This window comes from Methylobacter tundripaludum (genome assembly GCF_002934365.1).
Lineage (GTDB): Bacteria > Pseudomonadota > Gammaproteobacteria > Methylococcales > Methylomonadaceae > Methylobacter_A > Methylobacter_A tundripaludum_A.
In genome coordinates, this window is the sequence record NZ_PTIY01000012.1 from 1 (window position 1) to 57,671 (window position 57,671).

Annotated in this window: 46 protein-coding genes and 1 tRNA gene (1 of these 47 running past the window's edge); 39 read left to right on the top strand and 8 right to left on the bottom strand. The window is 50.9% G+C overall.

Annotation, left to right across the window (positions count from 1 at the left end):
* Positions 1-19 precede the first annotated feature (19 nt).
* Complete coding sequence (locus tag B0F88_RS14235; protein ID WP_104424602.1) at positions 20-667, bottom strand: hypothetical protein; 648 nt, start codon at positions 665-667, stop codon at positions 20-22.
* A 505-nt stretch (positions 668-1,172) separates the two neighbouring features.
* On the opposite strand from B0F88_RS14235, the gene B0F88_RS14240 reads away from it, so the two are divergent.
* Together B0F88_RS14240 and B0F88_RS19945 are read left to right on the top strand one after the other, a co-directional pair.
* Complete coding sequence (locus B0F88_RS14240) at positions 1,173-1,379, top strand: type II toxin-antitoxin system HicB family antitoxin (protein ID WP_104424603.1); 207 nt, start codon at positions 1,173-1,175, stop codon at positions 1,377-1,379.
* On the top strand, positions 1,379-1,603 hold the full coding sequence (locus B0F88_RS19945) for a type II toxin-antitoxin system HicA family toxin (RefSeq protein WP_104424604.1): 225 nt from the start codon (positions 1,379-1,381) through the stop codon (positions 1,601-1,603). The genes B0F88_RS14240 and B0F88_RS19945 overlap by 1 nt, the downstream gene beginning before the upstream one ends.
* Positions 1,604-1,819: 216 nt before the next feature.
* Here B0F88_RS19945 and uvrA read toward each other — a convergent pair whose 3' ends face one another.
* A complete protein-coding gene (uvrA, locus tag B0F88_RS14250; protein ID WP_104424605.1) occupies positions 1,820-4,636 on the bottom strand; it encodes an excinuclease ABC subunit UvrA in 2,817 nt (938 codons plus the stop codon).
* 86 nt (positions 4,637-4,722) lie between these two features.
* Here uvrA and B0F88_RS19565 point away from each other — a divergent pair, with 86 nt between their 5' ends.
* The 7 genes from B0F88_RS19565 to B0F88_RS14290 all read left to right on the top strand — a co-directional run bounded on the left by B0F88_RS19565 (position 4,723) and on the right by B0F88_RS14290 (position 15,194).
* Positions 4,723-5,049: a hypothetical protein gene (locus B0F88_RS19565; protein ID WP_219820866.1), complete on the top strand. Its 327-nt coding sequence runs from the start codon at positions 4,723-4,725 to the stop codon at positions 5,047-5,049.
* Between the two features lie 186 nt (positions 5,050-5,235).
* Positions 5,236-6,618, top strand: coding sequence for an MFS transporter (locus B0F88_RS14260; protein WP_104424606.1), 1,383 nt, complete (start codon positions 5,236-5,238; stop codon positions 6,616-6,618).
* A 22-nt stretch (positions 6,619-6,640) separates the two neighbouring features.
* Positions 6,641-7,135 (top strand): single-stranded DNA-binding protein, encoded by a 495-nt coding sequence (ssb, locus tag B0F88_RS14265; RefSeq protein ID WP_104424607.1) that lies wholly within the window; start codon positions 6,641-6,643, stop codon positions 7,133-7,135.
* Positions 7,136-7,457: 322 nt separating this feature from the next.
* Positions 7,458-9,593, top strand: coding sequence for a type I restriction-modification system subunit M (locus tag B0F88_RS14275; protein ID WP_104424609.1), 2,136 nt, complete (start codon positions 7,458-7,460; stop codon positions 9,591-9,593).
* A complete protein-coding gene (locus B0F88_RS14280) occupies positions 9,593-10,816 on the top strand; it encodes a restriction endonuclease subunit S (RefSeq protein WP_104424610.1) in 1,224 nt (407 codons plus the stop codon). The genes B0F88_RS14275 and B0F88_RS14280 overlap by 1 nt, the downstream gene beginning before the upstream one ends.
* Complete coding sequence (locus B0F88_RS14285; protein ID WP_104424611.1) at positions 10,806-11,855, top strand: PDDEXK nuclease domain-containing protein; 1,050 nt, start codon at positions 10,806-10,808, stop codon at positions 11,853-11,855. Before B0F88_RS14280 ends, B0F88_RS14285 begins: the two co-directional genes overlap by 11 nt.
* A 114-nt stretch (positions 11,856-11,969) precedes the next feature.
* Positions 11,970-15,194 carry a type I restriction endonuclease subunit R gene (locus B0F88_RS14290; RefSeq protein ID WP_104424612.1) on the top strand — a complete coding sequence of 1,075 codons (3,225 nt, stop codon included), beginning with the start codon at positions 11,970-11,972 and terminating at the stop codon, positions 15,192-15,194.
* Positions 15,195-15,282: 88 nt separating this feature from the next.
* Here B0F88_RS14290 and B0F88_RS14295 read toward each other — a convergent pair whose 3' ends face one another.
* The gene (locus B0F88_RS14295; RefSeq protein ID WP_104424613.1) at positions 15,283-17,496 is read right to left on the bottom strand and encodes a putative bifunctional diguanylate cyclase/phosphodiesterase; all 2,214 of its coding nucleotides are present in this window, start codon (positions 17,494-17,496) and stop codon (positions 15,283-15,285) included.
* 446 nt (positions 17,497-17,942) lie between these two features.
* Here B0F88_RS14295 and B0F88_RS14300 point away from each other — a divergent pair, with 446 nt between their 5' ends.
* From B0F88_RS14300 to fucP, 30 genes are all read left to right on the top strand, one after another.
* Entirely contained in the window at positions 17,943-19,292 is a 1,350-nt protein-coding gene (locus B0F88_RS14300; protein WP_104424614.1) for a Na(+)-translocating NADH-quinone reductase subunit A, read from the top strand.
* Entirely contained in the window at positions 19,292-20,494 is a 1,203-nt protein-coding gene (locus tag B0F88_RS14305; RefSeq protein WP_104424615.1) for an NADH:ubiquinone reductase (Na(+)-transporting) subunit B, read from the top strand. Before B0F88_RS14300 ends, B0F88_RS14305 begins: the two co-directional genes overlap by 1 nt.
* Positions 20,487-21,461, top strand: coding sequence for a Na(+)-translocating NADH-quinone reductase subunit C (locus B0F88_RS14310; protein ID WP_104424616.1), 975 nt, complete (start codon positions 20,487-20,489; stop codon positions 21,459-21,461). The genes B0F88_RS14305 and B0F88_RS14310 overlap by 8 nt, the downstream gene beginning before the upstream one ends.
* Positions 21,458-22,138 carry an NADH:ubiquinone reductase (Na(+)-transporting) subunit D gene (locus B0F88_RS14315; RefSeq protein WP_104424617.1) on the top strand — a complete coding sequence of 227 codons (681 nt, stop codon included), beginning with the start codon at positions 21,458-21,460 and terminating at the stop codon, positions 22,136-22,138. Before B0F88_RS14310 ends, B0F88_RS14315 begins: the two co-directional genes overlap by 4 nt.
* Complete coding sequence (gene nqrE, locus B0F88_RS14320; RefSeq protein ID WP_104424618.1) at positions 22,138-22,746, top strand: NADH:ubiquinone reductase (Na(+)-transporting) subunit E; 609 nt, start codon at positions 22,138-22,140, stop codon at positions 22,744-22,746. Before B0F88_RS14315 ends, nqrE begins: the two co-directional genes overlap by 1 nt.
* A gap of 12 nt (positions 22,747-22,758) precedes the next feature.
* Positions 22,759-23,979 (top strand): NADH:ubiquinone reductase (Na(+)-transporting) subunit F, encoded by a 1,221-nt coding sequence (nqrF, locus tag B0F88_RS14325; RefSeq protein WP_104424619.1) that lies wholly within the window; start codon positions 22,759-22,761, stop codon positions 23,977-23,979.
* Between the two features lie 142 nt (positions 23,980-24,121).
* The gene (gene nqrM, locus B0F88_RS14330) at positions 24,122-24,316 is read left to right on the top strand and encodes a (Na+)-NQR maturation NqrM (RefSeq protein WP_104424620.1); all 195 of its coding nucleotides are present in this window, start codon (positions 24,122-24,124) and stop codon (positions 24,314-24,316) included.
* 89 nt (positions 24,317-24,405) lie between these two features.
* Complete coding sequence (locus B0F88_RS14335) at positions 24,406-24,801, top strand: CBS domain-containing protein (RefSeq protein ID WP_104424621.1); 396 nt, start codon at positions 24,406-24,408, stop codon at positions 24,799-24,801.
* Between the two features lie 87 nt (positions 24,802-24,888).
* Entirely contained in the window at positions 24,889-26,352 is a 1,464-nt protein-coding gene (gene sbcB / locus B0F88_RS14340; protein ID WP_104424622.1) for an exodeoxyribonuclease I, read from the top strand.
* A gap of 74 nt (positions 26,353-26,426) precedes the next feature.
* A tRNA-Met gene (locus B0F88_RS14345) sits at positions 26,427-26,503 on the top strand.
* Between the two features lie 169 nt (positions 26,504-26,672).
* Positions 26,673-27,158: a ribosome maturation factor RimP gene (gene rimP, locus B0F88_RS14350; RefSeq protein WP_104424623.1), complete on the top strand. Its 486-nt coding sequence runs from the start codon at positions 26,673-26,675 to the stop codon at positions 27,156-27,158.
* Positions 27,148-28,653 (top strand): transcription termination factor NusA, encoded by a 1,506-nt coding sequence (nusA, locus tag B0F88_RS14355; RefSeq protein WP_104424624.1) that lies wholly within the window; start codon positions 27,148-27,150, stop codon positions 28,651-28,653. The genes rimP and nusA overlap by 11 nt, the downstream gene beginning before the upstream one ends.
* 21 nt (positions 28,654-28,674) lie before the next feature.
* Positions 28,675-31,341, top strand: coding sequence for a translation initiation factor IF-2 (gene infB, locus B0F88_RS14360; RefSeq protein WP_104424625.1), 2,667 nt, complete (start codon positions 28,675-28,677; stop codon positions 31,339-31,341).
* A gap of 5 nt (positions 31,342-31,346) precedes the next feature.
* Positions 31,347-31,733 carry a 30S ribosome-binding factor RbfA gene (gene rbfA, locus B0F88_RS14365; RefSeq protein WP_104424626.1) on the top strand — a complete coding sequence of 129 codons (387 nt, stop codon included), beginning with the start codon at positions 31,347-31,349 and terminating at the stop codon, positions 31,731-31,733.
* A gap of 5 nt (positions 31,734-31,738) precedes the next feature.
* Entirely contained in the window at positions 31,739-32,671 is a 933-nt protein-coding gene (gene truB / locus B0F88_RS14370) for a tRNA pseudouridine(55) synthase TruB (protein WP_104424627.1), read from the top strand.
* Positions 32,672-32,793: 122 nt separating this feature from the next.
* Entirely contained in the window at positions 32,794-33,063 is a 270-nt protein-coding gene (rpsO, locus tag B0F88_RS14375) for a 30S ribosomal protein S15 (protein WP_104424628.1), read from the top strand.
* Positions 33,064-33,188: 125 nt separating this feature from the next.
* Positions 33,189-35,267, top strand: coding sequence for a polyribonucleotide nucleotidyltransferase (gene pnp, locus B0F88_RS14380; protein WP_104424629.1), 2,079 nt, complete (start codon positions 33,189-33,191; stop codon positions 35,265-35,267).
* A 659-nt stretch (positions 35,268-35,926) separates the two neighbouring features.
* Positions 35,927-37,153, top strand: a complete 1,227-nt coding sequence (locus B0F88_RS14385; protein ID WP_104424630.1) for a type II secretion system F family protein — start codon at positions 35,927-35,929, stop codon at positions 37,151-37,153.
* Between the two features lie 2 nt (positions 37,154-37,155).
* Positions 37,156-37,617, top strand: a complete 462-nt coding sequence (locus tag B0F88_RS14390) for a hypothetical protein (protein WP_104424631.1) — start codon at positions 37,156-37,158, stop codon at positions 37,615-37,617.
* Between the two features lie 126 nt (positions 37,618-37,743).
* A complete protein-coding gene (locus B0F88_RS19870; protein ID WP_104424632.1) occupies positions 37,744-38,289 on the top strand; it encodes a prepilin-type N-terminal cleavage/methylation domain-containing protein in 546 nt (181 codons plus the stop codon).
* A gap of 75 nt (positions 38,290-38,364) precedes the next feature.
* Positions 38,365-38,961: a hypothetical protein gene (locus B0F88_RS14400; RefSeq protein WP_146083355.1), complete on the top strand. Its 597-nt coding sequence runs from the start codon at positions 38,365-38,367 to the stop codon at positions 38,959-38,961.
* Between the two features lie 98 nt (positions 38,962-39,059).
* A complete protein-coding gene (locus B0F88_RS19875; protein ID WP_104424634.1) occupies positions 39,060-39,407 on the top strand; it encodes a prepilin-type N-terminal cleavage/methylation domain-containing protein in 348 nt (115 codons plus the stop codon).
* 6 nt (positions 39,408-39,413) lie between these two features.
* Positions 39,414-41,216 carry an O-antigen ligase family protein gene (locus B0F88_RS14410; RefSeq protein WP_104424635.1) on the top strand — a complete coding sequence of 601 codons (1,803 nt, stop codon included), beginning with the start codon at positions 39,414-39,416 and terminating at the stop codon, positions 41,214-41,216.
* Positions 41,209-41,679: a type II secretion system protein gene (locus B0F88_RS14415; RefSeq protein ID WP_104424636.1), complete on the top strand. Its 471-nt coding sequence runs from the start codon at positions 41,209-41,211 to the stop codon at positions 41,677-41,679. Before B0F88_RS14410 ends, B0F88_RS14415 begins: the two co-directional genes overlap by 8 nt.
* Complete coding sequence (locus tag B0F88_RS14420) at positions 41,672-42,256, top strand: prepilin-type N-terminal cleavage/methylation domain-containing protein (RefSeq protein WP_219820868.1); 585 nt, start codon at positions 41,672-41,674, stop codon at positions 42,254-42,256. The genes B0F88_RS14415 and B0F88_RS14420 overlap by 8 nt, the downstream gene beginning before the upstream one ends.
* Positions 42,256-43,080: a PulJ/GspJ family protein gene (locus B0F88_RS14425; RefSeq protein WP_104424638.1), complete on the top strand. Its 825-nt coding sequence runs from the start codon at positions 42,256-42,258 to the stop codon at positions 43,078-43,080. Before B0F88_RS14420 ends, B0F88_RS14425 begins: the two co-directional genes overlap by 1 nt.
* A gap of 1 nt (position 43,081) precedes the next feature.
* The gene (locus B0F88_RS14430) at positions 43,082-43,498 is read left to right on the top strand and encodes an agglutinin biogenesis protein MshP (RefSeq protein WP_104424639.1); all 417 of its coding nucleotides are present in this window, start codon (positions 43,082-43,084) and stop codon (positions 43,496-43,498) included.
* A 133-nt stretch (positions 43,499-43,631) separates the two neighbouring features.
* The gene (locus B0F88_RS14435; protein ID WP_146083357.1) at positions 43,632-48,611 is read left to right on the top strand and encodes a DUF6701 domain-containing protein; all 4,980 of its coding nucleotides are present in this window, start codon (positions 43,632-43,634) and stop codon (positions 48,609-48,611) included.
* 490 nt (positions 48,612-49,101) lie between these two features.
* Positions 49,102-51,294, top strand: coding sequence for a glycoside hydrolase family 3 N-terminal domain-containing protein (locus tag B0F88_RS14440; protein ID WP_258076682.1), 2,193 nt, complete (start codon positions 49,102-49,104; stop codon positions 51,292-51,294).
* Between the two features lie 233 nt (positions 51,295-51,527).
* On the top strand, positions 51,528-52,808 hold the full coding sequence (gene fucP, locus B0F88_RS14445; protein ID WP_104424641.1) for an L-fucose:H+ symporter permease: 1,281 nt from the start codon (positions 51,528-51,530) through the stop codon (positions 52,806-52,808).
* A gap of 57 nt (positions 52,809-52,865) precedes the next feature.
* Here fucP and pyk read toward each other — a convergent pair whose 3' ends face one another.
* From pyk to queG, 5 genes are all read right to left on the bottom strand, one after another.
* A complete protein-coding gene (pyk, locus tag B0F88_RS14450) occupies positions 52,866-54,320 on the bottom strand; it encodes a pyruvate kinase (protein WP_104424642.1) in 1,455 nt (484 codons plus the stop codon).
* 92 nt (positions 54,321-54,412) lie between these two features.
* The gene (locus B0F88_RS14455) at positions 54,413-55,075 is read right to left on the bottom strand and encodes a peroxiredoxin family protein (RefSeq protein ID WP_104424643.1); all 663 of its coding nucleotides are present in this window, start codon (positions 55,073-55,075) and stop codon (positions 54,413-54,415) included.
* Positions 55,076-55,086: 11 nt separating this feature from the next.
* Positions 55,087-56,076 (bottom strand): 6-phosphofructokinase, encoded by a 990-nt coding sequence (gene pfkA / locus B0F88_RS14460; RefSeq protein ID WP_104424644.1) that lies wholly within the window; start codon positions 56,074-56,076, stop codon positions 55,087-55,089.
* A gap of 105 nt (positions 56,077-56,181) precedes the next feature.
* Positions 56,182-56,694, bottom strand: a complete 513-nt coding sequence (locus tag B0F88_RS14465; protein ID WP_104424645.1) for a DUF4124 domain-containing protein — start codon at positions 56,692-56,694, stop codon at positions 56,182-56,184.
* Positions 56,695-56,862: 168 nt separating this feature from the next.
* Positions 56,863-57,671: the 3' portion of a tRNA epoxyqueuosine(34) reductase QueG gene (gene queG, locus B0F88_RS14470; RefSeq protein ID WP_104424646.1), read on the bottom strand. It continues 277 nt past the right edge of the window; 809 of the gene's 1,086 nt are visible here — the last part of the coding sequence; the start codon falls outside the window, past its right edge — the gene reads right to left on this strand; it ends in the stop codon at positions 56,863-56,865.

A 57,671-nucleotide genomic window follows, 5' to 3' on the forward strand; every position in this document is an offset into this window, starting at 1 on the left:
CACTCAATTTTAAAACACCTCATGAGGTCTTTTTTCCTGAACAAGAGAGGGATGCCGCATGATTACTAAGATTGCACTTCGGAGTTGAATCCGCCTTCTTATAAAGCGCCTCTATTTTCGGAAGGTTATGATATACAAGATTTGATAAATACTCTTTTGCTCTTTTTTTGGGTAGATCTTTATCATTCAAAAATGTAGATACGGAGTATTTTTCTTGTTTTAGCTCCTTATCTATTTCGAATAGCTGTTTTAGTTGTAATGGTTCTGTTATCACGCGTGAAATAAGTGTGTCTGATAAATATGCTTCCATAGTAGCTATGCTCTGAACAAGAAGCATCCTGTTAAATACCTCGGTTTGATGCCTGTCGTTGATGTTTATTGATAGCATATTTTTAAGGCTTTCTATCGACGATGAAAAATATTGGTGGACTGACTGCTGACTTATGGTTGAGTACCACCAATAATCATTATGGCATTGCCATTCTTCATCTGATACGCAACCGTCACTAAATAAATATGGCGTTGAAGCCGCACCATGTTCTAGAGGTTCACCATCTACTGTTACTAAAACCAAACTGCCTCTGTTATTAACGTTTATGTCAAATATCTTCCCGCATGTAGGGCAATCAAGACTTTCTTCGCAGAAAGCTCCTTCACTTTCTTCCATGTTTGTATCTGGCACAGAAATCTCTTTATCGATTTTTGTATGGCATTTATTACATATAAACGAAAGCTTTGAGTACATAGTTAAAATATAAGTAGATCAATTGGTTTCCAAGGAACTTGGTAGATTGTGACGGGGATTGGACTGAGTTGCAACTCTGTCCGGGGTATAGATACTAGTACTCAGTCAGTATTGATCTGTCGAGTAAAAATCGTTCAACTCAGCGTAAATCCGCTCATCCTTCGACAAGCTCAGGACGAACGGATTTACTTTTACCTGACAAAATAAGAATGACTGCGTACTAGACATGAAACGCGGTAAGGTGCAATCCGTGGTGCGGTAAGTTGGGCAATTTTTATCGTTACCCAATATTTCGTACATTCGATGATGAACCTGCTATGGGTAAACCCGAAATATGCTGGTATATTGAACATTTGAATGTCGGGCATAAACGGCATGTCCGACAGGACTACCTTTAAGGGTCAACAAAAAAACCTGGAGAAACTATATGAAATTTAATGTGACAATCGACCGTGACGAGAATGGTATTTGGGTTGTCGAATGCCCATCCATCCCCGGTTGTGTTAGCCAAGGCGAGACTAAGGATGAGGCGTTAGAAAATATCCAGGATGCAATATACCAGTGCCTCCAGGTTCGCGCTGAACATGGATTGCCTTTGACTATTGAGACTCGGCAAATTGAGGTCGCAGCATAATGCCGCCTTCGCTACCTGTTCTAAGGGGACGCGAACTTGTCCTCGTGTTCGAGTCATTGGGATGGCGGGTTGCGCGGCAGAGTGGAAGTCATATCATCATGGTCAAAGAAGGAGAAACAATCACTTTGTCCATTCCCGATCATCGGGAGGTCGCAAAGGGTACACTCAGAAGCCTAATTCGCATGGCGGGTTTGACAGTAGCCGAGTTTATGGCTGCGCTGTAGGTTAGATAGGCGTTAGCCGAGTAGATTAGGTAACTGTTTCGTCTCCTGCATTTCGGCATCCGGTGATGGGGCAAAGTCGAGTAGGTCGGGCAACAGCTTTTTCGTTGCCCGACGTTCAGGTGTTCGATTACGGGAGGGCTATAGATAAACCTCAAATCTTTGTTTTTTTGAAACGGAAATGTCGGGCATAAACAGCATGCCCGACCCACATAACTACTACTCAAAAAACCGCCTCAAATACTCCCCCGTATGCGAAGCCGTATTTTCAGAAACCTGCTTAGGCGTCCCCTCTGCAACCAGCGTTCCGCCGCCATCGCCGCCTTCCGGTCCCATGTCGATGATCCAGTCCGCAGTCTTAATTACATCCAGATTATGCTCGATGACGATGACGGTATTGCCGTGATCGCGCAGGGTATGCAACACACCCAACAATTGCTTGATGTCGTGGAAGTGCAGGCCGGTGGTCGGCTCATCCAGGATGTATAAGGTCTTGCCGGTATCGCGTTTGGACAGTTCCTTGGCGAGCTTGACCCGCTGCGCTTCGCCGCCGGACAGGGTGGTCGCATTCTGCCCCAGGGTGATATAGCTTAAGCCTACCTCGACCAGGGTTTGTAATTTGCGGGCCAGCACCGGCACGGGTTTGAAAAACTCGGCCGCATCTTCGACGGTCATGTCCAGCACTTCATTGATGGTTTTGCCTTTGTAGCGTATCTCCAGCGTCTCCCGGTTGTAACGTTTGCCGTGGCAACTGTCGCAATGGACGAAAATATCCGGCAAAAAATGCATTTCGACTTTAATCACGCCGTCGCCTTTGCAGGCTTCGCAGCGGCCACCTTTGACGTTGAAGCTGAACCGGCCGGGCGTGTAACCGCGCGAACGCGCTTCCGGCGTCGCCGAAAATAATTCGCGTATCGGCGTGAACAGGCCGGTATAAGTGGCCGGATTCGATCTGGGCGTCCGGCCGATCGGGCTTTGGTCTATATCGACGACTTTATCGAAATGCTCCAGCCCTTCGATTGCGTCGCAAGGCGCGGGAATGACGCCGGCGCGGTTGATTAACCGCGCCGCATGGCAGTACAAGGTGTCGTTGATCAGCGTCGATTTGCCGGAACCGGAGACGCCGGTGACGCAGGTCAGCAGGCCGATAGGGAAGGTAATATCGACGTTCTTCAGGTTGTTGCCGTGCGCATTGCGGATAACGATCTGTTTGTCTTTATCGACGGGCGTTAGTTTTTCGGGAACGGTAATGCCGATTTTCCCCGATAGATATTGGCCTGTTAGCGAGTCTTTATTGTTGATGATGTCTTCCAACGTGCCTTGGGCAATGATCTGCCCGCCATGCACGCCTGCGCCGGGGCCTATATCGACGATATGCTGCGCCGAGCGGATCGCATCCTCGTCATGCTCGACCACGATCACGGTGTTGCCCAGGTCGCGCAGGCGGAACAAAGTGTTCAGCAAGCGCTGGTTGTCGCGCTGATGCAGGCCTATCGACGGCTCGTCCAGCACGTACATCACGCCGACCAGACCCGCGCCGATCTGGCTGGCGAGGCGGATACGCTGCGCTTCGCCGCCGGAAAGCGTGTCCGCGCTGCGATCCAATGTTAAATAGTCGAGGCCGACATTGACCAGGAATTCCAGTCGCTCCTGGATTTCCTTGACGATTTTTGCCGCAACTTCGCCGCGCTTTCCGCTTAGGTTAAGCTGCGAGAAGAAATCCAATGATTTGCGGATCGGGAAACGAGTCAGCTGGTGCAGCGGTAAGTCTTCAACAAATACATTCCTGGCCGAAACATTAAGTCTTGCACCCTCGCAAGCGTTACAGGGTTTGTTGGACAGATATTTGGCCAGTTCATCGCGCACCAGTAGCGAATCGGTCTCATGGTAACGCCGATCCATGTTGGCGATGATGCCTTCAAAACTGTGGCGTCTCTTCTTGACCGATCCGGTTCCGGCCATGAATTTGAATTCAATCTCCTCATGGCCGCTGCCGTACAGAATGATGTCCTGATGTTCTTTGGACAGTTCCGAGAACGGCGCTTCCGGGTCGAAGTTATAGTGCTTGGCCAGAGAGCAGATGATCTGGTAGTAATAGGCGTTGCGCCGGTCCCAGCCGCGAATCGCGCCGCCGGCAAGGCTGATGTCGGGGTTATGGATAATCAGCTCGGGATCGAAATGCTGGCGCACGCCCAGGCCGTCGCAACTGGTGCATGCGCCTTTCGGGTTGTTGAACGAGAAGATGCGAGGCTCAAGTTCGGACAGCGAGTAGCCGCAATGAGGACAGGCGTAACGCTCGGAAAACATCAGTTCGGTCGCATCATCGATGCAGGCGGCGATCGCAATGCCGTCGGCGATGCGCAGGGCCGTCTCGAAGGATTCGGACAGTCGTAAGGCGATGTCGTCGCGAATCTTGAAGCGGTCAACGATGACCTCGATGGTGTGTTTCTTTTTTAAATCCAGCACCGGCGGCTCGTCCAGGTCGTACACCGTGCCGTCAATCCGGGCGCGGATGAAGCCCTGTGCGCGCAGGTCGTCCAGCAGTTGGATATGTTCGCCCTTGCGGTCGTTGACCACCGGCGCCAGCAGCATCCAGCGCTGGTCGGGCGCTTGCGACAGCACATGATCGACCATTTGGCTGACGGTTTGCGCTTCCAGCGAGACATGATGTTCGGGGCAGCGCGGCGTACCGGCGCGGGCATAGAGCAATCTTAAATAATCGTAGATTTCGGTGATGGTGCCGACGGTGGAACGCGGGTTGTGCGAGGTGGATTTTTGTTCGATCGAAATGGCCGGGGACAAGCCTTCGATGTGGTCGACGTCGGGCTTTTCCATCATCGACAGGAATTGGCGGGCGTAGGTGGAAAGGGATTCCACGTAGCGTCGTTGGCCTTCGGCATAAATGGTGTCGAAGGCAAGCGATGATTTGCCCGAACCGGACAGCCCGGTGATGATGATGAGTTGATCTCTGGGCAGGTCAAGATCGATATTTTTCAGGTTATGCGTTCTGGCGCCACGAATGCTAATCGTATCCATTAATTAAGTCCGGCAATTTCAACAACCGTATAATATACGAGCAAAGCCGTATGAACACAAACGGCGCACACTAGCGGTTTTAAATAATGATCAACACATTAAATTCATTCGTTTTCAAATATATTCGATTTATCGAAATGGTCGGCGTGCTGATGCGCATTTTCAGCTTCTCGTTGGTCAGTTGGTTGGGCCCGGAAAGTCCGTTTATGTTTGTCTGGGCTTTTAACACCACGGATGCGGTGATACTTTCCTGGTGCTCGATACTCAAGAAGGACAGCGCCTATACCTTGCTGAACGTGTTTTGGATTATGGTCGGTATTGTCGGTATGGTGAGGGCCAGTCACATTTCAGCTGTTAATTTTAAAGCCGTCTGGTTGGACTTATTGACGCAGATTACAGCGCTGTTTAGTTAAAGCACAAATGAGCGGGTGCGATAAATAAAGCTTGTTATAATGTACGCCATTAAAATAATGAGATAAACCACCGGCTTAGTAAGGTTCGCAGTGCTTACCTATGCTGACGCTGGAAAACGGTGCGCGAGGCGTGCCCAACATTTCTTGATAATTCTGGTTCAAAAGGAGAAGCTGGTTTTGACAACAATGCAGGACATTACAAGTTCGATGACGTCATCGGAAAAACGCGCCACATGGTCGCTGGCAAGCATTTACGCGTTGCGGATGCTGGGGCTGTTTATGATTTTGCCGGTGCTGTCTTTATTCGCCGAGCAGCTTGAAGGTTCAACGCCTGCGCTGATCGGTCTGGCGATGAGTATTTACGGCTTGCCCCAGGTGCTGTTGCAAATCCCTTTCGGCCTGTTGTCGGATCGTTTCGGCCGTAAAAAAATGATCATTATCGGCTTGGTGCTGTTTTTGATCGGCAGCGTGATCGCGGCGCTGTCGACGACCATTTACGGGGTTTTAGTGGGCCGGGCTTTCCAGGGCGCCGGTGCGGTTTCGGCCGTCATTATGGCCTTGGTGGCCGATTTGACCCAGGAGGTTCACCGCACCAAAGCGATGGCGATTATCGGCATCAGCATCGGCGCGTCGTTCGGCGTCGGCATCATAGCCGGACCCGTTATTTCCGGCTTCGGCGGTGTGCAGGGCGTGTTTGGGGTGACTGCGGTGCTGACCTTGTTGGCTATCTTGGCGATTATTTTTGTCGTACCCGATCCGCAAAAGTCCAAATTGCACCGGGATGCGGAAGTCGTGCCCGAGGAAATGCTGCATGTGCTGAAAAATCCTGATCTGTTGCGCCTGAATTACGGCATCTTTACCTTGCACCTGATTTTAATGGCCATCTTTGTCGTGGTGCCGTCATTGATGAGGAAGGCCGGATTAGTGGCGGGGCATGAATGGATGGTTTATTTGCCGGTGTTTGTTATTTCAATGACATTCGCGGTGCCGTTCATCATCCTGGCAGAAAAGAAACGCAAAATGAAGCAGGTGTTTCTGGGCGCCATCGCGGTGCTGGTCATGGCTGAATTGGGTTTGTCGGCAGTTCAACAAAATTTGGCCGGGATTATCGGTTTCTTGTGGCTGTTTTTTTGCGGTTTCAACCTGCTGGAGGCGACATTGCCTTCCTTAATATCGAAGACCGCGCCTGCTGATTTGAAAGGCACCGCGATGGGCGCTTATTCAAGTTCGCAATTCATGGGGCTTTTCATGGGCGGGCTTGTCGGCGGCTGGTTTAACGGCCGGTTCGGGGTTACTGCGGTGTTTTTATTTTGCGCCGCAGCCGCGTTCAGCTGGTTGCTGGTGTCCTTATGGATGAAGCCTCCGCGCTATGTGGCGAACCTGCTGATAGCGCTGGAACAACTCAGCGAGCAGGACGCCAACGAATTTGCTGCCGAAATGCTTAAACTGAACGGTGTAGAGGAAATCACGCTGCATTATGAAGAAGCATTGGCTTATCTTAAAGTCGATAACCAGCAGCTGGATAAAGATCAATTGCAAGGTTTGATCGCGCAATACGTCAACGCATAATCGCGACAACAAGGGGAGAGAGATGCTTAATAAAGTGATGTTGATAGGAAGGCTGGGTGCAGACCCGGAAGTTCGTTACATGCCGAGCGGCGGGGCCGTTACGACGCTGAGTCTGGCGACTTCCAGGCGTTGGAAAGACCGGCAAACCGGCGAGCGCCGCGAAGAAACAGAATGGCATCGGGTGGTGATGTTTAATCGTTTGGCCGAAATTGCCGGCGAATATTTAAAAAAAGGCAGTCAGGCCTATATCGAGGGCCATATCCGCACCCGAAAATGGCAAGCTCAGGATGGCCAGGATCGCTATACGACCGAAATCGTAGCCGATTCCATGAACATGCTGGACAGCCGTAGCGGCGGCACTTCCGATTTTGGCGGCGACCATGCGCAGGGCGGATATTCCGCGCCTTCATCGAAACCCGCCAGCCAGCCGCAGCAATCGGCGCCGCAAAGCAGTCCCGGCTCCATGCCGCCGCCACCGCCGAATTACGACGATTTCGATGACGATATTCCGTTTTAGGATATACCCAATGCCGTATAGTTAAGCCGTTCGTGGTGAGCTTGTCGAACCATGAGCGGCTTAACGGCTTGTTCCGCTCCCCATTCGACAAGCTCATGGCAGGCTTCGACAGGCTCGGGGCGAACGGAACAAGTCTTAACCGAATTGCATTGATGATATACCTGGTTAGTTTTGTAAATATAAACACATAAGGCATTGTCCTTCATGATTCCTCTGTGAACAGAAGGCAAACCAAGCGATGACTGCATATTCGCATCGATTATTGAAATAATTCACCTGCGGTTTTATCGCCTGAACCGGACAAATAAAATAAACGGAATTCATGAACAAAGACCAACTCAAAAAGCTTGAAGCCGATTTGTGGAGCGCGGCGGACAAGCTGCGCGCGAACTCAGACCTCAAAGCCAGCGAATACTCGACCCCGGTGCTGGGGCTGATCTTCCTCAAGTTTGCCGACAATAACTATCGCCGCCATGAGGCGGAGATCATCGCCGAATACCAGGAACTTAAAGGTTCCCGCCGCGAGAAACCGGTTTCTGAAATCGCGATCGAGAAATGCGGCTTTTACCTGCACGACCATGCGCGCTACGACTACCTGCTGAACCTCCCGGAAGAAAAAGACATCGCCAAGGCGCTCAAGGAGGCGATGAAGCTCATCGAGGAATACAAGCCCGAACTCGAAGGCGTGCTGCCCAAGGACGAATATGCCGCGCTGACCCGCACCGACAAGACCCTGCCGCAATCGCTGCTGCGCACCTTCGCCGACATACCCGCCGATGCCACCGGCGATTTGTTCGGCCAGATTTACGAATATTTCCTGTCCGAATTCGCGCGCAGCGAAGGCCAAAAGGGCGGCGAGTTTTTCACGCCGCGCTCCGTGGTGCGGCTGATGGTCGAGATCATCGAGCCGCACGGCGGCAAAGTGTTCGATCCCGCCTGCGGCTCCGGCGGCATGTTTGTGCAGTCCGCCCAGTTCATCGCGGAACACCGCAAGGAGCTGAAAGGTTCGGAAAGCGGCGTGTACGTCTGCGGCCAGGAAAAAACGCGAGACACCGTCAACCTCGCTAAGATGAACCTCGCGGTCAACGGCCTGCGCGGCGAAATCAAGCAGGCCAACACCTACTACGAAGACCCGTACCAAAGTTTCGGCGCATTCGATTACGTGCTCGCCAATCCCCCGTTCAACGTGGACGACGTGAGCCTGTCCAGCGTGGAGAAAGACAGCCGCTTCAACACCTATGGCATCCCGCGCAACAAATCGAAAGTGAAGAAAGCCGACGAAGGCAAGGAAACCGTGCCCAACGGCAACTACCTGTGGATCAACCTGTTCGCCACCTCGCTTAAAGACCAAGGCCGCGCCGCGCTGGTCATGGCGAATTCCGCATCCGATGCGCGCCACTCCGAAGCCGACATTCGCAAGACGCTGATCGAACAGAACCTGATCTACGCGATGCTGACGCTGCCCTCGAATATGTTCTACACCGTCACGCTCCCGGCCACGCTGTGGTTTTTCGACAAGGCCAAGACCGACGACAAAATCCTGTTCATTGACGCGCGCAACATCTACACCCAGATCGACCGCGCCCACCGCGAATTCAGCGAAGAACATATCCAGAATATCGCCATCATCAGCCAGTTGCACAAAGGGCGGCGCGACAAATTCGTTCAGCTGATAGACCGCTACTTCGCGGCAGGCATGGAACGGCTAATCGAGAACAAAACCAAGGTCGAACCCGTCTCCGCGCAACTGCTCGAAGTGCTGGACGACGTAGGCGGCAAGCAGGCCGTGGGCGAACTGGTGCAGCAATGGGCGGGGCTGGCAAAACTTAAAACCCGTTACGAGAAATATCTGCAACAAAAACTGCCTGTCATTCCGAACGCATGCGAGGAATCTTCCGCGCCATACAAAATTTCTCCCGTTGGCCGAAATGACAACTCGGAAATTTACGTCATTAACAAGGCGCAGCAGCAATTGCGCGAGGCGTTTGATCCTTTCTTTGCCGCGCTGCATGAAGGTTTGAAACGACTGGATAAGACCGTGCGCCGACACGAGAAGCAACAGGCCGAACAAGCGAAGGCCGAAGGGAAACGCGCCACGACCGACCGCAAAACCCGCGTACTCAAGACCGCGCTGGAAGAATTGCATAAGGAAGTGAAGAACGCCGAAATTTTCTACCAGCATATCCACCGGTTGCAGGAGCGTTTTCCAAAGGCGGAATACGAAGATGTGACCGGCCTGTGCAAACTTGCCAGCCCGGCGGATGTAAAGGAGCAAGAATATTCGCTAAATGCGGGGCGCTATGTCGGCGTGGTGATCGAGGAGGATGGAAAAACTGAGGAGGAGTTTGTTGCCGATTTGCTGGCGATGAACGAAGAGCTGTTCAGTCTGAATGATGCGGCTCGGGAGCTGGAAAAAGTAATTAGCCACAACGTCGCGCAGATAGCTGGAGAAGGTTGATGCTGTGGGTTCGCGAGCCGCTTGGTGAGATTTGCCGAAAAGGTAGAGGCCGGATTCAGACTGGTCCTTTCGGTTCGCAACTACATGGATCTGACTATAGTACAGATGGCACACCTGTCGTTATGCCAGCCGATATAGCGGATGGGAAGGTCGCCATTACACGAATTGCGCGAGTAGCAGAGAATCACGTCGAGCGCTTGAAGCGACACAAGTTAGCCAAAGGTGACATCGTTTATGGTAGGCGTGGCGATATTGGGCGGCAAGCACTGGTTCGAGATGAAAACGTTGGCTGGTTGTGCGGAACCGGGTGCTTGAAGATAACACTTGGAAATGGACCTTTGTCTTATGAATTCCTTCACCGTTATCTTTCTACGAAGGCAGTGGTTAGTTGGATTGAAGGACAGGCAGTTGGTGCCACAATGCCAAACCTCAACACTGGCATTCTTGAACGCGTCCCGGTTTTTTATCCAGAAGACAGGGCAACTCAGAAAAAAATCGCGGCGACACTCACCGCATATGACGATCTGATCGAAAACAACCAGCGGCGCATCGCGCTGCTGGAAAAGATGGCCGAGGAAATCTACCGCGAATGGTTCGTGCGCATGCGCTTCCCCTGTCATGAAAATGCAAAGTTCAGCAAAGGTCTTCCAGCAGATTGGGATACCAAGCGAGTCAAAGAGATTGTCGTCCGAAAAGGCTTTGGTCGCATCTATCGTGAGGATGAGCTATCCGATGATGGGGAAGTCATCGTCATAGATCAATCGCGTGCGGATTGCTTGGGTTACTATGACGGTGAGCCGCAACACATGGCATCCCCTGATTCCCCCATCATTCTTTTTGGCGACCATAGTTGCAAAATGGTTTTGATGACGAAGCCGTTCTCTCTGGCTGAAAATGTAATTCCATTTATGCCTAAGCCAAAAGTGTCACCTTATTTTCTTTTTCACCTCGTTAAGGATTTGGCGAGAACGACCGAGTACAAGAGGCACTGGACTGATCTCACGAACAGAGAAGTCCTGGTTCCAAAGGAATCTCTGCAAGTCGAATTCGAGAACGTTGTTAAGCATAACCACGAACAAATTGAAGTGTTGCAACAGGCGATTCTTAAAGCTGAAAAAGTTCGCAACATGTTGCTCCCCCGCCTCATCTCCGGCAAACTCTCCGTCGAAAAACTCGACATCCAATTCCCGCCCGGCATGGAGGAGTTCGCCCATGAGCACTGACCACCAACAGCCCGTGACGGCAAGCGGCAACTTGCTCGGCGATATTCGCGCCATTCTTTTTCAGGCGCGGCAGAAGGCTTATTCGGCAGTCAATTTCGCCATGGTGGAATCATACTGGCACATAGGCCGCCGCATCTTCGAGGAGGAACAGCAAGGGCAGCAGCGCGCGGAATATGGCGCGAGTATTCTGCGCGAATTGTCGCGCAGCCTGAGCGGCGAATTCGGCAACGGCTTTTCTTATTCCAACCTGAAAAACTTCCGCCAGTTTTTCCTTACCTATCCCGATTATGGAAAAGGCTACGCACTGCGTAGCCAATTGAGCTGGACCCATTATCGCCTGATCATGCGGGTGGAGAATCCCTCGGCGCGGGACTTCTACATGAACGAGGCGGCTGATCAGAACTGGAGCTCGCGCGTTTTGGAACGTAATATCAATACGCATTTTTACGAGCGCCTGTTGACTTCGCCCGATAAGCGGGCTGCGCTGGAAGCGGCGGGCGCATCCGAACCGCACCAGCCGGGCGACTTCATCAAAGACCCTTACGTGCTTGAGTTTCTGGGCATCCCGGAAAGTCCGGCAACCTTGGAGCGGGACATCGAGCAGGCCATCATGGACAACCTGCAAAAATTCCTGCTGGAGATGGGCAAGGGCTTTGCCTTCATCGGTCGCCAGTTTCGCATCAGTACCGAAACCAGCCACTTTTACATCGATCTGGTTTTTTACAATTACCTGCTCAAGTGTTTCGTGCTGATCGACCTCAAGGCGGGTAAGCTGACGCATCAGGATGTTGGGCAGATGGATATGTACGTGCGTATGTTCGATGATCTCAAACGTCAGCCTGACGACAACCCCAGCATCGGCCTCATTCTGTGCTCCCAGCACGATGAAACGGTGGTGCGTTACTCGGTGCTCAAGGAGAGCGAGCAGTTGTTCGCGTCGAAATACCGGCTGGTTTTGCCGACGGAAGCAGAGTTGAAAGCGGAGATGGAGCGGGAGTTGAGGTTGTTGCCGGAGATGAAGGGTGCTGATAATGAATGACGAAGTAACCGTAGTGTGGGCTACGCCCACCATGACTGCCCTGTGCCCTTCGATGTTGCTCAGGAGAGCCTTGCCAAAGCGGTCTGGCATAGCCAGACAAGGCTTCTAGCTCTTATGCCTAACTTCATTTCCGAAGACCAAATCGAGCAAGCGCTGGTGCAGAAGCTCCAGCATCTGCACGGTTTCGACGCGCTCGACTGTTACACGGCTGACGCGGAAGATTTGAACGACGGCTCGAACCGCGCCAATAAACGCGATGTGATTTTGTCCGACCGGGTGCGGGAAGCTGCGATTCGCCTGAACCCGGACATCCCGGAAGCGGCCATAGACAGCGCGCTGGAAAAATTGCTCGACCGGCGGCAGGCAATGACTTTGATCGCCGCGAACCGGGAAATCTACGGACTGCTGCGCGACGGCATCCCGGTGGAATTCGACAACGCGCAGGGTGTGCGGCAGCAGGAGCTGGTGCGGTTGCTGGATTTCAACGCGCCGGACAATAACCGCTACTTGGCTGTCACCCAGCTCTGGATCAAGGGCGAGCGCGGCTTCCGCCGCCCGGATGTGTTGCTCTACGTCAACGGCATTCCGCTGGTGTTCATCGAGCTGAAAAACTCGAACGTGAAGTTGCGCAACGCCTATGACGACAACCTGACGACTTACAAGGCGGAGATTCCGCAGCTATTCCTGACCAATGCCTTTTGCGTGCTGTCCAACGCGATCGAGACCAAGGTGGGCAGCATCACGGCGGAGTGGGAGCATTTCTTCAACTGGTTGCGCGCGGATGACGAGAAGCAAAAAATCAACCGCGCCGCGATCCGCGAACAGGGCATCAGTCTGGAAGGCGTAATCGAAGGTTTGCTGCCGAGACGGAGGCTGCTGGATTACATGGAGAATTTCATTCTCTACTACAAGGACAGTTCGAAGATTATCGCGCAGAACCACCAGTTCATCGGCGTGAACCGGGCCTACGACGCCTTTCTCAGGCGCGATGAGCTGGCGGGCAAGCTGGGCGTGTTTTGGCACACGCAAGGCTCGGGCAAGAGTTTCTCGATGATTTTTTATGCGCGCAAAATCTTCCGCAAGCAGACCGGCAATTTTACCTTTGTGGTGGTGACCGACCGCGACGATCTGGACGGGCAGATTTATCGCAACTTCCTGAACACGCGCACGGTCAGCGAGGCCGAAGCCGCGCAGCCCAAGAACAGCGAGGAGATGCGCAAGTTCCTAGGGCAACACAAGCGCGTGGTGTTCACCCTGATACAGAAATTCCGTTGGGACAAGGGCAGAGAATATCCCGAGCTTTCGCCGAGCAACGAAATTATCGTGATTGTCGACGAGGCGCACCGCACACAATACAAGTCGCTGGCGGAGAATATGCGCAAGGGTTTGCCCAACGCGCAATACATGGCGTTCACCGGCACGCCGCTGCTGGGTCGCGAGCGCAAGACCAATGCCTGGTTCGGCGGTTACGTTTCCGAATACAACTTTCAGCAGTCCATGGACGACGGCGCGACGGTGCCGCTGTTCTACGAGAAGCGCGTGCCGGAAGTGCTGAACCAGAACGAGGGCTTGAGCGAGGAGTTTTACCAGATTCTGGAGGACGAGGATCTGGACGAGGCGCAGCAGGCCAAGCTGGAGAGGCGTTTTGCCAAAGAGGTCGAAGTCATCAAGCGCGACGACAGGCTGGAGAAAATCGCGCGCGACATCGTCTATCACTTCCCGCGGCGCGGCTATCTGGGCAAAGGGCTGGTGGTGTCGGTGGACAAATTCACCGCCGTGAAGATGCACGACAAGGTACAGCGGTTGTGGAAGGAAGAGATTAAAGACTTACGAGGACGCATCAGTAAATCGGCCAATGACATTGAGAAGAGGCGGCTGAGCCAGACCGTCGAGTACATGCGCTCGGTGGAAATGGCGGTGGTGGTCAGCGAAGACGCGGACGAGGAGAAGAAGTTTGCGGATCAGAAGCTGAACATCAAGCCGCACCGCGAGCGTATGAACAAGCAGGAGCACGGCCACGACATCGAATTCAACTTCAAGGATGAGCATGATCCGCTGCAACTGGTGTTCGTCTGCGCGATGTGGCTGACGGGCTTTGATGCGCCGACGCTTTCGACGCTGTATCTCGACAAGCCGATGCAGGGCCATACCCTGATGCAGACCATCGCCCGCGCCAACCGCGTCACGGCGAGGAAGGTCAACGGGGTGGAGAAGCGCAACGGCGAGATCATCGATTACTACAATGTGTTCCGCAATATGAAGCTGGCGCTGAAGGATTACGCGCAAGGCGGTGATGAGATTGATCCGCCGGTCAAGGAAAAGGCGGAGCTGTTCCGCCTGCTGGACGATGCGATTGAACAGGGTTTGGTGTTCTGTCACGAGAAAGAGGTTGCGTTGCGCGAGGTCTTGGACAGCGAGGATGTGTTCAACAAGCTCGGGCGGTTTAAGTCATTTGCCGACACCTTGCTGGCGAACGACGAATGGCGCAAGGGTTTCAACGTGTACGAGAACACCATCACATCATTGTATGAAGCGTGCAAGCCGGAAGTGCTGGGAGGCGGCAAGGGGCGCGAGGTTGCGGTGTTCCAGTATTTGCGCGGGGTGATAGACAGTCTCGTCGAGCAGACAGATATCGACAAGATCAGTTTGAAGATCGCCGAATTGCTGGATGAGAGTGTGGTGGTGAACGACTCGGAGGCATTCAAGGTGCGGCAATACAGCGCGGAATACCGGATCATCCAGAAGGGTAAGACCTGGGATCTCAGCAAGATCAACTTCGATAAGCTGCGCGAAGAGTTCAAGCAGGCAACCTACAAGAACATTGAAATCGCCGACCTGCGTGCTTTCCTGCAACGCAAGCTGGAGCTGATGCTGCAACAGAATGCGACGCGCACCGACTTTGCTCAGCGCTTGCAACAGATTATCGATACCTACAATTCAGGCGGCTCATCCACCGAGAACTCTTATGAAGACCTGATGAAATTCACCGAAGATTTGCGCACGGAAGACGAGCGGCACATTCGCGAGGGCCTGTCAGAAGACGAATTGGAACTGTTCGATCTGCTGAAGAAAGACAAAATGACGCAGGAGGAAACGCAGAACGTCAGGTTGGCGGCCAAATCTTTGCTGCACCGTTTGCTAGACGAGCATCCCAAGGTGCTGGTACAGGATTGGTATAAGGATACGCAGACCCAAAAGCAGGTGCGCTCTGCTGTCGAGAAGGTGCTGGACACCAATCTGCCGGAAAGCTACGACCGGGTGTTATTCCGGGAGAAGTGCGACAACGTGTTTTACCTGATGCTAGACTATGCCTGTCACGGCAGGAAGTGGGTGGCTTAGTGAATGAAGGTAATGCGAACAGGGCGCCACCGTTTTAAATTAAGTCTTTGGGAGTGGTTAAAGCCGTCTGCAATTCCCTCCGTAAACTTTAAATTTCCAAAAAACGCTCAAATTCCTCCAGCGGCATTGCCTTGCCGAGCAGGTTGCCCTGATAGGCATGGCAGCCGTGACGTTTCAGGAATGCGCGTTGCTGTTCCGTTTCCACGCCTTCGGCAATGATGTCCATGCCTAGATTGTTGGCCATGCCGATGATGGTTTGCACGACCACCGTGTCGGCAGGTTTGATCCCGATGTTGCGCACGAAAGACTGGTCGATTTTAAGTTGATCGAATGGCAGTTGCGTCAGGTAGGTCAGTGATGAATAGCCGGAGCCGAAATCATCCAATGAGAAGCCCACGCCGAGTTCTTTGAGTCTCTGCATTTTGGTAAGGGTGTCGTAGATGTTGTCGAACACCAGACTTTCGGTAAATTCGAGTTTGAGTCGGTTTGCGTCGATTGCGGCTTTGTCCAGCAGGGTGCATATTTGCTCGATAAAACCGATGTGATGAAATTGACGCGCACTGATGTTAACGGCAAGCTGTAAATGCCGGGTGTGTGCATGATCTTGCCACAATTTAAGTTTGGCGCAGGCGGCTTCCAGTACCCAGCGCCCAATAGACTCTATCAGTCCGCTTTCTTCAGCCAGTGGAATGAACTCCAGCGGCGAGATAAAGCCGCGTTCAGGGTGTTCCCAACGCAACAGCACTTCGGCGCCGATGGTGAGGCCGTCGTGGCGCGCTTGTCGCTGAAAATAGAGTTTGAGTTGATTTTTCTCCAGTGCAAAGCGCAAATCCGCTTCCAGGGAGGCGCGAGCCGTAACCGTCTCTTGCATGTCCTGATCGAAGAAGCGCAAGGTGTTGCGGCCTGCGGCTTTGGCGCCATACATGGCGGTATCCGCCCGTTTCAGCAGTGTATTGATAGTATGCTGATGATCGATGTACAGTGTAATGCCGATGCTTGGGGTGCTTTTGTACTCGTGGTTGCTGAGTTGAAAGGACTGATTCAATGAAATAAGGATTTTCTCGCCGATGGTCTTGGCTTTTGCAGTGGCTTCTTCTGTATTTTCGCTCAGGTCTTCCAGCATTATTATGAATTCGTCGCCGCCTTGGCGAGACACGGTGTCGCCCTCTCTTACGCAGGCAATAAGGCGCTTTGCGACCTGTTGCAATAGGATGTCGCCCATATCGTGGCCCAGATTGTCATTAAGCGATTTGAAGTTATCCAGGTCAATGAATAGCAATGCGCCGTATTTTTCACTGCGCGAACTGGCCGCCAATGCTTGCTGTAATCTGTCCAGCAGCAGTCTCCGGTTCGGCAAGGAAGTCAACGGGTCGTAGTAGGCCAGTTGCTTGATTTCTTCTTCCGAGGCTTTGCGTTCGGATATATCGGTATGTAAACCGACATAGTGAGTGATGACGCCTTCGCTGTTTTTCACCGCGTTGATGGTTAGCCATTTGGGATAGATCTCACCGTTTTTGCGCCGATCCCAGATTTCACCCTGCCAGGAACCGGTACGATTGATACAGTTCCACATTTCGGCGTAAAAGGTCTCGTTGTGACGCCCCGAGTTGAGGATATGCGGCGTCCGGCCGATCAGTTCGTCGGCTCTGTACCCGGTGATGTCGGTGAAAGCCCGGTTGACCTGTAAAATCACTTTATCGGCGTCGGTGATCATGATGCCTTCCTGGGCCTCAAAGGCGACGGCGGCTAGGCGCAATTGCTCTTCGGCATACACGTTTTTGCTGATGTCGGTCAGCGTAATGCGTAGCGCCGGGGTTTTGTCTTCAGTCATTACCGGCAGGCAGTCCAGATGGGCATGAAAGTGACTGTCGCCGCGTTTCAGCAGCAGTTCAAAATTTTTCAGTTCTCCCTCGTGTCGGAGGGCGGATTTGAGCAGAAGACGCCAGCGGTCGCTATCTTGATGCGCGACCAAAGTTGCGAGCTGGCAGTTGAGCAGATTATTGCGTTCCAGTCCGAACAGCCGGGCGGCGGTAAGATTGAGCTCGACAATCCTGCCGTCAGGGGCGAGGGTAAGATAGCCAACGGGGGCGAACTCATAAAGGTCCAGGTAACGGTTATGGGCTGTTTCCAAGGCGGCTCTGATGCGCTGTAACTCTTCGTTTTGCATCTCCAGTTCAATTTGATGCGCCCGAAGCTCGTTCAGCAGTTCTTCTACGGAATGAGACGGCGGCCCGGCCGGCCGGTCTCCGGTCTCTGTATGCAGCTTTGGCCGTTGTTCCATTTCGGTGGGTTTGTTTGGCACGTAAGCTCCTTACTGTCTATACAACCGACGCGGCTAAAAAAGCGGCTGTTGTCATATTTAAGTGTCTGTAGCATAGGAGGATCGGTGTCGCCAAGCAATAAGCGTAATTACTTAGCGGGCGAGTCATCTATTGGTCCGTGACCTGGTTTTGATGCGCCGGAGCGATGAACAGGTTACGGTCTATCTTCGTGACTGTTGATGACGCAAATAGAAAATGCCGATGCCTGTAAGTAATCGCGATAAAAGTCAATGAATTGATTACGCATGATTTTTGCGTTATTGCATTTGTTAAAAAGACTTTCCGGTAAGCCTCGCTGCTGTTGAGAATGCCCGGTTTTTGTGGTTTAATGCCAGCGTTTTACGTCTTAATGCGCCTCTTGTTTTATTTGTATTTGAAATGAAAGGATGGTTTCGCCGCAACTTGATTGGAGAGCAGGCTATTAACTATGCAATTTATTATTAAAAAAGGTTTGGATCTACCGATTACCGGGGAGCCTGAACAAGTTATTGAGGATGGCAATAAGGTTAAGTCCGTTGCTATTCTGGGAACAGATTATGTAGGTATGAAGCCTACAATGCTGGTTAGCGAAGGTGATGAGGTCAAACTTGGGCAGATACTCTTTGCCGACAAGAAGAATCCCGGCGTGAACTTTACTTCGCCCGGAGCGGGTGTCGTTAAGTCCATTAATCGCGGCGCCAAGCGGGTTTTGCAGTCTGTTGTGATAGAACTGAAAGGAACGGCGCAGGAGTCGTTTGCAAAATACAAGGCTTCCGAATTAAATGATTTGTCGGCAGAGCAGGTTAAAGAGAACCTGTTGGCGTCGGGGCTGTGGACATCGTTACGCACACGCCCTTACGGCAAAGTCCCTGCTGTAGACAGCAAGCCCCGTTCTATTTTTGTTACGGCAATCGATACCAGTCCGTTAGCCGCAGACCCTGCGGTTATCATTAAGGATCGAGGCGATGATTTTGCCAATGGCTTGGCGGTTATCGCCAAGCTGACAGAAGGCAAGACATACGTTTGTAAGGCGACCGGCGCCGATATTGCTACCGGTAATGCGCCGGTAACCGTTGCCGAGTTTTCCGGTCCCCATCCTGCCGGACTGCCAAGCACTCATATTCACTTGATTGACCCCGTCAGCATCGATAAGTTTGTCTGGCACCTGAATTATCAGGCGGTGATCGCAATCGGCGCATTATTTACCACCGGTAAAATCAATGTCGAACGCGTTGTTTCATTAGCTGGGCCTACGGTTAAAAAACCGCGCTTGATTCGTACCCGTGTCGGCGCCAACACTAACGATTTGGTTGCAGGTCAATTGGAAGAAGTCGAAAACCGGGTGATTTCCGGTTCTGTGCTGTACGGACATCTTGCGGCGGATTGGGCGGCCTTTTTGGGTTGTTACAGCACTCAAGTTTCAGTATTGCAGGAAGGTCGCGCTCGCGAGTTATTCGGCTGGATTGTTCCAGGCAAAAACAAATACTCGGCGCTCAATGTTTACACATCCAGCGTTGATCGTAAGTTGAACCGTAAGTTTCCATTAACAACCGACAAAAACGGCAGCAACCGGGCGATTGTTCCTGTTGGCGTTTATGAAGCCGTCATGCCGCTGGATATTTTGCCTACACCGCTGTTAAAAGCGTTGGTTGTGGGTGATTCCGATCAGGCTCAATTATTAGGCTGTTTGGAATTGGATGAGGAAGATGTGTCCTTATTTACGTTTGTGGATCCCGGTAAACACGACTTTGCTCCTGTTTTGAGAGCGAACTTAACTAAAATTGAGAAGGAAGGATAATGTCGCCTAGAGAAATTTTAGACAGCATGGAGCCGTATTTCACCAAGGGTGGGCGGTTCGAAAAGTATTACGGCCTCTACGAGATGGTCGATACTTTTATCTATACGCCGGCTGATGTGACGCGCGGCACCACGCACGTTCGTGACGGTAATGACCTGAAGCGAACCATGACTTTTGTCGTGATCGCAACGTTTTTTTGTATTTTGATGGCCTTGTATAACACCGGCTATCAGGCCAATTTAGCTATGGCAAATATGGGCTTGGAACAAGCTCAGGATTGGCGTCGTATTCCGATGATGATCTTCGGCTACAACACGGCCAATCCGTTTTCCAACCTGGTTCACGGCGCCTTGTATTTTCTGCCTATTTATATAGTTACGTTGGCTGTCGGCGGCGTGTGGGAAGTATTGTTCGCGACCGTTCGCGGTCATGAAGTGAACGAAGGCTTTTTGGTGTCTTCAATGTTGTACACATTGATTATGCCGCCCGATATGCCTTTATGGCAGGTCGCTTTGGGTATTTCTTTCGGTATCGTTATCGGCAAGGAAGTATTCGGTGGCACCGGTAAAAACTTCTTGAATCCTGCGTTAACCGGACGGGCGTTTTTATATTTTGCGTATCCTGCGTCTATTTCGGGCGATGCCGTCTGGGTTGCGGTTGACGGCTATACAGCTGCGACGCCTTTAGGTTTGGCGGCGAACGGCGGTCTTGATGCGGTTTACGCGGCTAATTACAGCTGGATGCAAAGCTTTTTCGGCTTTGAACCGGGCTGTCTGGGCGAAACTTCAACACTGGCTATTTTTATCGGCGCGGCATTTTTGTTGTACACCAAGGTGGCTTCGTACCGCATCATGGGCGGCGTATTTGCCGGTATGGTGGCGACTTCGTTGCTGTTCAATGTGATCGGCAGCGACACCAATCACATGTTTGCGATCCCCTGGTACTGGCATTTGACGATGGGCGGCTTCGCTTTCGGTATGGTTTATATGGCGACCGATCCGGTCAGTGCGGCGATGACCGATACCGGCCGCTGGATATTCGGGGCTTTGGTCGGGACTATGACGGTTTTAATCAGGGTTGTTAACCCGGCATTCCCGGAAGGTATTATGCTGGCAATTCTATTTTCCAACATGTTCGCGCCTACGATTGATTATTTTGTCATTCAGGCCAATATCAGAAGAAGGGTGAAGCGTCATGCTTAATGAAAATACTCAAAATGCCGGTCAAGGAAAGCTTTGCGCTGCGCTTGAGAAATGTGAACATTATCAAAAGTTTCGTGCGGCGCTTGATAAGTGCGAGCATTACCAAAAATTTAAGGCTTACTGCGTCAAGGTTCTGGCCTTAAGCAATGATAGCCTAGAAAAAACCATCGCCATTGCGGTGGCATTATGTTTGGTTTGCGCGGTATTGGTATCGATGGCGGCGGTTGCCTTAAGACCGCTACAAGTCAATAACAAAGAACTGGACATGAAAAGAAACATCCTGGATGTTGCCGGTTTGCTGACTGAAGGCAGTGATATTGATAAAGCCTTTGCGGAAAGGATCGAATCGAAGCTGGTTAATCTGGAAACAGGCGATTATGTGGATAGCATGAACGCCGACGAGTACGACCAACGCAAAGCGGCGAAAGATCCTGCGCAAAGCGTCGCGATTCCTAAAGACAAAGACATTGCGCATATCCGTGTTAAGGCGAAAGTCGCTAAAGTCTTTTTGGTGAAAGAGGGCGGTGCAATCAAATCGATTATTTTGCCTATCAACGGTTATGGATTGTGGTCGACTTTGTACGGCTTTTTATCTTTAGATCCCGATGGTCAAACCGTACAGAGTATCAATTTCTATGATCAGGCGGAAACTCCGGGATTGGGTGGTGAAGTGGTTAATCCTGCTTGGCGTGCGTTATGGAAAGGTAAAAAAGTCTATGCCGAAACGGATCAGCCTTCCCTGGAGAAAGGCTTGATAGAAGAAGCTGATATAGGTGAGCCTGCGTTGAGCTTGATTAAGGGCGCGGTTGATAACACCAAGCCAGGCTCTGAGTATCAGGTTGACGGGCTTGCGGGCGCATCGCTGACCAGCACCGGCGTAACCAATTTAATTAGATATTGGATGAGTAAAGAAGGCTTTGCGCCGTATTTGGCAAAAGTCAGAACGGTTAAAGGAGCGAAATCATGAGCGAAATTTTAAATGACGAAACTAAAAAAGTATTGATCGAGCCGCTGATTGAAAACAATCCCATCACCTTGCAGGTGTTGGGTATCTGTTCGGCGTTGGCGGTTACTTCACAAATGTCCACTTCGCTGATTATGGCGTTGGCATTGACGATGGTGACGGCATTTTCCAGTGCGGCAATCAGTGCTATTAGAAACCATATTCCCAGCAGCATACGGATTATCGTGCAGATGACCATTATCGCTTCTTTGGTTATTGTGGTGGATCAACTCTTGAAAGCGTTTGCTTATGAAATCAGCAAGCAATTATCGGTGTTTGTCGGTTTGATTATTACCAACTGTATCGTGATGGGGCGCGCTGAAGGCTATGCGATGAAAAATCCGCCTTTGGAAAGTTTTATCGACGGTATCGGTAACGGCTTGGGCTACAGTTTGATTTTGATTATCGTGTCTTTTGTCCGTGAGCTATTGGGCTCGGGCAAATTGCTGGGGATTGAAATCTTGCCTTTGATAAAAGATGGCGGCTGGTATCAACCCAATGGTTTGATGTTGTTGCCTCCTAGCGCATTCTTTTTAATCGGTCTGCTTATTTGGGCGGTGCGCCAATGGAAACCGGGGCAACGGGAACAAGTGGAATTTAAAATTATGTCGATTGCTCACGGTGAAGGAGGGCATCACTAATGGAAGCCTATATCAGCCTATTTATAAAGGCCGTATTTATTGAAAACTTGGCGCTGTCCTTCTTTTTGGGCATGTGTACTTTTATCGCGGTCTCGAAAAAAATATCCACTGCAATGGGTTTAGGCATTGCGGTTATGATGGTGCAAATTATCACCGTGCCTGCGAACAACCTGATCTATCACGCGCTGCTAAAAGAAGACGCGCTGTCATGGATGGGCGTTAAGGGCGTGGATTTGAGCTTTTTGGCGCTGTTAAGCTGTATCGGCGTGATTGCCGCTTTAGTACAGATTCTGGAAATGATTTTAGATAAATTCTTTCCGGCCCTGTACCACGCGTTGGGTATTTTCTTGCCTCTGATTACAGTAAACTGCGCCATTTTGGCGGGTAGCTTGTTCATGATCGAGCGCGACTACAATTTTCCTGAAAGTGTCACTTACGGCGTTGGCAGTGGTTTTGGTTGGGCGTTGGCGATCACCGTTATGGCGGGTGTACGCGAGAAACTCAAATACAGTGATATACCGGCCGCCTTACAAGGCCTGGGCATTACTTTTATTACCGCGGGTCTGATGTCGCTTGGCTTCATGGCTTTTTCTGGCATCCAACTTTAAACAGGTCACAACATGCTTGAAATTCTTTTAGGGATTATTCTTTTTACGGGCATTGTTATCGCGCTGGTATTTGTCATAATCGGTGCGAAAAACAAATTGGTCGCAGAAGGCGATGTGGAAATTCTGATCAATGACGAAAAGAAAATTCATGTGCCTGTAGGTTCGAAGTTATTAACCGCGTTGGCGGATAACGGTTTGTTCGTTTCATCGGCTTGCGGCGGCGGCGGTACTTGCGGGCAATGCAAGGTGAAAGTCAATTCAGGCGGCGGAGAAATTTTAGCCACTGAATTAAGCCACATCAGCAAACGGGAAGCGGCTCACGGAGAGCGTCTTGCTTGTCAGGTTTCGATTAAGCACAACATGGACATTGAAGTCGAAGACAGTGTCTTCGGCGTCAAAAAATGGGAATGTACGGTTAAATCGAATCATAACGTTGCGACTTTCATCAAGGAGCTGGTGCTGGAGTTGCCGAAAGGCGAAGAAATCAACTATCGCGCCGGCGGTTACATTCAGATCGAATGTCCTCCGCACGTTTCCAAATACAGTGATTTCGATGTCGAAGAACGCTTCCGCGACGATTGGAATAAGTTTAATTTGTGGCGTTATGTCTCTACCGTAAAAGAGCCTGCATTGCGCGCTTATTCGATGGCGAGTTATCCTGAAGAAAAAGAAATCATGCTGAACGTGCGTATTGCGACACCGCCTCCAGGCGCGCCGGATACCGTACCTCCAGGGATCATGTCTTCTTTTATCTTTAACCTGAAGCCCGGCGATAAATGTATTGTTTCCGGTCCTTACGGTGAGTTTTTCGCTAAAGACACTCAAAACGAGATGGTCTTTATCGGCGGCGGCGCGGGTATGGCCCCGATGCGTTCGCATATCTTCGATCAATTACGCAGGCTGAAATCCAAGCGTAAAATGAGCTTCTGGTATGGTGCGCGTAGTAAGCGGGAAATGTTCTATGTAGAAGATTTCGACATGCTGGCCAAGGAAAATGATAATTTTGAGTGGCATGTTGCGCTGTCTGACCCGTTGCCGGAAGATAACTGGACGGGCTATACCGGGTTTATTCATAATGTTCTGTTTGAAGAATACATTAAGAATCATCCGGCGCCGGAAGATTGCGAGTTTTACATGTGCGGACCTCCGATGATGAACTCGGCGGTGATCAAGATGCTGTTGGATAATGGCGTAGAGCCGGAAAATATCTTGCTGGATGATTTCGGCGGATAAGCAATCTTGAGATTCTATCTTTTTTTTAAAGCTTGTTTTTCGCAAGGATAGAATCGGAAGCATCAAATCAAACGAGGAGTGCGGCTAGTACCACTCCTCGTTTTTTTATTGTGGGCCTTTACAAACTTTACGGGGTGATACCATGGCTTATTTTCTAGTGACTTTTGTGTTTATGGCTGTTGTTGTTGCCATTATGGCGGTAGGTGTTATCTTCGGTAGACGCGCTATTAAGGGGTCATGCGGCGGAGTGGCGAACGGCGGTGATTGTGTTTGTGTGGAAAAATGTGATAAAAGAAAGAAAATGGATGCGGAGGCTCGTTTAAATCAGGGATTGTAGGCTGGCTCTAACTATCCGGTGCTTCTTTTTCGGTTGTTGGGCTACGCTGTAAAGCTTCCGGTTTTTATAACAACAATCAGGAGTTCACGATGCTGGCAAAAATTGCTGTTGCAGATTACATGTCGAAAAGATTGGTTACGCTTGCCAAGGACGCCAATATAGTCGACGCCGTAAAAAAATTACTGGATCATAAAATCACCAGTGCTCCGGTTGTCGACCAGAGAGGCCAGTTACTGGGTATGTTTTCGGAAAAGGACGTCATGAGAATTGTTTTGGAGGCGGTCTACAACCAAAGTATGAGCGGCAAGGTTGGCGACTATATGAGCACGGAAGTCGTTAGTGTCGACGCCGAGGCCAGTATTGTCGATTTGGCTGAGAAGTTTGAACAGACGTCGGTCAGAAGTCTTCCTGTTTTTCAGGATAATGAGTTGGTTGGAATTGTCAGTCGTACAGATGTCTTAAGGGCTTTGGCTTCAAGCAATTAAGGTTGTCAAGCTGGGCGCAACGGCTCCTGCAATATAGGCATCGCCTAAAGCCTCTTGGGGTTTCATTGCCCGCAATGGTCGAAAATAATGAGTGGTACGCAAACCTTTTATTGGCATGACTACGAAACATTCGGTACGGATCCTAGAAGAGACAGGCCTGTTCAGTTTGCCGGGATTCGTACCGATTTTGATTTCAATATCGTAGACGATCCTTTGGTTGTCTACTGCAAACCGGCGGCAGACTGCCTTCCTCATCCCGAGGCCTGTTTAATTACCGGAATCACCCCTCAGTTAGCCGAGCAAAAAGGCGTTTGCGAAGCCGAATTTATTCGCCTGATTCATCAGCAATTGGCTCAGCCCAATACCTGCACTCTTGGCTATAACAGCCTTCGTTTTGATGATGAAGTTACCCGGAATTGTCTCTACCGTAATTTTTATGATCCCTACGCAAGGGAATGGCAAAATGGCAACTCCCGCTGGGATCTGATCGATGTGGTCAGGGCGGCCAGAGCCTTGCGGCCTGAGGGTGTTGTATGGCCGGTTAACGAACAAGGCGGTCCCAGTTTCAGGTTGGACCAGCTTACTCAGGCTAACAATATAACCCATGAGGCGGCGCATGATGCGCTTTCGGATGTCTACGCAACCATCGCGATCGCCAAGCTGGTCAAACAAGCGCAGCCTAAACTCTACCAGTTTCTGCTTCAACATCGGATCAAAGCCGAAGCTCTTAACTTGCTTCAGTTTGGCAGTTTTAAGCCGGTGGTGCATGTTTCAGGAAAATATCCCGCATCTAAACATTGTTTAGCCATAGTGCTTCCTGTTTGTAAGCATCCTGCTAATACTAACGGCGTGATCGTCTATGATTTGTCCATTGATCCCGGGCCTATGCTGGAGCTGTCCGTCGGGGAAATTCAGCAAAGAATTTTTACGGCTACCGCCGATCTGCCTGAAGATGTGGCAAGAATTCCGCTAAAAACCGTGCATATCAACAAATGTCCTGTCTTGGCGCCAGTGTCTGTTATCAGGCCTGAAGATGCGCAGAGGCTGGAAGTCGATCTGGCGCTGTGCTATGCCAACATCGATAAGATTAAAGCGGCTATCGGATTGGCTGATAAGGTGGCGGCAGTTTTTAGCGGCCAAAACTACGCCGAACAGGGCTCCGATCCTGATTTGGAAATTTACAGTGGCGGTTTTTTTTCTGAAAGCGATAAAGGTCAAATGTTTAAAATCAGAAATATGCAACCAAGGCAATTAGCGGACTCTACATTCAAATTTATCGATAGCCGGTTGCCGGAAATGTTGTTTAGGTATCGTGCCAGAAATTACCCGGAAACCTTGAGGGCTGATGAGCTGCAAAACTGGAATGCGTTTTGTGTTAGCCGGTTAAGCAGGCGTCAAACGGGTTCCGGTATTGTGCTTGATGATTATTTCAGTCGATTAGATGAGTTGCGCCGAGACGAAAATGTAAATAGGGAAATCATTAATGCTTTGGAGGATTATGCGTTTGAGAAAATGCGCAAATTTGGAATTAAACAGGCTGGGACAGCGTAATTATTAGTATATAGAAGCTAAAGTAATAAATAGCTTGCTAAATCCTGAGAATGCCCTATAATGCACAAATCAATCGCGGGGTGGAGCAGCTTGGTAGCTCGTCGGGCTCATAACCCGAAGGTCGTAGGTTCAAATCCTGCCCCCGCTACCACATAGGACTGCATGGATGCAGGAGTTAGAGCGCCGCATGAAGCGGTTGCCGAGAACCCCATTTTGGGGTTTTTTGTTTTCTGGGCTTTGGTGATTTGGAAGTCTGTAGATGATTGTCAATGGAAGAGCCTTAGGCTCTTTTTTTTTGTGCGAAAGTAAGTGAGGAAAAAATGAAACAGGCTCCTGAGCATTTGGTTAGTCTGATTGAGCCAATTGTTGAAGGTTTAGGTTATGAATGCGTAGGTATTGAATATAATCCTCATCCTAGGCATGGTCTGTTAAGAATCTACATCGACAGCGAGAACGGAATTCTTGTTGATGACTGCACTAAAGTCAGTCATCAAATCAGTGGGGTCATGGATGTCGAAGATCCCATTCAAGGGAATTATCAGTTAGAGGTTTCTTCACCGGGTGCGGACAGGCCTTTTTTTAAAGTGAGCCAGTTCGAACGCTATGTCGGCAGCGTGGTTTTGGTGAATTTATTTAAAGCCATCGATGGCCGCAGAAAAATTACAGGCCTGATAGAAAAAGTTGAAGGCGATATTGTTACGCTTCAGGACAATGGTCAGGTTTTTGAGGTTCCATTTGCCGCGATGAGCAAAGCGCGGTTGGTGCCTGAGTATTTAATTGAAAAAGGAGGACGCAGTGGCAAATAAAGAAATTTTGTTGGTGGTTGATGTTTTTTCTAATGAAAAGGATATTGAAAAAGAAATAGTTTTTCAGGCTATAGAATCAGCATTAGAAGCGGCTACAATCAAGCGCCACGCAAATCAAATCAAAGCCCGTGTCAGCATTAACAGAAAAACCGGCGACTATGTTACTTATAGGGTCTGGGAAGTGGTTGATGCCAACAATCAAATTGACGGTGATGTGGAGTTTCCGGAAACGCAAATACTGCTGGAAGTTGCAAAGCTTGATAATCCCGATGTTAAAGTCGGCGATTTGATCGAAGAAGAGATCGAGTCTGTCGATTTCGGACGTATCGCTGCACAAACCGCCAAACAGGTTATCATCCACAAAGTCAGGGAAGCTGAGCGCAAGAAAATTGTCGATGCTTATAAGAGCCGCGTGGGCGAACTGATTACCGGTATCGTAAAACGCATTGAAAAAGGCTGCGTCTACCTGGATTTGGGTGGACATGTGGAAGCTTATATCGCTAAAGAAGATATGATTCCTCGGGAAGCGATTCGTATCGGCGACAGAATCAGGGGTTATTTAAAGGATGTGCGTTCAGAGCCTCGCGGCCCGCAATTGTTTGTCAGCCGGACCGCACCGGAATTGCTGATTGCGTTGTTTCGTCTTGAAGTGCCTGAGGTCGGTGAAGGCTTGATTGAAGTGATGGGCGCTGCGCGTGATCCGGGTTCCAGAGCCAAGATTGCCGTCAAAGGCAATGATCCAAGATTGGATCCGGTCGGTGCTTGCGTCGGCATGAGAGGATCGCGAGTCCAGTCGGTTTCGAATGAACTGGCCGGAGAGCGCGTTGATATTATTCTTTGGAACGCAAGCGATGCTCAGTTTGTGATTAATGCGATGTCGCCGGCTGAAATCCAGTCTATCGTCGTTGACGAAGACAAGCACAGCATGGATTTGGCGGTAAGCTCGGATAATTTGTCTCAAGCTATAGGCCGTGGCGGACAGAATGTGCGTCTTGCAACACAGTTAACCGGTTGGGAACTGAATGTCATTGACGCCTCTAAGGCGGAAGAAAACAGCGAAGCCGAGGCTGACAAGATAAAGCAGTTGTTTGTCGAACAATTGGATATCGATGAGGATATTGCATTGATTCTGGTTGAAGAAGGTTTCAATACGGTTGAAGAAATCGCCTATGTTCCGGTCAGTGAAATGCTGGAAATTGAAGGTTTTGACGAAGAACTGGTGAATGCGCTCAGAAGCCGTGCTAAAGACGCTTTGTTGATTAGCGCTATTGCCGCTGAAGAAAAAATAGAAACGGCCGAGCCCGCACAGGACTTGCTGGAAATGGAAGGTATGGACAGGGATTTGGCTTATGACCTGGCCAGTCAAGGTATTATTACAATGGATGATTTGGCGGAGCAATCGGTAGACGATTTGTTGAATTTTCCAGGAATGAATGAAGATCGGGCGGCAAAATTGATTATGAAGGCGCGTGAGCCTTGGTTTGCTGAGGAATAGGCGAGTAGGTAAGGGGTTGAAATGAGTAATAAAACGGTACGGCAATTAGCTGAGGTAGTGAAAATACCTCTGGAACGATTATTAGAGCAACTGAAAGAAGCAGGATTATCTGCGAGTGCCCCTGATGATGTCATCAATGAAGACGAAAAGATGCAGCTACTCGCGCATTTGCGCAAACGCCATGGTAAGGATGAAGGTGCGGCCGAAGGTTCGCTGAAACGAGTGACGTTAAAGCGCCGGACTGTCAGTGAGCTTAAGCAGGCAAGCGTACCAGGCAGCACTACCAAAACGATCAGCGTTGAAATCCGCAAACAGAAAACTTACATAAAACGCAGCGAAGTAACCGAGTCTGACGAACAAAGGAACTTGGAGTTAGCCAAGCAAGCTGTTAAAGGGCAGGTTGCGCCGCAAACTGAAAGTTTTCCTACAGCGGAAGAGCCGGTAAAGGCGCAAGAAACTGTTTTGGAGCAAAAGAAAGAAGCCGCTGTTGCGCCGGAAGCTACGCCTGCTGTTGAAGAGCAAGTAACTGCCGAGCCTGAAGTTGAACATATTGCTTCCCAGCCGATTGAGACACTTTCGCCATCCCTGGCAGTTGAAGAAGAAGCTGAAGTCTCGCCGGTATTGGATCTCGAAGCAGAGACCGACTATGAATCATTGGTTAAAGCCAAAGAATCGACAGAAGCCAGAAAAAAACAACACGAAAAAGATCTTCGTCTTGAAGAGTCGATCAAAAGAAACGCTGAAAAAGTAAGGCAGCAGGCATCAGCCAAGCAAGAAATCCTGCATAGAAAAAAACAGGAAGAAAGTTCGCGTGCCGGCGCTGGCGGCAGAGACACCAAGAAAGCTAAGAAAAAAGGTAAGAAGACTGAGCGCGTCAATGTGAAGCCAGAAGGTAAACATCAGTTTGAAATGCCGGTTGAGCCGATCATAAAAGAAGTCACCATTCCGGAAATGATTATTGTGTCCGATCTTGCGCAAAAGATGAGCGTTAAGGCCGCCACGGTGATTAAGCATCTGATGAAGCTCGGTATTATGGCGACTATCAATCAAAGCATAGACCAGGAAACCGCGGTTATTTTAGTTGAAGAAATGGGTCACAAAGCCATCATGCAGAGTGATGACGATCTTGAGCAGGAAATGCTGGCTGAGGCGCAGGCAGACGATGATAATCGTGTGGAATTGCCCAGGGCGCCGATTGTTACCATTATGGGGCATGTCGATCACGGTAAAACCTCGCTGCTGGATTATATCCGTAAAACCCGTGTTGCAGCCGGTGAGGCTGGCGGTATTACCCAGCATATCGGTGCCTATCAGGTAAAAACCGATCACGGTTCGGTGACCTTTTTAGATACACCGGGTCATGCGGCATTTACTGCAATGCGCGCCAGAGGGGCCGATGTTACCGACGTGGTCATTGTCGTAGTCGCAGCCGATGACGGTGTTATGCCGCAGACCAAGGAAGCGGTCGAACATGCCAGAGCCGCCAATGTGCCGATTATCGTCGCAATCAACAAGATCGATAAGCCCGACGCGAATCCTGACAAAGTGATGCAGGAACTGTCCAATATTAACGTGTTGGCCGAAGAGTGGGGCGGCGATGTGCAATTCCTGAGAATTTCGGCAAAAACCGGCGAAGGTATCGATGACTTGATCGAAGCGTTGATTGTCCAGACTGAAATCCTTGAATTGAAAGCGCCTGTCGAAGGTGCGGCATCGGGTATTGTTATTGAATCAAGGCTTGATAAAGGCCGCGGTGTCGTGGCAACGGTGCTGATTCAAAAAGGTACGCTGGAAAGCGGTCAAATGGTGCTGTGCGGTCATGAATACGGCCGCGTTAGAGCCATGTTCAACGAGAACGGCGTGTCGATTAAAGAAGCCGGGCCTTGTGCGCCGGTTGAGATTCTGGGGCTTTCAGGCACACCGAATGCCGGTGATGAATTCCTGGTAGTACAAAACGAGCGCATCGCTAAAGATTTGGCCAAGCACCGCGAAGACCGCAAGAAGCTGTCCCGACATGCGGTGCAGCAAGCCTCTAAGCTGGACGAAGTATTCTCCAGAATGACGACCGGTGAAATCGCCAGTGTCAATCTGGTGCTTAAAACCGATGTTCAGGGCAGTCTGGAAGCGTTGCGCAGCTCTTTGGTCGGTTTGTCGAACGACGAGGTCGAGGTCAAGGTCGTCTTCGGCGGCGTCGGCGGCATTAATGAAGGCGATGCGAATTTGGCGTTGGCTTCCGGTGCGATTCTGATGGGCTTTAATGTCCGGGCCGATGCGACTGCACGAAAACTGATCGAAGAAAAAGGCATTGACCTGCATTACTACAGCATCATTTATGAGGCGATCGATGAGGTTAAAAAAGCCATCAGCGGCATGTTGGCGCCTGAAATTAAAGAACAGATCGTCGGTCTTGCCGAAGTGCGCGATGTATTTAAATCGCCGAAATTCGGCGCGGTTGCCGGTTGTATGGTCGTTGACGGGTATGTGAAGAGAAATCTGCCGATACGGGTTCTGCGTAATAACGTGGTTATCTTTGAAGGGCAATTGGAATCTTTACGTCGTTTTAAAGACGACGCGAACGAGGTCAAAATGGGCATGGAATGCGGTATCGGTGTAAAAAATTACAACGATGTACAGCCCGGCGACCAGATCGAAGTGTTTGAACGTATCGAAGTGAAGCGGGAACTGTAAACCTCATGGCAAAAGAATTTGGTCGTAACGCCCGTGTATCATCGCAGATGCAGAAAGAGCTTTCTTTTATCCTGCAACGTGATATTGATGATTCCAGGCTGGGCTTTATTACTATCAATGAAGTTGTAGTCACCAAGGACCTTGCCGTTGCCAAAGTGTACGTCACGGTATTGAATGTCGACGAGCAGGGCAAGCGCGCTAATGTTAAAGTGCTGAACGAGCTGGCGCCTGTAATCCGGCACCAATTAGCCAAAAGGATGCGCTTGAGGCATATCTCCGAATTGCGGTTTTATTACGATGATTCGTTTGATACCGGCATGCGCGTTGCGGAACTGTTAAGCGACTTGGATAAACCGATTGATTCCGATCAGGACAAGCAAGACGAAGGTTAGGCTGCATGAGTAAACGCAAGTCCGGGTGCAATATTCACGGCATAGTGTTGTTGGATAAGCGCTTGGGCGTATCTTCAAACAGAGCCTTGCAGGAAGTCAGGCGCTTGTTTAACGCCAATAAAGCCGGGCATACCGGTAGTCTCGATCCTCTGGCTACGGGTTTGTTGCCGCTTTGTTTCGGCGAAGCGACTAAAGTATCGGCGCTAATGCTGGACGACAACAAGCGTTACCAAGTCGTTGTTCAACTCGGGATCATGACTGATACCGGCGATGCCGAAGGCGCGGTGATAGAAACCAAGCCGGTGCCTGAGCTATCGGTAGACGACGTTCTGGCTTGTCTGGAAAAGTTTACCGGCGAAATCGATCAGGTTCCGCCGATGTATTCGGCTTTGAAACAGAACGGTAAAAAGCTGTATGAACTGGCGCGGGAAGGTAAAACCGTCGAGCGCAAAGCCAGGCGCATCACCATATTCGAACTTAAGCTGCTGGATTTTTCCAAAGATCGGTTGACGTTGGACGTGTTTTGTTCAAAAGGCACTTATATCCGTTCGCTGGCCGAAGACATCGGCCACGATCTGGGCTGCGGCGGCACGGTAAAGGAATTGCGCAGGCTGGAAGCGGGCCAGTTCAGTATTAAAAATGCCAGAACCATCGAGCAGCTGACGGCAATGGATCAGCAAAGCTTGTTTCAATGCCTGATTAATGTCGATAAACCGCTGGAAGCTTTTCCCTCCGTGCAGTTGTCCGGTGAACAGACAATCTGCATAAAACACGGTCAGACACTCGACCTTTTGGCGCTGCCAAGCACAAGCCCGGAAACGAAGCAAGGTACGGTGCGCATGTACAGCGACGCCGTATTTTTAGGCTTGGGAGAAATGCGTTTGGATGGTAAACTAGCGCCGAAGAAGTTGTTCAATATGAGCAACGATCCTGCCTGATCTATACGTCCAGGCAGAAAGAATACACCTGTTTCTACACCCTATCGCGGAAACAGTGTACATAAGGAGTCGCCGGTTGGCGGCTTTATTTTTTTAATTTTTAATCTAAATAGGGATTACAAATGCCATTTACTGCAGAACAAAAGAAAGCGGTCGTAGAAGAATATCGTCTGTCCGAAACCGACACGGGTTCGCCTGAAGTACAGATTGCTTTATTGACAGCGCATATCACCCATTTGACGCCGCACTTTGCGGAACACAAAAAAGACAACCATTCGCGCCGCGGTCTGTTGCGCATGGTTAATCAGCGTCGTAAATTGCTGGATTATCTAAAAAATAAAGACGGCAACCGTTATCGTTCTCTGATTGAACGTCTCGGTTTACGTAAGTAACAGTACAAAGAAACGGCACAACCTCGGTGCCGTTTTTGCTGTAGGTCGGGCCTACCCTAGCGCTCAACAGCGATTAGCGTAGCCCGACAAACAATCCTCAACTAACCTCGCAAAGGAACCTTATAGTGAATCCTATCAGGAAAGAATTTCAATACGGCGATCGACTCGTTAAATTAGAAACTGGTGAAATAGCGCGTCAAGCAGACGGCGCTGTTATGATCGACGTCGATGGTACAACGCTGTTGGTTACCGTCGTCGGTAAAAAACAGGCAAGTGGCGGCGACTTTTTTCCATTGACTGTTAACTATCAAGAAAAAGCTTACGCAGCCGGTAAAATACCGGGCGGCTTTTTCAAGAGAGAAGGTCGTCCCAGTGAACAAGAGACTTTAACGTCCCGTTTGATTGACCGTCCTATCCGTCCTCTTTTCCCAGAGGGCTACACCAATGAAGTCCAGATCATTGCAACCGTCGTATCGTTGAATCCTGAAGTTAATCCCGAAATTCCCGCTTTATTGGGCGCCTCTGCCGCCTTGGCTGTTTCAGGATTGCCATTTAACGGTCCGGTAGGCGCAGCCACAGTAGGTTATAAAGATGGCGGCTATTTATTAAATCCAAGCCCTGACGCATTAAAAGAGTCGCAACTGGAATTGGTCGTTGCGGGAACCGCGCATGCGGTATTAATGGTCGAGTCTGAAGCCGACAATTTGTCGGAAGAAGTGATGCTGGGTGCGGTTTTATTCGGCCACGAGCAAATGCAGGTTGCGATTAACGCCATTAACGAATTTGCAAATGCTGCCGGTGCAGGTGTTGTCGAGTGGGTGGCCCCTGAAGTTAACACCGAACTTAAAAAACTGGTCACTGACGAAGTTGAAGAGGGCATTAAAGCTGCTTACCAAATCGCCGAGAAACTGGTCAGACAGGAAAAACTGAAAGAGATCAGGGATGTCGTGGTTGAAAAACTGGTGGCTAACGGCGAGTATGTAGAAAACGACATACGCGGCATTATCGAACACCTGGAATACCGCATTGTTCGCAACGCGATTCTTAACGAAGGTAAACGTATCGATGGGCGCGATTTGGACAAAATCAGGCCGATTACGATCAGAACGGGCGTATTGCCAAGAACCCACGGATCGGCATTATTTACCCGCGGCGAGACTCAGGCTATCGTGGTTGCAACACTGGGAACACAGCGTGATGCCCAAATCATCGATGCATTGGCCGGCGAGTACAAAGAGCCGTTCATGCTGCACTACAATTTCCCTCCGTACAGCGTTGGCGAAACCGGTTTTGTCGGCTCGCCAAAACGTCGCGAGATCGGTCACGGCCGCTTGGCGAAACGCGGCGTTGCCGCCGTATTGCCTAATATGGATGAATTTCCGTACACCATCCGCGTGGTTTCCGAAATCACCGAATCCAACGGCTCAAGCTCTATGGCCTCGGTTTGCGGCAGCAGCTTGGCGTTAATGGATGCTGGCGTGCCGATTAAATCGCCGGTTGCCGGCATCGCGATGGGCCTGATTAAAGAAGGCGACAGCTTTGCGGTATTGTCGGACATCATGGGCGATGAAGATCACTTGGGCGATATGGACTTTAAAGTCGCCGGTTCAGTAGACGGTATTACCGCGCTGCAAATGGACATCAAAATCGATGGCATCACCGCGGAAATCATGAAAACGGCTCTGGACCAAGCAAAACACGGTCGTTTGCATATCCTGGGCGAGATGAATAAAGCCTTGTCCACCACGCGTGAAGAAATGTCCGATTTCGCACCGCGTATCATCACCTTCAAAATCGATCCGGCCAAAATCCGCGAAGTTATCGGTAAAGGCGGCGCAACCATCCGCAGCATCACCGAGCAGACCGGAGCGAGCATTGATTTGACTGATGACGGTATCGTGAAAGTGGCATCCGTTGATAAGGCTGCCGGCGAAGAAGCGCGCCGGCTGATCGAAGAAATCACCGCTGAAGTTGAAGTCGGTAAAACTTATGAAGGCAGAGTCGTCAGATTAATGGACTTCGGTGCTTTTGTTACCATCCTTCCCGGTAAAGACGGCTTGGTTCATATCTCGCAAATTTCGGACGAACGTGTCGATAAAGTCAGCGACAGGCTCAATGAAGGCGATGTGGTCAAAGTCAAGGTGCTTGAAATAGACCGTCAAGGCAGAGTCAGATTGAGTATGAAGGAAGTCGACGCGGAATAATCCGCAGTTATTGCCGTTCTTAACAAAGAGCGGCTTAAGGATATAAAAAGGGATTGTGATTGGTCACAATCCCTTTTTTCGTTTACTCATGCTGGAAAGTAAAGTCCAGGGAGAGTAAAAAATATCAAGCTTTTTGTCAGGATCAGTTAATCCGGTGACTTGAAAGTATCAGGCAAAAAAAAGCGCCCTAGTCGAGAAAATAGGGCGCTGAAGGTACAACACTCAGGAAAGAGGTGAGGAGAAGCTACTAAACTTGTAAATGAATAAGCATTAACTATGCCAATTTATTATATCTTTATATTTCAGTAAGTTGAGCTATTTCTGGTAATTATTCATGTAGCATTTGCACCAAAAATAGCAGTTCATCCGTATTAACTGACCGGAATCAGTGCATTTTCTACTGATTTTTCCAGTCCTGTCCGGTGTGGATATGAATGGGTGGTTGAGTGCGCCTAAATTGGATGTTCCTTTGATGCGAAAGACGTCTTAAGTTGAGGGGGAAGTTTTTAAATATCATTTTTCCATCGACTACCGGAGTGATCATATGGAAAATAAGCTAAACTAATACGCTATTGTGTGTTTCGGCTTTCTCATTCGGTATTTTTTATTGCATCTGAGGCATCGTTCCTTCTACATTAGCCAATCACTGACAAAACTATATGCCATTTTTTTCATACAAAGGCCGTAACAATAAAGGCGAGCTGGTTAAAGGCGTGTTGGAGGGGCCTGATCGTAGTGCAATCGCAAAACAGGTTTTCAATCTCGGCATTACTCCGGTTGAAATCCTGCCCGGCTCAGCGCCTTCCCCCGAGAGCAATCTGTCGATTAATCTGTTTCAAGAGAGTATAGAACTGGTTGATGTGATGATGTTTTGCCGGCAAATGTACACCTTGCTCAAGGCCGGTATTCCTATTATGAGTGCACTGAATGTTCAGCTGACATCGATCAGAAATAAAGCATTTGTCGAGGTGATTTCCGAGGTTCGCGCGAGTCTTGATAGCGGCCACGAGTTATCCGCCGCGCTCAACCAGCATCCGAAAGTATTCAACAGTTTTTATATCAGCATGATACGCGTCGGCGAAACTACCGGCATGCTGGACAGGGTATTTCTGCGTCTGGTCGATTACCTGGAATTTGAAAAATTTATGCGGGAGCAGATCAAGGCGGCGTTGCGCTATCCTACATTTGTCATGGCGGCGATGGTTGTGGCGATTGTTGTCATTAACCTGTTCGTTATTCCCGCATTTGCCAAAGTGTTTGCAAATATGGGGGCGGCGTTACCGTTAATGACTAGGGTTTTGTTGGGCTTTTCTGATTTTATGGTGACCTCGTGGCCGTATTTGTTGGTAGGTATCGTGGTGGCGGGATTGCTTTTTCGCGCCCATGTCACATCAATTAACGGTAAATATCAATGGGACAGCTTTAAATTAAAAATTCCTATTGCCGGTGCAATTATCCACAAGGCAAGCATGGCGCGTTTTGCCAGAACCTTTGCGCTGTCCAGTAAAAGCGGCGTGCCGATCATGAGCACATTAACCCTGGTGGCGCAAACCGTCGATAACGACTTTATCGCGCATAAAGTGGAGCAAATGCGCCAAGGCGTCGAGCGTGGCGAAACGATTTTGCGTACAGCGACTAATGCCGGCATCTTTAATTCCTTGGTACTGCAAATGATTGCCGTTGGTGAAGAATCGGGTGCATTGGATGATTTGATGGAAGAAATTGCCGACATGTATCAGCGCGATGTCGAATATGAAATTAAAACTTTGGGGGCTAGAGTAGAGCCGATTATGATCATATTTTTGGGTGTGCTCGTGCTTATTCTGGCTTTAGGTATTTTTCTGCCGATATGGGATCTTGGCAGAGCGTCGTTGCACAAAACCTAGCTATGAAACCGAAAATAAAACTATCGCAATCCGGTGCAAGCCTTTTTGGCTTTGCAATTTACATCAGCATTGTTTCCATGCTGACCTTCGGTTTGACGTCTGCTCTTAATCGCGTGCAAGGCCGAGCCGAGACGATAACGATGGAAGCCGACTTGGCCAATATGCGTTGGGAGTTGCGCGAACTGTGGGTTCACCGTAATGCGACCGGGCAATCGTTTTCCGCCGGCGAGATAGAAAATCTCAATCCGCTGCTGTTGTTGGGCGGGCGTCCGAACAATTATAGCGGCGAGTTCGCAGAAGCGCCTGCGGGCGTTCGATCTGTCTGGTATTTCGATACTAAAGCCAAGCGCTTAGTGTATGTTTTTAGCGATGGCCGTCAAGTACGCTACCGATTGACCAGTACCGCCAAGCTTAATCGCGCTTCACAGGGAGCAATGGGCGGGGTGGATTTGGCGCCTGATTAAGAGGGGGCGGAGCCTCATAAATCTTAAATTGCTGCATAACAACGTTTAAACCCATGAAAAAAACTATATGACACAAACGGTAAGGTGTAGAATTTCCATATGTCGAACTCTGCGAAAATAACTAAAATGTTTAAATCAAAAGGTTTTACCCTGGTTGAACTGATCATTGTCATCGTCATCCTGGCCATATTGGCGGCGGTAGCGTTGCCGCGATTGACCAATTTGCAGCTTGATGCCCGTATTGCCAAGCTTAATGCGGCGCGCGGCAGCGTTGCGGCCACCTCGGCTATGGTTCATGCCACCTTGTTTGCCCGCAACGGTAGAGCCGATACGGCGGCTTGCCCTGCCGGCGGCGGTACGGCTAACAACTCTACCAGTGGAACAGGTACTCTGTGTAGTGAGGCAGGCATTATTAATCTGGTTAATGGTTACCCTGCGGTTACCGCAATAGGTACATCTGGAGGCATATTGACTGCCGCAGGCCTGACAACCGTATTTAATCCAAGTCTGACAGAATTGCAGGCAGAAGGTTATGACTACACGGTGTCAGGAACGACGGCGACTTTTCAAGTTCGCGGCGGCAGTTCTCCGGCCAACTGCTCATTTACCTACACCGAACCCGTTGCTAATGCCGCCCCTGTTATCAGTATTGTGACCACATCAGGATGTTAGTTTATTGTCTCTCGGTAAATACCGAGAGGCTGTGTGGATTTTTAAACCGAATATATCCTTAACGCCATGGACATATTGAATCAAGTTCTGCTGCAATCATCGCTGATGTTTTTCTTCGGTGGCAGCATTACGGGTATTCTGGTGGGAGTAGCAATGCTGCTTAAGCCTGAACAGTTGATGCGTTTGAATCAGCAGGTTTCCCGCTGGATCTGCACTGAAAAAATCGCCGTGCAGCTTGATTGTCGGCGGCGGATAGAGCCTTTTATTTACCGGCATCATCGTCTGATGGGGGCGGGTGTACTGATCGGGGGCCTATTTGTGTTGCATACTTTTCTGTTTCGCTACAATCTTAGAGTCATTTCAACTTTGATACCTGAGAAGTACTGGTGGTTGTCGGATGCTCTGGTGTCATTACTACTGATCGGTAGCCTGTTGGCGGCGCTGATTGGTGGTATCGTGTTGAGCAAACCCAGTCTGCTGCGCGATATTGAGGCATCGGCCAATCGCTGGATTGGTACAGAACATGCGTCGTCCTGGCTCAACAGAAATCATCATTTTATCGAGCGGATTTTATTTAGCTACCACCGGCTTTTCGGTGCATGCATCTTGACCGCCAGTCTATATACTTTTGTCGCGCTCAGGTGTTATTTATTTTGTGGAGAAGGGGGGTAGAAAAGTTGTAAATTTTTAGTGATTACATTACACTAACACAAGAGCTGCGGCTCTAAGACTATAGGCCGAGGCCTTAACTTTTTTAATAAGAGATAATTATGAACACACAATTTAGAAAAGCTCAATCAGGTTTTACTTTAATCGAACTGGTTGTCGTTATCGTAATTTTGGGTATTCTGGCGGCGACGGCGTTGCCTAAATTGCAGTCTTTGGATGAAGATGCCAAATTAGCTGTGTTAGATGGGTCCGTTGCTGCAATTCAATCGGCGGCTGCAATTACTTATGCCAAAACGAAAACAGCCAATTCGTTCACAGCTATACAAGCTCAAGTCGTTTTGCCGACTGGCGTAACTATTTCAACAGCAGCATGTAGCGGAGTAGTTACCTATAGCAGTGGCGGTCAAACTAGAACTTTTAGTCTTGATGGTTCTGTTTGTAGTAACTAAACTGTCTTGACATTCGTTTCGATTTCAAAAAGGGCGTTCGCGCCCTTTTTTGTCTTTACCGGCTTGCTGTGCTTATTGCAGGCATCGCGGGAGCTTGCGTTTTTTTTCTGGTGGTTGGGCTTATGCTTATTGATAGCATTGGCTTGGCTGCAACGAGAACGGCTTTTTACGCTGTCATGGATTAGCGCCGCATTAATCGTTTTTTGTCTGATGCTGTTGACTAATGCGCTACGTCTCAATTCAGTCTATCATGCTGAAGGCATTTATTTCCCTGCAACGCTGTTACTCGCTTTCCTGGTCGCTTCGTACCGCCCTGTCTGGCTGGCGCAAACAGGCTTTAAGATATTTTGTGTTGTTATCGCCCTGATTGCTCTGTGGGCGCTGGTGCAATGGCTGTCCGGCCGGGGTTTTCTTGAGGAAAAAAGCGCGCGTTCCCTGGCGTTGTTTGCAACCCCTAATACCCTGGCGACGGCGCTCAATCTAGGCTTGATGCCGGTTCTCGGCTTTTACCTGCTGGGGCGCGGCGGGCGCGGTGTGTATGGGTTGACGTTGTTGTTGTTTGCAGGATTGCTCACAACGCAAAGCCGCGGCGGCTACTTGGGGCTATTGTCAGGCATTTTGTTTTTTATGACCTATGCCGGACAAACCTCTGTTGTTGCAGAGTGGCGGCGTTACCGGGCAGTAGCGGTCGGATTTCTCGCCGTTGTAACGTTTTTTAAGTTTTATGCCTGGCTGGGGCTGGCCAGCTGGAGCATGGATCCGGTTTTTGCCACGCTCAGTCATGGCGATTCCTCAAACCGTTGGGAAATATACCAACTCGCCTGGCGCGGCCTAGCCGAACATTTGTGGTTGGGGATCGGTTATTTTAACTTCGGCTATTATTTTGAAGCTCATAAAGTGCCGCCATTTCTCGATGGGCGCACTTTTTTCGTTCACAACGACTACCTGCAATTTGCATTGGAAATCGGCTTATTAGGCTTAGGTTTGTTTTTGTTGCTGATTGTTGCGCTGTATGGACAGCTGTTCAAATTCCGCCGGCAAGCAATGCTGGAGCAGCGCTTGCCGCTTATTCTGTCTGCGGCGGCCATTACCTCGATATTGGCTCATGCGTTGGTGGATTACCCTTTGTATATTCCAGTGTTGCTGGCTGTTTTTGGCGCTTATCTGGGCATTATCAATCAGTGTGTTGTCGACATGAGCGCAACTCATTTGCAGCTGCCGAAAATATCGGCGCAACATTTCTTAGGTTTGCGTTCCGGCTTTATCGGCAACATGCTGGTGATTGGTTTGACGCTATGGCTGGGATTACCGGCTTTTGCTTCGGCTTCTGCGGACTTTGGCTTGTATCGACTGCTGCATGGTGACGCGCAGAACGGCTTGTATTGGCATGGCGTTGCGCGGCTTTTACAGCCGCGTGAAGCAGGCTATTACTGGAGAGAGGGTGTCATCTTGCGGGATCTTGGCGTTACCCAGGCTAGGCCCGACCTGTTGGAAAAAAGTAATGCTGTTTTTAGCCAAGGACTTGAAGTTAACAAGCTTGAAGTCAATAATTTGCTGGAGAAAATAGCGCTGCATCGCCAATACGGAAGCATGCTTAAACAACCGGCTTCACATCGGGACATCATGGCCTGGATCAATTACGTCAAAAGTCAGCAACCGAATTCGGACCTGGCTCAAATCGAATACGTGCATTGTCTGGATTTTGTAGGAGCGCACGCCAAAGCGATCGAGCAAGCCAAGATACTGATGGATAGGCGTCCGAAATCCAAATCGGCGCAAAAACTGTTTGAATCGGTGTCCCATGAGTAAGCGATGCAACGGTTTTTCGCTGATAGAATTGATCGTGATCATGGTTATCATGGGTATATTGTCGGCCTACGCCTCGTCCCGGATTAATTTTACGAGTCATTCGGCCGCCGGTTGCGTTGAGACCGTCAAAGCCTCCATTAGAATGGCTCAGAAGCTGGCGATTGCGCAACGAAGCGCGGTAACGGTCAACGTGGGCGACGCTTGCGAAGTGACTGTCGGCGGCGAAAACTACCCGGCGTTGACCGGCGTTAACGTCGCTTATTCCGGCGGCGTGAGCAATCCCGAAGACTTGACTAATCCCGGCAACGTGACTTTCAATGGACTAGGGCAGCCGTTTCTGGATACGATAACTCCCATGACATCCGTCAGAATTTTTACCGTATCCGGCGGTGATGTGGTTCGCTATGTTTGCCTGGAGCCCGAAACGGGCTATGTGCATCAGGGAGTCGAAAACTGTGTTTAACCGTCAACAAGGCTTATCGCTGATAGAATTGGTTATATTCATGGTCATCGTCGGCGTGGCGATGGCGGGGGTTATTGCTTCGATCAATTACAACGTACAGCATTCAGCCGACCCGGTGGCTAAAAAGCAGGCGCTGGCCATTGCGGAAGCGTTGCTGGAAGAAATCGAACTGATGCCGTTTACCTGGTGTGACCCGGACGACGCCAATATCGAGACGGCAAGCAATTATACTGAATGCGCCGCGTTGTCAGAGAACAACACTGCGCCGGAACCCGGCGAGACACGTAGCGGCCTCACCCCCTTCGATAATGTCAATGATTACAACGGTTACTGCATGGCAACCCCCGGCTGTCCGGTAGCGAGCATTCGCGACATCACCGGTACGATAATTCCAGAGCTGAATGGATACACGGCCAGTGTGGCCGTCGCTGCCAGCGATTTGGGACCTGTCGACAGCAGCATCGCACTCGCCAGCGGCGCGGCCTTGCACATCACCGTCACTGTCACCGGTCCCCTCGATACAACCGTGGTGTTGGAAAGTTACCGCACCCGCTATACGCCGCAGGAGTCGATGTGATGCTATCCCGCAACCGCAGCCAATCCGGCTTCACCCTAATTGAAGCCGTCATGGTGATAGTGATTACCGGAATAATCGGTGTATTAGCCGCCGGCTTTGTCAGGCCCTTAGAAGGCTATTTTGATACGCTCAACCGCGCCGACCTGTCCGATACGGCGGATACCGCTTTACGGCGCATGGCGCGCGATATACGTCTGGCGCTGCCGAACAGCGTAAGAATAAATATTTCCGGCAACAGCCGCTACCTTGATTTTTTGGCGACCACCGGCGGCGGACGTTATCGTGCCGCACTTGATGCGGGGGCGGGGGATATTCTCGATTTTATCGCTGCCGACACCAGCTTCGATGTACTGGGGCCCCCCGTAACTATCGCGGCCGGAGACCAGATTGTGGTGTCTAACCTGGACGATCCCGGAGCGGACGCCTACGAGGGTAATACGCTGAGCACACATGTCCGCCGCGCCGCTTCGGTTACCGGAACGGTTGCCAATGTGTCAATTACTTCAACCAATCCGCTGCCGCACGAATCGCCCGCGCAGCGCTTCCAGATTGTCCATGAACAAGTACGCTACCTTTGCGATTTAACGACAGGCAGGCTCATCCGTTACGCAGGATTTCCCATTGCGCCGCCGGCCGCGGAAGTGCCGGTTGGGGGAAGCAACGCATTATTGGCATCGGGGGTGACGGCATGCAGCTTTACTTATGCGCCTGGGTCCGCCCAACGTTCAGGTTTGGTTACCATCAGCCTCACGCTATCCAATAATTCCGATCCGCTAGACAATGTGACCTTACTGCATCAGGTTCATGTCCAAAATGTGCCGTAATATGAAACAGCGCGGATTCAGTCTGGTCATGGCGATTTTCCTCATTGTAGTCTTAGGCGGTATCGCCGTGCTGGTTGGCCGGGTGTCTACGATGCAACACCACAGCAGCGCACTGGATGAGGAAGGAGCGATGGCCTATCAGGCGGCCCGCACAGGGATTGAGTGGGGCGTTTATCAGGCTATTCAAAACACCAGTTGTGCGGCGCTCAGCCAATTCACCCTGCCATTGACAGTGCCGATGACCGCAACGACTCCTCAAAGCACGGTTAATTATACCGTGGCAGTGGCGTGTGCGCTGACGTCATGGACTGAAGGCGCAACTGCTTTCAATGTGTACCAAATTACCGCCACCGGGGCTAACGCCGGTGTCGGAAACTACCGCGTTGAACGTCGATTAACCGCAACCGTATCAAAATGATTGCCGGGAGGGGGCGGCTTGACCGCATCGCAGGTAAAATAACAAGGTACGCGGGGGGAGCGAACTGCATCGATCGCGAACTCGAAATGACAAAGCACAATTGACGAAGCCGGAACAAGCGAGAGAGTAAAAAATGCATAGCATGATGGTCTGGAAAAATAGAGTCTGTTTCAGTGTATTCCGTTTTCTGCAAAGCTACAGCGTTATATCCGTTGCAAGAAGATGCGTGCTTATTCTTGTTGCAATGGCAATTCTTTTATCGTCTCAAAATGCGGCAATGGCTGCGGTTGCGTATGGGGCTAGCGGCAGCGCCGCTACCGGCAGTACATCGCTATCGGTTTCGTATCCAAGCGGCATCGCAGCCGGTCATTTGCTGGTGCTGGTCGTCGGCAATAAGTATCCCACCAATGGTCCGGCAACGCCGTCCGGCTGGACATTGGTTGCAAACGGCCAAGGATCGGGCGGACTTGGTTCAGCGGGTGGCGATAGAGGGACAGTCTACAACACCGTTTTTGTCAAAGAAGCGCTCGGTTCCGAGTCCGGCAATCTCTCGGTAACGCTCAGTTCCGCCAACAGTTCGATGGCGCGGATGTTTCGGTATACCAAAGCCTCCGGTGCGACCTGGAGTTATGCCGCCACGAACGGGAGCGATAATACGGCTGGAACTTCATGGTCTGTCACCGGTGCAGCTAATCCGGGGATTACTTCCGGGGACGTGTTGATTGTAGGAAGCTCGGTGAACGGGAATAGGATCAACAGCTGGACTGAATCCATTTCCGCCGCGGGCGCAACTTTCGGAGCTACTACCGAGAGAAACGATACCAACAGTAGTACCGGAGACGATATGGCGCTCGTCGTCTCGGAGCATTCCGTGACCGGCGGAGCCGCCACTGCTGCTCCCGTCTATAGCATGACAGGATCAGGAAGTGCGAGTTCTTATAGCCCAACAGGCGCATCGGTGATTTTGCGGATCAGGGAGCTCGCTCCTGTCAATTGCACCAGCCAAGCTACCGGCAACTGGAATGCGCCATCAACCTGGACGCAATGCCGTAGCGGTATTCCACTGGCCGGCGACAGTGTGACCATCGCAAACACCCATAACGTGACGCTGAATGTCAACACGCCTACGCTGACTACGTTGACCATCAATTCCGGCGGCACCCTGACCAATACCGGCAGCAACGCCATCACCCTCAGCGGTGCGCTCAGCAATGCGGGCACCTATTCCGGCGGCAGCGGCGCTGTTACTTTCGGAAGCAGCTTCACCAACACCGGCAGCTATTCCGCGGGCAGCGCCACGACTACGCTGACCGGCAATTTCAGTAACAGCGGCACATTGACTGCGGGTACCGGCGCTTGGATATTTTCGGGCAGCTCGGCGCAGTCGCTGACCGGCGCTACCGGCTTCAATAACCTGACATTAAACAACGCCGCAGGTCTTACGCTGAATAATGACGTTACGGTTTCCGGTACATTGACGTTAACCAGCGGAACATTCTCTGTCGGGGCGCACACATTGACGCTCAATGGCCCGTCGATTGCCGGCACGCCGGCTAATTTGTCGGCGACGTCGTCTTCCAGCCTGTCTTTCGGCGGCAGTTCGACCGGCGTAACCGTACCCGCCAACGTCACGGCGCTGAATAATCTGACGGTCAATAACACCAACGGCGTCACTCTCGGCGGCAGTTCGGTTACCACCACGCTGAGCGGCACGCTGGCGCTCGATGCAAACACGCTGACTACAGGCACGAACACCTTAACCTTGGCTGGAAATTGTACATCCGGCGGAGGAAACGGCAGTCTGACCCGCACCGGCGGCTACGTTGTCGGCAACCTGAAGCTGACATTCCCGGCCGGAAACAGCACGTGTATCTACCATGTCGGCGACAGTATCGGTTACTCCCCGGTCACGGTAAATATCGCTGTCAGCGTCGCCGGTACTCTGTCCGGGCGCGCCGATGCTTACGATCATCCCGATACCCTGGCCGGAGCTTCCGGTATCGACGAGACAAAAAGCGCAAACCACTACTGGACATTAACGGCAGGGACATTAACCACGACCGGTTATTCCGCGACTTTCCGGTTTTGCGCCAACTCCGCTTCATGCACGGCTACCGAAGTCGATACGGGAGCCAACACCGGCAGTTTTATCGTCGCGCAAAAGAACGCGGGTATCTGGTCGACAAAGACCGTCGGCACCAAGAACGCTTACTCCACACAGGCTACCGGCATTACCGTTTTTGGTGAATTTGCCGTCGGCGAAATTTCCACCAACAACTGTTTTAACGATACGTTTACCGGCGCGAACGGCTCTTCTCCTGGAAGCAATTGGTCAGTCGGCTACCAAAGCGGGACTTTTGGAAACCCAGTCATTTACGGTAACCGGCTGCGGCTGACCAATGCTTCAGGCACTGCCGCCACTTGGGCAACGCTGCAAAGATTGTTCCCGGGAGCGGGCAACAAGATTACTTTAGAATTCGATTTCTTCGCTTATGGCGGGAACGGCGGCGACGGCGTTGCCGTGGTTCTGTCCGATGCCTCCGTGGCGCCCGAGGCCGGCGCTTTCGGAGGATCTCTCGGCTATGCCCAAAAAAGCAACCCAGGTTCCGATTGTACGACGGTCGGCGGTTGTCCCGGATTCGCAGGCGGCTGGCTCGGAATTGCGCTAGACGAATTCGGCAACTATTCGACCAATACCGAGGGCCGCTTCGGCGGCTATGCGACAGGAATCTCACAAGCAATAGCCGTGCGCGGCTCCGGTTCGGGCATGTCCGGTTATCGTTACCTACTGGGAACCGGTACGCTGAGTCCTGAGCTTGACGACAACAATAATGCGAGTCCTCCTCATCGCTACCGGGTCGTTGTCGATCACACGGACGGTATTCACGCCTGGACTTCAGTGGAGCGCGACACCACCGGCGGAGGCACGGCCTATACGACCCTGATAGGCTGCCCGCCGGGGATAGCCAGCGGTTGCACGGCTTTCGATGTCAAGGACCCTGGGTATAGCCAGAATGCGGTCCCTTCTTATTGGAATTTGTCCTTTACCGGCTCCACCGGCGGCGCAAACAACATACACGAAATTGATTCGCTGAAAGTTTGTACCGTTCAGGGGCTTGCCAGCCCGGTCCTTCACCATATTCAAATCGAACATGGGGGAACGGCCTGTACGGCCAATGCTGCGACTGTGGTAATCAAGGCTTGCGCCAATGCGAATTGCGATGCGCTTTATATGGGCAGCGTGACGACCACGCTGACCACGACGGGGGGGACATGGTCACCCACATCGCCAATTACTTTCAGCGGCGGTCAAACGACGGTCACTTTGACAGACGGCGCTTCGCGCTCGGATACTCTGGGCGCAACCGGAACTTCGCCGACTGCGAGTAACGCGACGCAGTGTTTCAACGGCGCGACGGAAACCTGCGTTTTGACCTTCGCCACTTGCAGATTTGACGCGATCGAGGTCGGAGCCGCCGCGACTACGCCGATTTATACCAAGATGGCGAATACGGCTTTCAGTCTGGATGTATTGTCCAGGAGTTCTTCCAGCCAGACATTGACCGCTATAGAACTGGTGGATCTTAGCAGCGGCACATGTTCCAGTCCGGCCTCCGTATTATCGCCGGTGACAGTGACCGGCGGCAGTTTCAGCTTCAGTGGTAATCAGCGCAAGACATTCAGTTTTACCTACAACAATGCCGCGCCTAATGTTAAGGTGCGCTTAACGACTTCCGGCCCCGTGTATTCATGCTCGTCGGACAACTTTGCGATCCGGCCCCAGGGTTTTTCATTGGCGAGTAACGCCACGCAGACAGGCAGCAGCGGCGCTCCTGTGTTTCGGGCGGGATCGGATACCTTCTGGTTGGACGCGACAGCGCTATACGGTTCAACCACGACCACCGGTTATACCGGTATACCCAAGCTGAACCTTAACACGGGAATGACCACGACAACATTAGCTCATGTCGGTGTTCTTGGTTCCACTGCATTTGAAGCCGCCGAGAATGGCGTTGCCAGGGCAGGCAGCCTGACCTACTCCGAGGTGGGGAATTTCAGTCTTGCTCAGTACGCAGTTTATGACGATACCTTTGCCGAGGTGGACTCAGTAAAAGGGGAATGCACGTCATCTTTTAGCAATACGTTGTCTAACAGCCGATATTCCTGCCAGTTCGGATCATCCGCAGCGGGAGCGTTTGGCCGTTTCGTGCCCGATCATTTTAGGGTCTCTGCTGCGGTAGATAATGCTTGTACGGATGAGGAACATACCTACATGGGGCAGCCTATTCCGCTGTCTACCGCCATTGTGGCTCAAGCCGAAAACGCGGCGAATGGCGTGACGCAGAATTACGCCGGAGCTTACGCGCCCGGTACGATCGCTTTCGGTGCCGAGAATGGCGACGATGGGACGAATTTGTCTTCGCGCCTTACTTTTTCCACTAATGGCGGCTGGGCTTCCGGCGTCTACACGCTGACGAGCGTAAACGGTACGTTCATGCGGCCAGGGGCTAACGTTGCCGATGCTACATGGGGTTCTTTCGAGTCCTTGAATGTTGGCCTGACGGTCAATGATAACGATGTGTCGACAGTACCCAAGGTCAAGGACGCCGATATGAACCCTGAAGCAGCAGGCGGCAGTGTTTTTACTTACAAAGAATTTACCGGGAGTCCGTTAAATATCCGTTTCGGCCGCCTCAGTCTGCAAAATGCCGCCGGCTCCGAATTGCTGGCCCTGCCTATGCCGTTGACGGCTGAATATTGGAATGGCGGTGCTTGGGTTGTGAATACAGCGGACAGCTGCACCGCGCTAACCGCTCCTACGGTAGGAAACGGCTTGACGCTTAACCTCGCCAATAGCGGGACGACGGCGGCTACGTTGAACAACCCCTTGGTATCCGGTGATGCGGGTTTTACTCTAAGCGCTCCCGGCGTGACGCACGGCGGTTTCGCCGATGTGGTCATTACCTCTACTCCGGCTTGGCTGAAATTTAATTGGGATGGTTTGGATCAGGGCGATGATGGCGACCTGTTCGACGATAACCCAAGCGCCCGCGGCACTTTTGGTATTTTCAGAGGCAACAATAATTTTATTTATACCCGCGAACTTTATTAACTGATGTTACGCAGTCTTTATTGGTTGCGGAAAGGCGTCGCTAACGCGACGGTTATTTGAATCGGGTTCTCTCAGCCGAAGGCGAGTTACTTTCCGCTACGAAACCGTCCCTGGTTTTCGCTCTCCGGGCCGGCCTTATCGGCTCCTACAAAGCTTAATTTAAGAACGTGCATGAAATAACTTGAGCAAGTTTTATTTTTCATTTTTTAACCATGAAGGACATGAAGCGGCATGAAAGGTTTAAGTCTTCATGCTCTTCATGGTAATTGCCTAAATTAATTTATGTACGATCCTTAGTGGCGTGTGCCAATCGGGTAATCGTCTAACCCGATAACAGGCCGGGAATGTTTTTTGTAGAAAAACTGCGGTGCAGCTTAAAATAAGCCGATGCGTAAGCAAAACCTTAAACAATCAACACGCGAAGAATACTAAGTTGCAAACCTTACATATCATTTTAATTATCATCCTATCCGTCATTTCGGGGCGTTCTGTGAGCGCACAAGAAACAAGCAAGGCAATAGAAAATAAAGTCAAAACTCTGCTGTCTCAAATGACGCTGGAAGAAAAAGTAGGCCAGATGACGCAGGTTGACATCAAGGTCATCGGCAACATCGAGAAACAGCATGGCCGCGCCGAGGAACTGATTGATCCGGGCAAGCTGAAAGAGGCGGTAGTAAAACGCCATGTCGGCTCCATTCTTAATGCGCCTTTTACGCCCAATAACGAAGCGCTATCCATTGAAACCTGGCGGCTAATGATGCGCACGGTGCAGGAGGCTGCGGCAAAAACACGCCTCAAAATCCCAGTCATTTACGGGATCGACGCGATTCATGGCGCAACTTACACGCAAAACGCGGTATTGTTTCCGCAAGCCATCAACATGGCGGCGACGTTCAATGCGGAACTGGCTTTCAAGGAAGGTGAAATCACCGCACGGGAAGTGCGCGCCTCCGGCCTGCAATGGAATTTTTCCACGGTGATGGATATTGGCCGTCAACCGCTTTGGCCGCGCTTGTGGGAAACTTTCGGCGAAGATGTGCATCTGGCGACGGTGATGGGCACATCTTATATTAAAGGCCATCAGGGCGATGATTTTTCCGCAGCCGATAAAGCGCCTACTTGCCTGAAGCATTATGTGGGCTATAGCTATCCCCTGAACGGCAAAGACCGGACGCCCGCCTGGATCGGCGAAAGAGTGCTACGCGAATATTTTCTGCCGACGTTTGAAGCGGGCATTAAAGCCGGATCGCCGACGGTCATGGTAAATTCGGCCGAAGTCGACGGCATTCCGGGACACGCCAACTACCAATACCTGACCACGATTCTGCGCGGAGAGCTTGGCTTTAAGGGTATTGCCGTGTCCGACTGGGCGGACATCGAGCGCCTGTATACCCGTGACAAGATGGCTGCCTCCCCAAAAGAAGCGGTAAAAATCGCGGTGATGGCCGGTGTCGACATGAGCATGGTGCCGTTCGATTTTTCTTTTTATGATTTGCTGATTGATTTGGTCAAGTCCGGCGAAGTGCCGATGTCTCGCATCGATGAAGCGGTGTCCAGGATACTGACGGTCAAGTATCAGGCCGGATTGTTTGATCCGAAGCCGCTGTTGCCGATAGCAGGCAATTTCGCCACGGCTGAGGCGATAGCAGCCAACCGGCAGGCGGCCAGGGAGTCGATAGTCCTTGCCAAAAACGACAGCCACATCCTGCCGCTGAAAAAAGACGCCAATATTCTGGTGGCTGGACCCACCGCCAATTTGCTGAGTACGCTAAATGGCGGCTGGACGGTTACCTGGCAGGGTGCCGCCGAGGAGTTATATCCTCAGGAAAAACTGACGGTCCTGGAAGCCATCAAGGAAAAATCCGACGGCAAAGTGACTTATGTCGGCGGCGGTTCGTTTGATGCGCCTATCGATGTTCAAAAGGTGGTCGATGAGGCCCGGAATCACGACGTTATCCTGCTCGGTCTGGGCGAACATCCTTATACGGAAACGCCGGGCAATATTGAGACCTTAAATCTCGATCAGGTCCAGGTCGATCTTGCCAATGCCGCGATGGCGACCGGAAAGCCGGTGATTTTGCTGACCCTGGGCGGCCGTCCGCGTATTATCACGTCGATTGCGGAACGGGCTTCCGGCGTTATATTGGGCTTTCTGCCGGGCATGGAAGGCGGCGAGGCGATTGCCGACATTTTATACGGCGACTACAACCCCAACGGCAAACTGCCGATTTCCTATCCGCGCAACACCAATGGCATTACTCCTTATGACTACAAACCTATCGAGTCGTTTGAATCGAATGTTTATGATCCGCTGTACCCGTTCGGCCACGGCTTGAGCTACACCACGTTTGAAACCAGCGGCTTGAAGGTGGACAAAGACAAGATTAATCAGGGCGAAAATATTGTTGTGAACGTTAACGTCAAAAACACCGGCGCGTTAACAGGCAAGGAAGCGGTGCTGGTTTATATCAATGACGTTGCGGCTTCGGTAACCCGGCCCAACAAGCAACTCAAGGCCTTTAAAAAAGTCGAGCTGAATCCGGGGCAAACCGAAACGTTAAGCTTTACCTTAACGCCGCATGATTTGTCGTTTATTGGCGTTGATCTTAAGCGGATTGTGGAGCCGGGGGATTTCAAGGTGATGGTCGGCAATGAGACGGTCGGTTTTACGGTGACGAAATGATGCTTAAACCAGGCGATTGAAAGTCTTTTTCACCACGAAGGACACGAAGAAAAGCTAAGGAACATGCATAAATTAATTTAAGCAATTACCATGAAGATCATGAAGATTAAGCTTATAAATACAAAACTTGCTCAAGTTATTTCGTGCGCGTTCCTAAGTTAAAAAGCTTCGTGTCCTTCGTGGCTCCGTGGTGATAAGCTTTTAAACTTTTTAATCTGACATATCGATAATTTATGATCAATGTTGCCGATTCGACGAATGGTTCTGATAAAAAATCCTATTTAGGCTCGTTAATAATATTAACCTCGCTGTTTTTTATCTGGGGTTTTATCACTTGTTTGAATGATATTTTGATCCCGCATTTAAAGTCGGTGTTCACGCTGAATTACACCCAGGCAATGCTGATTCAATTTTGCTTTTTTACCGCCTATTTTGTCGTTTCCGTTCCCAGCGGGTATCTGGTTGAAAAAATCGATTACAAAGGCGGCATCATTGCCGGGTTAAGCGTCGCTGGAATCGGCTGCCTGCTGTTTTATCCGGCTGCAAGTTCGCATTCCTATCCGTTATTTCTGGCGGCGTTTTTTGTATTGGCATCCGGCATCACCTTGCTGCAGGTTGCCGCAAACCCGTATGTGACCATTTTAGGCAACCCGGAAACGGCCTCCAGCCGGTTAACCATGACTCAGGCGTTTAATTCGCTGGGTACGACGATTGCCCCTTATTTCGGCGCGCTGTTTATTCTTGCGACTGCGGTTAAAACGGCGGATGAAATCAAGCTGCTTAACGTGGACGAATTATCGGCTTATCAAGCGGCGCAGGCTGCCGCCGTACAAACCCCTTATTTGTTACTGGCTGCGGTTCTGTTTTTTATTGCGGTGATTTTTGCGCTGATCAAGTTGCCCAAAATTGAAGCCGCCGAAGCGCAGGTTTCAGGCCTTGAAGAGGATGTTCATGACAGCGCCTGGGGCTACAGGCACCTGGTGTTGGGTGCAATCGGGATTTTTGTTTACGTCGGCGGCGAAGTGTCCATCGGCAGTTTTTTGATCAATTTTCTGGGCGAGCCTTCCATTGCCGGATTGGCCGAACAAGAGGCCGGAAAGTATGTGTCGTTTTATTGGGGCGGCGCTATGGTCGGGCGGTTTATCGGGGCGGTAGCCATGCAAAAAGTCCAGCCCGGCAAAGCGCTGGCATTTAACGCGGTAACCGCGGCGGTCCTGGTTTTAATGACGATGCTCGGCAGTGGCTACGTTGCGATGTGGGCGATTCTGGCTGTCGGCTTGTTTAACTCGATCATGTTTCCGACCATCTTTTCGCTCGCGGTTAGCGGTTTGGGTAGGCATACGGGGCAGGGCTCGGGCATCTTATGCGCCGCGATAGTCGGCGGCGCTGTGCTTCCGGTTGTGCAGGGGCTGTTCGCCGATTGGATCGGCATTCAACAGGCGTTTTTTATCCCGGTGCTTTGTTATTGCTACATCGCTTATTACGGGTGGCGGGGTTGCAGGTTTATACGGTAAGGCGCAATCGTAGGGTGCAATAGCGTAGCGTATTGCACCGCATGGATGTCCAAAATATCAAATTGTCAGCATCGTTATGGTCGGCGAACTCAACTGGCCATCCTGATGAAAACCGCGCACGACAATGACATTATCGCCCTCATTTGCCAGTTTTGTTTCAATGGCATGGCGTCGGGCCAGTTTATTGGGATGGGCATGACCGGCATCATCGGCGTGTATCGGTATAACGCCCCAGTATAGATTCATCCGTTGGCAAACCCATTTATTGGCGCTGATGGCTATCAGCGGCGCGGCAGGCCTTGCAGAGCTCAACGTAACAACCGACATTCCGCCGCTGGTAATGCCGACGATGGCTTTTGCATGCAGGTCAAAGCAAAGTTGGGCGGTCGCGTCGGCGAACGCGTCCCCGAACGGCAGCGGTTTTTGTTCATTATCCCGGTGCGCCAGTTTGCCGAAAACATCCTGTTCTCTCATGAACGCCTCGGTTTGATAGATGACCCTGGACATCATTTCAACCGCTTCAACCGGGAAGTGTCCCGCCGCTGTTTCTCCCGACAACATCACCGCATCGGTGGATGAATAAACCGCATTGGAAACATCGGTCACTTCGGCGCGCGTGGGCCTGGAGTTTTCTATCATCGATTCCAGCATTTGGGTGGCGACGATGACCGGTTTGTTCAACGCCCTTGCTGTTTTAATGAGCTGGTGCTGCGCAATCGGCACATCTTCCGGGTTTAACTCGACGCCCAAATCGCCTCTGGCAATCATGATCGCATCGGCGGCGTTAATGATGTCCTGGCCGTTGGTTAGGGCTTCCGGTTTTTCAATTTTGGCGATGATATGCGTGTCGTAGCCGCTTGAGGTAATCAATTGACGCAGGTCGGTAATATCCTCGGCTTTCCTGACGAATGACAGGGCCAGGTAATCAACGCCCAGATCCAATGCAAACAACGCATCCGCCCGGTCTTTGTCGGTTAATGAAGGGCAGGAAACATTGACGCCGGGCAGGTTGATGCCTTTGTTGTTTTTTAACTCGCCGCCGTGAATGACTTCGCAGCTTATGTCTTGAGCGTCTTTTTTAATAACTTTGAGCTCGAATTTGCCGTCGTCCAGCAGGATACGATCCCCTGCATTTACATCGTCAGCCAAGGCATGATACTGGCAGGGGATAAGATTTGCCTCGCCGAGTATATCCCGTGTCGTTACCACAACCTGATCGCCATTGTTGATGATAATGCTGCCGTTTTTAAATTTTCCGGTTCTGATCTTGGGGCCGCAAAGATCGGCAAAAATGGTAATGTGTTGATGCAGTGCTTCGGCCGATTCCCGGATTATCCGGTACAGCTTGCGGTGGCTTTCATGTTCGCCATGGGACATGTTCAACCTGAAAACATTGACCCCGGCCTTAATAAGATCGTAAATAACTTCGGGTGTATCCGAAGCCGGACCCAGTGTGGCAATGATTTTTGTCTTGCGGCTGGAGAGATGGGGCATGTTGACATGGATCGGCATTTTGAGTCCTTGTTGATTGTTTTTTAATTCCCGGTTTGCATTAAGGCGGGCCTGTTTTCGGCTTTGGCCCCGCCTGCTTCAAGCTGCTTATTTTATTCCTGCAATAGTCCTAATATCCGCGCCTCCAATTCGGGATACGCGCCAAATGCGCAATCCCTGAGAATGCCTTGTTTATCCACCAGGATGTGCGAGGGAGTGCCTTTTAAATCGAAACGTTCAAACGTTTCCGCATGGTAATCGAGCGACTGAAAATAATGCCGTACCTGCCGTCTGATCTTTTGCTGATCGGCTTCCGGCCGCTGCTCGAAATTAAGGATGCGGGTTTTGATGAAGTTTTCGATGTCATGCTCGGTTGTTTCGGCCTGGCGTTTGTTCAAGCGGTCCATCGCCAGCGGAAACGGGATGCGATAGGGCAGTCGGCCTTCTGCACTAAGCTCGCCATGTTGACTTAACAAACTCAACGTTTCGCCGATCACCTCGCCGTTTTCAGCCAGACGGGTCAGGTTTTCGAGGGTGTTTTTGTCAAAATCCTCAAACGCGGTGGCGACGCCCAATACCGATAAACCGTGCTGCGCATATTTTTGGTGCAGGTCTATTGCCTGGGGCAAGGCGTATAAAAAGCAGCCCGGACAATTGACCTGAAATATTTCAACCAGTACGACTTGGCCTGATAGCCGGTCAAAATTGGTCTCGGTTCCCTGAACCCAGCAGGAAACGGATAGTGGCGGGGTTTTTCGGCCTATTTGCGCTTTCATCGTCGGCTCGCTTAAATAGCCAGAGCGCGGATTAATTCAAGTTGCGCCTCGGTAGACTCGGTTTTTCCTCGTATGCACTCCGATAACGGCACCATTTCAATTTCACCTTTATTAAAAGCCGTGACATGGCAGCGCAGTCCCTGGTGAAGCGCCTGCACCGCAGCATACCCCATTTGCGAGGCAATCAGGCGATCCAGTGCGGTAGGTCTTCCGCCGCGCTGGATATGCCCCAAAACGCAGGCGTGGACGCTAAGATCGTACTGCGTCATCAGTGTGTCTTTTATTTCGTAGGATAAGCCGGATTTTTCGCCTTCGGCCACGATGATAATCGATGATGTTTTGCCCCGAGCCGTGCCTTTATTAATGTCGTTGACAATCTTCTCGTAATCGATCGCCTGGTTTGACAGCACCACATGCTCGGCGCCGGTACAGATGCCGACTTGCAGCGCAATGAAGGATGACCTGCGGCCCATGACTTCGACCAGGAAGGTTCGCGCATGCGCCGAAGCGGTGTCCCTGATGTTGTCTACGGCGTTGACCGCGGTCTGTACGGCGGTGTTGAAGCCGATCGTGTATTCGGTGCCGGAAATGTCATTGTCAATGGTGCCGGGTATGCCGATTATCGGGATGTCATGTTCCTGGTGCAAGGTCATCGCGCCGGCAAACGAACCGTTGCCGCCGATCACAACCAAGCCGTCAATATGTTTTCTGGATAGAATGTGCGCGGCTTCCTGCCTGATTCCAGGGGTGTGGAACTCCTCGCAGCGCGAGGTGTCGAGAATGGTGCCGCCGCGCTGGATGATATTGCCGACGGAGGACAGGCTGAGTTTGTGGATATTGCCCTCCAGCAGACCGGAATAGCCTTTATAAATCCCGTAAACTTCAATGCCAAGGCCGATAGCCGTCCTGACTACCGAGCGTACCGCCGAATTCATGCCCGGACTATCGCCGCCGCTGCACAGCACGCCCAAAGATTTTATTGTTTTTGTATTAGCTTCCATAGGTTCCGGTTACGGTGTGAGGGTTTATGTTGCGCCTATTGTAGTTTATTTTGAATAATCTACAGATGCGGCGCGGTTTCAATGAGGATACTTTTAATATATCGTTTATTTCCAGTTAAAAATAATTTTTGCGCGGCCGCTGCCGTCATTGTCTTTGCCGGTTTTTTGATGTTGATGCGGTATACGGGACGGATAAGCCGGGAGTGATTGATAAGACGGATAATAATAGGGGTAAAATTGGGGAGGCTGCATATTTTGCCGCTCCAGCGCATCGGCCTGCCGTTTTGCCTCATAGGCTTGCTGCTGTTGATATTCGGCGCTTTTTTTCAACGCTTCAACAGAGGCTTTTCTGTCCAGTTCGGCTTGCAGCTCTTTTTCGGCCTTGATTCTTGCCGCTTCGCGCGCCGCAAAATCCTCCTTCCAGGCTTTGAGTTTGGCTTCTTCCTCGGCAATCTTGCGCGGGTCGGGTTTTGGGATCTCGATAGCTTGCTGTTTTATCGCAGATTGGCAGGGCGTAGACTGGTAAACCGTTTTGCCCGATTTCAACTGACATTTAAAAACCTCGGCGTAGGCGGATGAAATGCCCAGGATCAATAAAATAAAAAATATCTTTTTCATAGTTGCATGTCCCTATCGATCGGTTTTGGCGGGATCATACAAACAATCCTGATTGGGCGTCATTTAAATTACGGATTAGGCTAGAAAAGGCGAAAGGCGAAAGGCGAAAGGCGAAAGGCGAAAGGCGAAAGGCGAAAGGTGGTTTTTGTCCTTTGCCTTTCGCCTTGTTTATCCCGCTGAATCGTTAGGGCCTTGCCGAGCCAGCGCCCATATTACATGCTCCCTGACCATCTCGGATTGATGGTCGAGCATGGGCTTTAAAGCATCGGTAATAAGCGGCGAGGCGGGAGCATTGCCCAAGGCAACGGCGATATTCCTGAGCCAGCGTTGATGGCCGATTCGCCGTATCGCAGAGCCTTCGGTTTTTGCCAGGAATTCCGTTTCGGTCCATGCGAACACTTCAAGCAATTGCCGGGTGTCGAGCCGATGCCTGGGGTTAAAGTCCCGTTCGCCGGTCAGTTTGGCGAAGCGATTCCATGGGCAGATGATCTGGCAGTCGTCGCAGCCGTAGATGCGGTTGCCGATCAGCGGCCTTAAATCTTCCGGTATCGAACCGTGCAGTTCGATAGTCAGGTAGGACACGCAGCGCCTTGCATCGACTTGGTAGGGAGCGACAATCGCCTGAGTTGGGCAAATATCCAGGCAGGCGCGGCACTCGCCGCAATGCGCTGTGGCCGGGCTGTCGACCGGCAGCGGCAGGTTGGTGAACAGCTCGCCTAAAAAGAACCACGATCCGGCTTTGCGGCTGATGACATTGGAATGCTTGCCGATCCAGCCTAATCCGGCTTTTTCGGCCAGGGCCTTTTCAAGCACCGGAGCGCTGTCGACAAAAGCCCGCATGGAGTCCGGGAGCAGGGGGCCGATTTCCGCTTGAATCTTGTCGGCCAGTTTTTGCAGGCGGTTGCGTATCAGTTTGTGATAGTCGCGGCCCAGCGCATAGCGGGAAATATAAGCGGAAGCCGGGTCAGCCAGCACTT

Coding starts and splice junctions, on each gene's coding strand:
- sbcB (WP_104424622.1), top strand. CDS start 24,889: ATGAGTGGTACGCAAACCTTTTATTGGCATGACTACGAAACATTCGGT.
- uvrA (WP_104424605.1), bottom strand. CDS start 4,636: ATGGATACGATTAGCATTCGTGGCGCCAGAACGCATAACCTGAAAAAT.
- B0F88_RS14285 (WP_104424611.1), top strand. CDS start 10,806: ATGAGCACTGACCACCAACAGCCCGTGACGGCAAGCGGCAACTTGCTC.
- nqrM (WP_104424620.1), top strand. CDS start 24,122: ATGGCTTATTTTCTAGTGACTTTTGTGTTTATGGCTGTTGTTGTTGCC.
- B0F88_RS19945 (WP_104424604.1), top strand. CDS start 1,379: ATGCCGCCTTCGCTACCTGTTCTAAGGGGACGCGAACTTGTCCTCGTG.
- nqrF (WP_104424619.1), top strand. CDS start 22,759: ATGCTTGAAATTCTTTTAGGGATTATTCTTTTTACGGGCATTGTTATC.
- B0F88_RS14425 (WP_104424638.1), top strand. CDS start 42,256: ATGCTATCCCGCAACCGCAGCCAATCCGGCTTCACCCTAATTGAAGCC.
- rimP (WP_104424623.1), top strand. CDS start 26,673: ATGAAACAGGCTCCTGAGCATTTGGTTAGTCTGATTGAGCCAATTGTT.
- B0F88_RS14235 (WP_104424602.1), bottom strand. CDS start 667: ATGGAAGAAAGTGAAGGAGCTTTCTGCGAAGAAAGTCTTGATTGCCCT.
- B0F88_RS14290 (WP_104424612.1), top strand. CDS start 11,970: ATGCCTAACTTCATTTCCGAAGACCAAATCGAGCAAGCGCTGGTGCAG.
- B0F88_RS14390 (WP_104424631.1), top strand. CDS start 37,156: ATGAAACCGAAAATAAAACTATCGCAATCCGGTGCAAGCCTTTTTGGC.
- B0F88_RS19565 (WP_219820866.1), top strand. CDS start 4,723: ATGATCAACACATTAAATTCATTCGTTTTCAAATATATTCGATTTATC.
- B0F88_RS14430 (WP_104424639.1), top strand. CDS start 43,082: ATGAAACAGCGCGGATTCAGTCTGGTCATGGCGATTTTCCTCATTGTA.
- truB (WP_104424627.1), top strand. CDS start 31,739: ATGAGTAAACGCAAGTCCGGGTGCAATATTCACGGCATAGTGTTGTTG.
- B0F88_RS14305 (WP_104424615.1), top strand. CDS start 19,292: ATGTCGCCTAGAGAAATTTTAGACAGCATGGAGCCGTATTTCACCAAG.
- B0F88_RS19870 (WP_104424632.1), top strand. CDS start 37,744: ATGTTTAAATCAAAAGGTTTTACCCTGGTTGAACTGATCATTGTCATC.
- B0F88_RS14240 (WP_104424603.1), top strand. CDS start 1,173: ATGAAATTTAATGTGACAATCGACCGTGACGAGAATGGTATTTGGGTT.
- infB (WP_104424625.1), top strand. CDS start 28,675: ATGAGTAATAAAACGGTACGGCAATTAGCTGAGGTAGTGAAAATACCT.
- rbfA (WP_104424626.1), top strand. CDS start 31,347: ATGGCAAAAGAATTTGGTCGTAACGCCCGTGTATCATCGCAGATGCAG.
- B0F88_RS14280 (WP_104424610.1), top strand. CDS start 9,593: ATGCTGTGGGTTCGCGAGCCGCTTGGTGAGATTTGCCGAAAAGGTAGA.
- B0F88_RS14385 (WP_104424630.1), top strand. CDS start 35,927: ATGCCATTTTTTTCATACAAAGGCCGTAACAATAAAGGCGAGCTGGTT.
- B0F88_RS14310 (WP_104424616.1), top strand. CDS start 20,487: ATGCTTAATGAAAATACTCAAAATGCCGGTCAAGGAAAGCTTTGCGCT.
- pyk (WP_104424642.1), bottom strand. CDS start 54,320: ATGCCGATCCATGTCAACATGCCCCATCTCTCCAGCCGCAAGACAAAA.
- B0F88_RS14300 (WP_104424614.1), top strand. CDS start 17,943: ATGCAATTTATTATTAAAAAAGGTTTGGATCTACCGATTACCGGGGAG.
- B0F88_RS14335 (WP_104424621.1), top strand. CDS start 24,406: ATGCTGGCAAAAATTGCTGTTGCAGATTACATGTCGAAAAGATTGGTT.
- B0F88_RS14260 (WP_104424606.1), top strand. CDS start 5,236: ATGCAGGACATTACAAGTTCGATGACGTCATCGGAAAAACGCGCCACA.
- ssb (WP_104424607.1), top strand. CDS start 6,641: ATGCTTAATAAAGTGATGTTGATAGGAAGGCTGGGTGCAGACCCGGAA.
- B0F88_RS14415 (WP_104424636.1), top strand. CDS start 41,209: ATGAGTAAGCGATGCAACGGTTTTTCGCTGATAGAATTGATCGTGATC.
- pfkA (WP_104424644.1), bottom strand. CDS start 56,076: ATGGAAGCTAATACAAAAACAATAAAATCTTTGGGCGTGCTGTGCAGC.
- B0F88_RS14435 (WP_146083357.1), top strand. CDS start 43,632: ATGCATAGCATGATGGTCTGGAAAAATAGAGTCTGTTTCAGTGTATTC.
- B0F88_RS14465 (WP_104424645.1), bottom strand. CDS start 56,694: ATGAAAAAGATATTTTTTATTTTATTGATCCTGGGCATTTCATCCGCC.
- nqrE (WP_104424618.1), top strand. CDS start 22,138: ATGGAAGCCTATATCAGCCTATTTATAAAGGCCGTATTTATTGAAAAC.
- B0F88_RS14275 (WP_104424609.1), top strand. CDS start 7,458: ATGAACAAAGACCAACTCAAAAAGCTTGAAGCCGATTTGTGGAGCGCG.
- B0F88_RS14455 (WP_104424643.1), bottom strand. CDS start 55,075: ATGAAAGCGCAAATAGGCCGAAAAACCCCGCCACTATCCGTTTCCTGC.
- rpsO (WP_104424628.1), top strand. CDS start 32,794: ATGCCATTTACTGCAGAACAAAAGAAAGCGGTCGTAGAAGAATATCGT.
- fucP (WP_104424641.1), top strand. CDS start 51,528: ATGATCAATGTTGCCGATTCGACGAATGGTTCTGATAAAAAATCCTAT.
- B0F88_RS19875 (WP_104424634.1), top strand. CDS start 39,060: ATGAACACACAATTTAGAAAAGCTCAATCAGGTTTTACTTTAATCGAA.
- B0F88_RS14315 (WP_104424617.1), top strand. CDS start 21,458: ATGAGCGAAATTTTAAATGACGAAACTAAAAAAGTATTGATCGAGCCG.